Source organism: Arthrobacter sp. 05T423, assembly GCF_056396245.1.
This window is the reverse complement of sequence record NZ_JBFTLC010000017.1, coordinates 56,310-100,303: the sequence shown is the minus strand read 5'-3', so window position 1 is coordinate 100,303 and position 43,994 is coordinate 56,310. Positions and strand designations below refer to the sequence as shown.

The 43,994-nt window shown below is 63.8% G+C and carries 46 protein-coding genes and 4 pseudogenes (1 of these 50 only partly in view); 14 read left to right on the top strand and 36 right to left on the bottom strand.

What is annotated here, in order from left to right; all coding sequences use genetic code 11:
* From AC1DFE_RS14035 to AC1DFE_RS14020, 4 genes are all read left to right on the top strand, one after another.
* A partial coding sequence (locus AC1DFE_RS14035) for an integrase core domain-containing protein (RefSeq protein WP_476906477.1) occupies positions 1-222 on the top strand: 222 nt, incomplete at its 5' end.
* 16 nt (positions 223-238) lie between these two features.
* Positions 239-751 (top strand): hypothetical protein, encoded by a 513-nt coding sequence (locus AC1DFE_RS14030; protein WP_476906484.1) that lies wholly within the window; start codon positions 239-241, stop codon positions 749-751.
* On the top strand, positions 699-1,208 hold the full coding sequence (locus tag AC1DFE_RS14025) for a carboxymuconolactone decarboxylase family protein (RefSeq protein ID WP_476906476.1): 510 nt from the start codon (positions 699-701) through the stop codon (positions 1,206-1,208). The genes AC1DFE_RS14030 and AC1DFE_RS14025 overlap by 53 nt, the downstream gene beginning before the upstream one ends.
* Positions 1,120-1,707 (top strand): TetR/AcrR family transcriptional regulator, encoded by a 588-nt coding sequence (locus AC1DFE_RS14020; protein WP_476906483.1) that lies wholly within the window; start codon positions 1,120-1,122, stop codon positions 1,705-1,707. Before AC1DFE_RS14025 ends, AC1DFE_RS14020 begins: the two co-directional genes overlap by 89 nt.
* Before the next feature lie 145 nt (positions 1,708-1,852).
* Here AC1DFE_RS14020 and AC1DFE_RS14015 read toward each other — a convergent pair.
* From AC1DFE_RS14015 to AC1DFE_RS13895, 25 genes and pseudogenes are all read right to left on the bottom strand, one after another.
* Positions 1,853-2,253 (bottom strand): annotated as a pseudogene (locus AC1DFE_RS14015) (cupin domain-containing protein).
* A 10-nt stretch (positions 2,254-2,263) separates the two neighbouring features.
* Positions 2,264-2,596, bottom strand: coding sequence for a carboxymuconolactone decarboxylase family protein (locus AC1DFE_RS14010; RefSeq protein ID WP_476906475.1), 333 nt, complete (start codon positions 2,594-2,596; stop codon positions 2,264-2,266).
* Positions 2,597-2,639: 43 nt separating this feature from the next.
* Positions 2,640-3,692, bottom strand: a complete 1,053-nt coding sequence (locus tag AC1DFE_RS14005; RefSeq protein ID WP_476906474.1) for a cation:proton antiporter domain-containing protein — start codon at positions 3,690-3,692, stop codon at positions 2,640-2,642.
* On the bottom strand, positions 3,659-4,219 hold the full coding sequence (locus AC1DFE_RS14000) for a cation:proton antiporter domain-containing protein (protein ID WP_476906473.1): 561 nt from the start codon (positions 4,217-4,219) through the stop codon (positions 3,659-3,661). The genes AC1DFE_RS14005 and AC1DFE_RS14000 overlap by 34 nt, the downstream gene beginning before the upstream one ends.
* 191 nt (positions 4,220-4,410) lie before the next feature.
* A complete protein-coding gene (locus AC1DFE_RS13995) occupies positions 4,411-4,644 on the bottom strand; it encodes a nuclear transport factor 2 family protein (RefSeq protein WP_476906472.1) in 234 nt (77 codons plus the stop codon).
* Positions 4,641-5,670: pseudogene (locus tag AC1DFE_RS13990) on the bottom strand (aldo/keto reductase). Before AC1DFE_RS13990 ends, AC1DFE_RS13995 begins: the two are co-directional and overlap by 4 nt.
* A 35-nt stretch (positions 5,671-5,705) precedes the next feature.
* A complete protein-coding gene (locus AC1DFE_RS13985) occupies positions 5,706-6,587 on the bottom strand; it encodes an aldo/keto reductase (RefSeq protein WP_476906482.1) in 882 nt (293 codons plus the stop codon).
* Positions 6,588-6,606: 19 nt separating this feature from the next.
* Positions 6,607-7,623: pseudogene (locus AC1DFE_RS13980) on the bottom strand (zinc-binding dehydrogenase).
* A 190-nt stretch (positions 7,624-7,813) separates the two neighbouring features.
* The gene (locus AC1DFE_RS13975; protein WP_476906471.1) at positions 7,814-8,809 is read right to left on the bottom strand and encodes an aldo/keto reductase; all 996 of its coding nucleotides are present in this window, start codon (positions 8,807-8,809) and stop codon (positions 7,814-7,816) included.
* Positions 8,810-8,931: 122 nt separating this feature from the next.
* Positions 8,932-10,071 (bottom strand): MFS transporter, encoded by a 1,140-nt coding sequence (locus AC1DFE_RS13970; RefSeq protein ID WP_476906481.1) that lies wholly within the window; start codon positions 10,069-10,071, stop codon positions 8,932-8,934.
* A 595-nt stretch (positions 10,072-10,666) separates the two neighbouring features.
* A complete protein-coding gene (locus tag AC1DFE_RS13965) occupies positions 10,667-11,230 on the bottom strand; it encodes a dihydrofolate reductase family protein (protein ID WP_476906470.1) in 564 nt (187 codons plus the stop codon).
* Between the two features lie 197 nt (positions 11,231-11,427).
* On the bottom strand, positions 11,428-11,616 hold the full coding sequence (locus AC1DFE_RS13960; protein ID WP_476906469.1) for a hypothetical protein: 189 nt from the start codon (positions 11,614-11,616) through the stop codon (positions 11,428-11,430).
* A 309-nt stretch (positions 11,617-11,925) separates the two neighbouring features.
* Positions 11,926-13,410 carry an aldehyde dehydrogenase (NADP(+)) gene (locus tag AC1DFE_RS13955; RefSeq protein WP_476906468.1) on the bottom strand — a complete coding sequence of 495 codons (1,485 nt, stop codon included), beginning with the start codon at positions 13,408-13,410 and terminating at the stop codon, positions 11,926-11,928.
* Between the two features lie 40 nt (positions 13,411-13,450).
* Complete coding sequence (locus tag AC1DFE_RS13950; protein WP_476906467.1) at positions 13,451-14,914, bottom strand: FAD-dependent oxidoreductase; 1,464 nt, start codon at positions 14,912-14,914, stop codon at positions 13,451-13,453.
* Entirely contained in the window at positions 14,911-15,243 is a 333-nt protein-coding gene (locus AC1DFE_RS13945) for a (2Fe-2S)-binding protein (RefSeq protein ID WP_476906466.1), read from the bottom strand. The genes AC1DFE_RS13950 and AC1DFE_RS13945 overlap by 4 nt, the downstream gene beginning before the upstream one ends.
* On the bottom strand, positions 15,240-16,424 hold the full coding sequence (locus AC1DFE_RS13940; protein WP_476906465.1) for an NAD(P)/FAD-dependent oxidoreductase: 1,185 nt from the start codon (positions 16,422-16,424) through the stop codon (positions 15,240-15,242). The genes AC1DFE_RS13945 and AC1DFE_RS13940 overlap by 4 nt, the downstream gene beginning before the upstream one ends.
* Entirely contained in the window at positions 16,421-17,146 is a 726-nt protein-coding gene (locus AC1DFE_RS13935) for a GntR family transcriptional regulator (protein WP_476906464.1), read from the bottom strand. The genes AC1DFE_RS13940 and AC1DFE_RS13935 overlap by 4 nt, the downstream gene beginning before the upstream one ends.
* Complete coding sequence (locus AC1DFE_RS13930; protein ID WP_476906463.1) at positions 17,143-18,099, bottom strand: ornithine cyclodeaminase family protein; 957 nt, start codon at positions 18,097-18,099, stop codon at positions 17,143-17,145. Before AC1DFE_RS13930 ends, AC1DFE_RS13935 begins: the two co-directional genes overlap by 4 nt.
* The gene (locus tag AC1DFE_RS13925) at positions 18,096-19,097 is read right to left on the bottom strand and encodes a proline racemase family protein (RefSeq protein ID WP_476906462.1); all 1,002 of its coding nucleotides are present in this window, start codon (positions 19,095-19,097) and stop codon (positions 18,096-18,098) included. The genes AC1DFE_RS13930 and AC1DFE_RS13925 overlap by 4 nt, the downstream gene beginning before the upstream one ends.
* A 91-nt stretch (positions 19,098-19,188) precedes the next feature.
* Positions 19,189-20,094 carry a dihydrodipicolinate synthase family protein gene (locus AC1DFE_RS13920; RefSeq protein WP_476906461.1) on the bottom strand — a complete coding sequence of 302 codons (906 nt, stop codon included), beginning with the start codon at positions 20,092-20,094 and terminating at the stop codon, positions 19,189-19,191.
* Positions 20,095-20,245: 151 nt separating this feature from the next.
* Positions 20,246-21,118: a substrate-binding periplasmic protein gene (locus tag AC1DFE_RS13915; RefSeq protein WP_476906460.1), complete on the bottom strand. Its 873-nt coding sequence runs from the start codon at positions 21,116-21,118 to the stop codon at positions 20,246-20,248.
* A gap of 49 nt (positions 21,119-21,167) precedes the next feature.
* Positions 21,168-21,821, bottom strand: coding sequence for an amino acid ABC transporter permease (locus AC1DFE_RS13910; RefSeq protein WP_476906459.1), 654 nt, complete (start codon positions 21,819-21,821; stop codon positions 21,168-21,170).
* Positions 21,818-22,462, bottom strand: a complete 645-nt coding sequence (locus AC1DFE_RS13905) for an amino acid ABC transporter permease (RefSeq protein WP_476906458.1) — start codon at positions 22,460-22,462, stop codon at positions 21,818-21,820. Before AC1DFE_RS13905 ends, AC1DFE_RS13910 begins: the two co-directional genes overlap by 4 nt.
* Position 22,463: 1 nt before the next feature.
* Complete coding sequence (locus AC1DFE_RS13900; RefSeq protein ID WP_476906457.1) at positions 22,464-23,249, bottom strand: amino acid ABC transporter ATP-binding protein; 786 nt, start codon at positions 23,247-23,249, stop codon at positions 22,464-22,466.
* A 517-nt stretch (positions 23,250-23,766) separates the two neighbouring features.
* On the bottom strand, positions 23,767-24,051 hold the full coding sequence (locus AC1DFE_RS13895; RefSeq protein WP_476906480.1) for a Rieske (2Fe-2S) protein: 285 nt from the start codon (positions 24,049-24,051) through the stop codon (positions 23,767-23,769).
* 729 nt (positions 24,052-24,780) lie between these two features.
* Here AC1DFE_RS13895 and AC1DFE_RS13890 point away from each other — a divergent pair.
* From AC1DFE_RS13890 to AC1DFE_RS13875, 4 genes are read left to right on the top strand one after another with little or no spacing between them, the layout of a single operon-like run.
* A complete protein-coding gene (locus AC1DFE_RS13890) occupies positions 24,781-25,371 on the top strand; it encodes a molybdopterin-dependent oxidoreductase (protein ID WP_476906456.1) in 591 nt (196 codons plus the stop codon).
* A 10-nt stretch (positions 25,372-25,381) separates the two neighbouring features.
* Entirely contained in the window at positions 25,382-26,119 is a 738-nt protein-coding gene (locus tag AC1DFE_RS13885) for a ferredoxin reductase (RefSeq protein ID WP_476906455.1), read from the top strand.
* A complete protein-coding gene (locus AC1DFE_RS13880; RefSeq protein WP_476906454.1) occupies positions 26,116-26,448 on the top strand; it encodes a DUF6510 family protein in 333 nt (110 codons plus the stop codon). Before AC1DFE_RS13885 ends, AC1DFE_RS13880 begins: the two co-directional genes overlap by 4 nt.
* Before the next feature lie 16 nt (positions 26,449-26,464).
* Positions 26,465-27,310, top strand: a complete 846-nt coding sequence (locus tag AC1DFE_RS13875; RefSeq protein WP_476906479.1) for a LysR substrate-binding domain-containing protein — start codon at positions 26,465-26,467, stop codon at positions 27,308-27,310.
* Here the strand turns inward: AC1DFE_RS13875 and AC1DFE_RS13870 are convergent.
* Positions 27,307-28,557 carry a type II toxin-antitoxin system HipA family toxin gene (locus tag AC1DFE_RS13870; RefSeq protein ID WP_476906453.1) on the bottom strand — a complete coding sequence of 417 codons (1,251 nt, stop codon included), beginning with the start codon at positions 28,555-28,557 and terminating at the stop codon, positions 27,307-27,309. The genes AC1DFE_RS13875 and AC1DFE_RS13870 overlap by 4 nt on opposite strands.
* Positions 28,554-28,811 (bottom strand): helix-turn-helix transcriptional regulator, encoded by a 258-nt coding sequence (locus tag AC1DFE_RS13865; RefSeq protein ID WP_476906452.1) that lies wholly within the window; start codon positions 28,809-28,811, stop codon positions 28,554-28,556. The genes AC1DFE_RS13870 and AC1DFE_RS13865 overlap by 4 nt, the downstream gene beginning before the upstream one ends.
* 656 nt (positions 28,812-29,467) lie before the next feature.
* On the opposite strand from AC1DFE_RS13865, the pseudogene AC1DFE_RS13860 reads away from it, so the two are divergent.
* Positions 29,468-30,940 (top strand): annotated as a pseudogene (locus AC1DFE_RS13860) (amylo-alpha-1,6-glucosidase); the annotation flags it as partial.
* Positions 30,941-31,283: 343 nt separating this feature from the next.
* Positions 31,284-31,553, top strand: a complete 270-nt coding sequence (locus tag AC1DFE_RS13855; protein WP_476906451.1) for a hypothetical protein — start codon at positions 31,284-31,286, stop codon at positions 31,551-31,553.
* Positions 31,554-31,612: 59 nt separating this feature from the next.
* Here the strand turns inward: AC1DFE_RS13855 and AC1DFE_RS13850 are convergent, their stop codons facing one another.
* The 4 genes from AC1DFE_RS13850 to AC1DFE_RS13835 all read right to left on the bottom strand — a co-directional run bounded on the left by AC1DFE_RS13850 (position 31,613) and on the right by AC1DFE_RS13835 (position 33,781).
* The gene (locus AC1DFE_RS13850) at positions 31,613-32,512 is read right to left on the bottom strand and encodes a diacylglycerol/lipid kinase family protein (RefSeq protein WP_476906450.1); all 900 of its coding nucleotides are present in this window, start codon (positions 32,510-32,512) and stop codon (positions 31,613-31,615) included.
* A gap of 76 nt (positions 32,513-32,588) precedes the next feature.
* Positions 32,589-32,747 (bottom strand): hypothetical protein, encoded by a 159-nt coding sequence (locus tag AC1DFE_RS13845; RefSeq protein WP_476906449.1) that lies wholly within the window; start codon positions 32,745-32,747, stop codon positions 32,589-32,591.
* Between the two features lie 288 nt (positions 32,748-33,035).
* Positions 33,036-33,287 (bottom strand): hypothetical protein, encoded by a 252-nt coding sequence (locus AC1DFE_RS13840; RefSeq protein WP_476906448.1) that lies wholly within the window; start codon positions 33,285-33,287, stop codon positions 33,036-33,038.
* Positions 33,288-33,505: 218 nt separating this feature from the next.
* Entirely contained in the window at positions 33,506-33,781 is a 276-nt protein-coding gene (locus AC1DFE_RS13835; protein WP_476906447.1) for a hypothetical protein, read from the bottom strand.
* A gap of 176 nt (positions 33,782-33,957) precedes the next feature.
* On the opposite strand from AC1DFE_RS13835, the gene AC1DFE_RS13830 reads away from it, so the two are divergent.
* On the top strand, positions 33,958-34,668 hold the full coding sequence (locus tag AC1DFE_RS13830) for a TetR/AcrR family transcriptional regulator C-terminal domain-containing protein (protein ID WP_476906446.1): 711 nt from the start codon (positions 33,958-33,960) through the stop codon (positions 34,666-34,668).
* A 921-nt stretch (positions 34,669-35,589) separates the two neighbouring features.
* Here AC1DFE_RS13830 and AC1DFE_RS13825 read toward each other — a convergent pair.
* On the bottom strand, positions 35,590-36,339 hold the full coding sequence (locus AC1DFE_RS13825) for a dienelactone hydrolase family protein (protein WP_476906445.1): 750 nt from the start codon (positions 36,337-36,339) through the stop codon (positions 35,590-35,592).
* A gap of 516 nt (positions 36,340-36,855) precedes the next feature.
* Here AC1DFE_RS13825 and AC1DFE_RS13820 point away from each other — a divergent pair.
* Positions 36,856-37,776 (top strand): pseudouridine-5'-phosphate glycosidase, encoded by a 921-nt coding sequence (locus AC1DFE_RS13820; protein ID WP_476906444.1) that lies wholly within the window; start codon positions 36,856-36,858, stop codon positions 37,774-37,776.
* A 756-nt stretch (positions 37,777-38,532) separates the two neighbouring features.
* Here AC1DFE_RS13820 and AC1DFE_RS13815 read toward each other — a convergent pair.
* Both AC1DFE_RS13815 and AC1DFE_RS13810 read right to left on the bottom strand, forming a co-directional pair.
* Positions 38,533-39,978, bottom strand: a complete 1,446-nt coding sequence (locus AC1DFE_RS13815) for an SLC13 family permease (RefSeq protein WP_476906443.1) — start codon at positions 39,976-39,978, stop codon at positions 38,533-38,535.
* 12 nt (positions 39,979-39,990) lie between these two features.
* The gene (locus tag AC1DFE_RS13810; protein ID WP_476906442.1) at positions 39,991-41,109 is read right to left on the bottom strand and encodes a PrpF domain-containing protein; all 1,119 of its coding nucleotides are present in this window, start codon (positions 41,107-41,109) and stop codon (positions 39,991-39,993) included.
* A gap of 240 nt (positions 41,110-41,349) precedes the next feature.
* Between AC1DFE_RS13810 and AC1DFE_RS13805 the strand changes: the two genes are divergently transcribed.
* Both AC1DFE_RS13805 and AC1DFE_RS13800 read left to right on the top strand, forming a co-directional pair.
* On the top strand, positions 41,350-42,288 hold the full coding sequence (locus AC1DFE_RS13805) for a LysR substrate-binding domain-containing protein (protein WP_476906441.1): 939 nt from the start codon (positions 41,350-41,352) through the stop codon (positions 42,286-42,288).
* A gap of 296 nt (positions 42,289-42,584) precedes the next feature.
* Positions 42,585-42,716, top strand: a complete 132-nt coding sequence (locus AC1DFE_RS13800) for a hypothetical protein (protein WP_476906440.1) — start codon at positions 42,585-42,587, stop codon at positions 42,714-42,716.
* Between the two features lie 91 nt (positions 42,717-42,807).
* Here AC1DFE_RS13800 and AC1DFE_RS13795 read toward each other — a convergent pair whose 3' ends face one another.
* Together AC1DFE_RS13795 and AC1DFE_RS13790 are read right to left on the bottom strand one after the other, a co-directional pair.
* Positions 42,808-43,395, bottom strand: a complete 588-nt coding sequence (locus AC1DFE_RS13795) for a TMEM175 family protein (RefSeq protein ID WP_476906439.1) — start codon at positions 43,393-43,395, stop codon at positions 42,808-42,810.
* A gap of 539 nt (positions 43,396-43,934) precedes the next feature.
* A protein-coding gene (locus AC1DFE_RS13790; RefSeq protein ID WP_476906438.1) for an ATP-dependent DNA ligase crosses the window boundary here: on the bottom strand, positions 43,935-43,994 show its 3' end. 1,530 nt of this gene lie beyond the right edge of the window; only the last 60 of its 1,590 coding nucleotides appear in the window; its start codon lies beyond the right edge, outside the window; the stop codon is at positions 43,935-43,937.

Here is a 43,994-nt window from a genome sequence, read left to right as displayed (position 1 = left end):
ACGCACCCGCCCTACAGGCCGCAGACAAACGGCAAAGTTGAGCGATACAACCGCACCATGCTCGATGAATGGGCCTACGCGAAGCCCTATGCGTCAGAAAGCGAGCGTGTTGCCGCATTCGCCGACTGGCTCCATCACTACAATCATCACCGAGGCCACACCTCACTCAAAGGTCAGCCACCAATCAGCCGTGTCACTAACCTCTCAGGTCAATACATCTAGCATTCGCGGACAACTGGTGGACATCGACGAGGCCATTACGGATGCTTCCAAGCTTGAGGCCAAGGAGGAGGGGGAAGCAGCCTACGAAGCGGCCTGGGCGAACTTTCAAAGGAAGACTGACCAACTGAGCCGCGCCACCATGCGCGAACCACTGCTGCCTTTTGGCCACCTACATCGTCGTCCGCCGAGATGCCCGTGTACGCCGGGAAGCCCAAGTCCGGCAAGTGGCGTACACCTCCGAAAGCCATCAAGCCACATATACGCAGCTTTGAACGGCGAAGATGTAGAGATCGGGTACTTTGTGATTAACATGAGCCCAGGGCCGATCTATGACGTAGTGCAGTATAGCCGTGAGAATGGCTCGATCGGGCTCCTCGACTGCAAGGACGTGCTGCTGCCGGGCCAGGAGCATCAGTTTACCGAGGCCGATTACACAGAATTGCCCCGCCGCTCATTCGCTTCCGGGATCTGGGAACATGCGGTTCTCGAGGATGCTCGTCGTTCTCACAGACAGCGTGCTCTTCTCTGACGTTTGGGAATGCAACGAGCTCTCCCCCAGGGACCGCAGTGTCGTCACCGTCGCCAGCCTGATCACAAGCGGCAGCACCGAACAGATCCGCGGACACATAGCCCGGACCCGGGCCAACGGACTGACGGAGATTGAACTCAAAGAGGCGATCATCCATCTGGCCTTCTACGCCGGATGGCCCGCAGCGATCTCAGCCATGGCACTCGCCAAGGAAGTCCTCACCGCCAAACTAAAGCGTTCTGAGACGGCCTACGATGTCGTCCGTGACCGGGCACCTGCCGGGCTGAACCTTCTCTCGGGGCGTAGACTGTTCGCTCATGAAAGCAGGGGAGGTTCCGCACGACATTTCCCTTCCTGGCCCGCCCTCGGTGGCCACGGTCGGTACCGAGGATCGTATTCTCAATACCGCCTACGATCTGTTTTGCCGGCGGGGTCTCCGGGACGTCGGCGTCAATGAATTGATCGAGTCCTCCGGGGTTGCCAAGTCGACGTTCTACCGGCACTTCCCGTCCAAAGACGATCTGGTCCTGGCAGTTCTGGCGCGCCGAGACCAGATCTGGTTCGCGGAGGTCGTGGCTGAGGCTCAGAGCCGCAGTGCAACCCCAGAGGAAGAGCTGCTCATCATCTTTGACGTGTTCGCGGACTGGCTCGGGAACGGCGGATACGAATCCAACTTGTTTATCAAGGTCCTGATGGAAATGGGCCCGGACCACCCTTTGGGCAGGGCCTGCGTGGGCTACATGGCAAGGATCCGAGGACACGCGCAGGCGTTGGCGGAGGAGGCGGGGCTGGAACGTTGCGTCGATTTCGCCCGTGCATGGCACCTCTTGCTAAAGGGCTCGGTCATCTCCGCCATGGAAGGCGACGCCCAGGCCGCCGAACTAGCCCAGTCGATGGCCAAGTCGCCCATCGAGCGTCACCGCCATCGCACACCCGGGGCGGCGGCAGTGGGCTAGAGGGTGGTGTCGTTTGCGGAGGTCGGGGCCGGCACGGTTTCGCGGATGATCGATGCTGAAGTCCCAGGCCGGGCGCACTGTCTCATAACCCATCTGCCCCGAATCCCTAGGGTTATGAGACGTTCCCCGAAGAGATGGGCTGCGGTTAGCGACCGTTGTACTCGTCGTCGTTGATGTGCTCGCCCCAAGTGGTGGTTTTGGAGGGGTCCTCGCCGTTTTGGAGCATGGCGATGTGTTCCATGAAGCAGCCGGGGGCGGCCGCGTGCCAGTGCTCTTCGCCGGGCGGGGTGTAGAGCGTCTGGCCGGGGTGGACTTCGATGATCTTTCCGTCTCGGGTGCCGAAGCGCCCAACACCTTGGGTGACCTCAGGTACTGGCCGTGCTGGTGCGAGTGCCAGGCCGTGCGTGCTCCGGGTGCGAAGCGGACGGTCGCGACGACCATCGTCTGGTCGTCCCCGTGGGGAAGGGCGATCGGGTCAAGCCACACGTCACCGGCAAACTGGGCCGGCGGGTTCTTTGTGGTCGGAACGGTGGGTTCGATGTTCATCATTGCCTCCTTACTTCTTGTCAGCGAAGACTTGCTTGGCGACGCCCATTGCAGACATGCCCCTGGGCCAGCTGGCGTAGAGCGTGACATGGCTGATGGCTTCGATGAGCTCCTCCTGGGTCACACCATTGTCGAGGGCCCGGCCGAGATGGGAACCCAACTGCTCGGTGTTTCCGCCGGCGGTGAGTACAGCTACCGTGATGAGGCTGCGATCGCGGGCGCTCAGTTCGGGCCGGTTCCAGACGTCCTCGAAGAGCATGTCGTCGGTGAGCTCGGCAAGCTTCGGTGCGAAGTCCCCGAACATCTTTTGGCCGCCGCCGACCTGCTTTGGCTGGTCTGCCATGTTGATCCTTCTTTCGGTGTGAACCTTTGGTTGCCTGTTGGCGTTAGTCGTATGTTTCGACGCCGGTGAGGCGTTGTTCTTCGATGTCGAGCCTGGTTTGGATCCGCCGTGCGACGGTGTCATCGACGGTGCCGGCGAGACGCAGCCCGAGGAGCACTTCACGCTTTTTGTCGAGCAGGCCGTGGCGGAGCGTCTGTTCTTCCTGGTGTGATTGCGTGGTGGCGTCCGGATCGGAGCCCTCCCGTAGGGCCTGCAGCACGGACAGATGGGATCGGTATTCGTCTGCGACGCGGTCGTGGACTTCCGCGTTGATCCCGAGTTTGTTCGCGAGGTCGTCAACGGCTAGGACGGCGGCTAAGGAGATGGCCAGTTCGGCCAGGCGCAGTTCTTCCTCCTCGGGCTCATCCGGCAGCTTGGCCCAACGAACCACCGGGTGCAGTAGAGGTCCCTGCACAAGCATGGTCAGCACTATCACGCCGGCACTGATGAAGATGATGTCGTCGCGTCCGGGGAGCGGCTGGCCGTCATTCAGTATCGGTGGCACAGACAGTGCGATCGCCAGGGACACTGCTCCGCGGAAACCTGCGATGGAGCTGACGACGCGGGCACGGTAGGTCATTCTGCGCTTGCGCTGCGAAGGGCGCCGGTCCAGAAGCCGGATGAGGGTGATGCTAAGGGTCTGGAACACGAACCGGATCACGATGAGCGCGACCCACACGGCAACTGTTGACGCCAGAAGGCGACCCACGTTACGGGGCTCAATCTCGTGTACTGCGGCCTGGACCTGAAGGCCGATGAGAACGAACAGGGCTCCGTTGAGCAGGTAGGAGCCCAAGGGCCATGCAGACTCTGTCTGACGGCGGGGCTCTGCCGTGCTGATCCGGTTGGATATGAAGGAGATGATCAGGCCGGCTACAACAACGGCCAGGACTCCTGAGGCTCGAACTGCTTCGGCGAGCAGGAAAGCCGCGAACGGGGTGATCAGCAGTGCGATGTTGGTAATGAGCGGGTCGCGTACCCGGGCCAGGAGCAGATAAGCCGTCCCGGCGACTATCACACCGGCTAGCGCCCCTCCGGCGTAGGAGAGAGCGAACAACCCGGCAATATCGACCGGGTGTAGTTGCCGCCCAGTGTCAGGCCCACGGCGATGGCGTACAACACCAGGGCGGTGCCGTCATTTGTCAGGCTTTCGGCCTTGAGCAGCATGAAGTTCCGGCTCGGAAGCATCCGCCCGAGAGCAGCGACGGCCGTCGCGTCCGGTGGCGCGAGGGCCGCACCGAGGATAAGGGCCGTGTTCCATGGCAGGCCGAGAAGGTGCGCCAAACCGGCAACTGCGAGAGCGGAGACTACGACCAACAGGGTGCTCATGATGACGATGCCGCGCAGGTCCCGGCGGATGGAGCGGAGCGAGGTGGTTAGGCTTTCCCAGAACAGCATGACGGGCAGGAAGATCAACAGCACCGTCTCCGGTGGAAGCTCGATCTGCCGCAGCTGCGGAACGAAGCCAAGGAGAAGGCCGAAAACCAGCAGCAGCAAGGGGGCGGCAACACGGAGCCGCGGAGCCAACACGGCGCCCGCGAGCACGGCCACGCCCAGCAGTACAACGGTCTCCAGGCCCTCCATCAGGTCCTCCTCACTTTTCTTGTCCTCGGATGCAGCGCACCGACACCGTTGTGTGGTGGGTTGTTACCAGGTCGATGCGACCGTTCTTGTGATGACCCATTCCTCGCCTCGAGGCTCGAACCAGGAACGTAGCGTTAGCCGCCACGTGGCCCTCGACCCCCAAATTGTCGCGTCGGTAAGCGTCCGTGCGGTCAGCCGGGCGCGGCCCCCTCCGGACTCGGGGATGCCTCGACTGTCTCCATCCGGTGGTACTGCATCTGGCCGGTTTCGATGGCGTCCAGCCATTCAACCGTGGACTGCACGTAGCCCGTCATGTGGGTGAGCGTGAATTCGTCGGCGAGAACGCTGTCCAGCCCGGCGATATCAGCAGCCACCATCGCATCACACATGGATTCGTAGAGCGCACCCATCAACTTGTCGCTCATGATTGGTGCCGTCGCCGTGCCTTTGCGGTGAGTTCGTGTGCGCCGTAGCTGTTGTCGTCGGGGTTAACGGTGACACCTGGGGCTACGAGCTTGTCGATCCTGTCCAGCACATCAGTGGACAGCGTGATGGCCGCCGCGGGGAGGTAGGACTCCAGCTGCTCCATGGTGCGCGGGCCCACGATGGCTGAGGTGACGCCGGGGTGGTTGATCACGAACGCGATAGCCAGCTCAATGAGCGTCATACCTGATTGTTCGGCGAGCTGGGCGAGTTCTTCGACGATGTCGAGCTTTCGCAGATTGGCCGGGCTCGTCAGGTCGAAGCGGGCGCTCGGGCGGGCACTTGACGTGGGTGCCGAGGCTGAATCCTTGCGCCAGCGGCCGGAGAGCCAGCCACCGCTGAGCGGGCTGTACGTGAGGGTGCCCATTCCGTGCCGTTGCGCCGCGGGAAGGATGTCTTCCTCAATGCCGCGGACCAGGATCGAGTAGGGCGGCTGCTCGGTGACGAACCGCTCCAGGTTCCGCTCCCTCGACACCCACTGGGCTTCGACGATCTGCGATCCCGAGTAGGACGAGGAACCGATGTACCGGACCTTGCCCTGGCGGACCAGGTCGGTGAGCGCGCCGAGGGTTTCCTCGACGTCCGTGTCCGAGCTGGGCCGGTGGACCTGGTAGAGGTCGATTGTAGTCGGTGTTCAGCCGACGCAGCGAGTTCTCCACCTCCCGGATGATCCACCGGCGGGAGCCGCCACGCTGGTTGGGGTCATCCTGGTTCATGGGCATGAAGAACTTGGTGGCGAGGAAGACGTCATCACGTCTGCCTTCCAGCGCCTGCCCGACGATCTCCTCGGATACCCCGCCGGAATAGACGTCAGCGGTGTCGACGAAATTGATCCCTGCATCAAGGGCACGGTGGATGATGCGGATGCTGTCAGCGCGATCCTCGTTACCCCAGGGGCCGAACATCATCGCACCCAGGCACAGGGGACTGACTTTGACTCCGGTGCGGCCAAGCGAGCGGTATTCCATGCTGGTTCCTTCTCTCTGGTCTGGTTCTGCCGTGCTTAGGCTTCGGGGATGGACACATCGAACCACTGGTCGCGGGAGAGGTCCGGGTCCGGGCCGTTGCGCACGCCGGTGTCCAACGCGTCGATGGCCGCAAGCTCGTCCGAGGACAGGTCGAAGTTGAAAACGTCGAAGTTCTCGGCGATGCGTGCCGGGTTGGTCGATTTCGGGATGGCTGAGCGGCCCTGCCGCAGGTGCCAGCGCAGCATGATCTGCGCCGGCGTCTTGCCGTGCGCTTCAGCGATCGCGGCGATGGCGGGGTCCTGCATGACGTTCTTCCGGTCCTCGCCCCAGCCGGGGTACAAGGTGATGCCGCCGATCGGTGACCAGGCCTGGGTGGTGATGCCGTGTTCGGCGTCGGCCGCCCGGACATCCGGTTGGCTGAAGTACGGGTGCAGCTCCACCTGGTTCACGGCCGGGACGACGTCGGTGGCAGCGAGCAGCTGCTTGAGGTGGTGCGGCATGAAGTTGCTGACACCGATGGCCCGCACGCGCCCGTCGGCGAGCAGGGTTTCCAGCGCCTTGTACGCTGCGATGGCCTTCTCGAAGCGGCTCGGCACCGGCTGGTGCAGGATCAGCAGATCCAGGTAGTCCACCCCGAGCTTGCCGGTCGCCTTGTCCCAGGCATGCAGCGTCTGGTCGTAGCCGTAGTCGCTGACCCATACCTTGGTCTCGATGAACACGTCCGACCGGTCGAGCCCGGAGCTGCGGATGCCGTCGCCGACCTCCCGCTCATTTCCGTAGGCGGCGGCAGTGTCAATGTGCCGGTAACCGGCAGCAAGGGCGGCCTCGACCGCGGCCGTTGTTTCTTCCGGCGGGCTTTGGAAGACGCCGAGCCCGATGGCCGGCATGACGACCCCGTTGTTGAGCGTGATGTTCATAGACATGTTGATCCTTTGGTTACGGGCGGACGAGTACTTTAAGTGCTTCGCGGTCGGCCATGGCCTGGTAGCCGGCCGGGACGTCGTCCAGGCCGATGGTGCGGTCGAAGACCTTGCCGGGTTCGATGGTGCCGTCGAGCACGAGGGGCAGCAGCTCCTCGATGTAGGCCCTGGCCGGTGCGACGCCGCCGGTGAGCGTGACGTTGCGCATGAACTCAGCGAACCCGAGCGGAACGTCGGAGAACTGCGGTGCTCCGACGCGGCTGATGATGCCGCCGTCGCGGACGACACCGATCGCCATCTCGATCGCCGGCTTGAGGCCCACGGCTTGAGCACGGCATGGGTTCCGTCGCCGTTGGTGAGTTCCCTGACCTTGGCGATGCCTTCCTCACCGCGTTCGCCCACGACGTCGGTGGCGCCGAATTCGCGGCCGAGGTCCGTGCGGGCCGGGTGGCGGCCCATGAGGATGATGCGCGACGCGCCCATGAGCTTGGCGGAGAGAACCGCTGAGAGTCCCATAGCGCCGTCACCGATCACGGTAACGGTCTGCCCGGGCTCGATGTCGGCCTTCTTGGCCGCGTGGTATCCAGTCGACATGACATCGGACAGGCTCAGCAGTGACGGAATCAGCTTCTCATCGAAGCCGGCGGGCACCACGACAAGGGTGCCCGATGCCTGCGGAACCCGGGCGAATTCGCCCTGGCCGCCCCAGTGGGCGCCGTGGCGGCAGGAGGTCTGCAGTCCTTCCTTGCAGAAATCGCAGGTGCCGTCGGAGGCCACGAAGGGTGCGATGACAAAGTCACCCACGGTCAGGCCGGTCACCTCGGAGCCGAGTTTTTCGACGATGCCTACGAATTCGTGGCCCATCCGGGCGCCTTCGGAGGGTTTCGGGCTTGGAGGCGTAGGGCCACAGGTGGCTGCCGCAGATGCAGCCGGCCAGGATGCGCACGATCGCGTCAGTGGGCTCCTGGATCGTGGGGTTGGGAACGGTTTCGACGCGCACGTCTCCGGCGCCGTACATCAGTGTTGCTCGCATGGTTGGGGTTCCTTAGTGGTTGTTGCCGGCTTCCAGTCAACACCGGTCACGGACCGCTTGGGAGTGCATGTCAGTACCCCCATGAAGTGCAGGTGTGTTGGTTCAGCGGGCGGTCGCGGCGAGAGTCGGGGCTGGCCAATTGTCGGCGCCGCTGGGGTGCCGGCAATTGGCCAGCAGGTTGACCGTGCGGTTAGCGGTCGCGGTCGATGGCGGCGTCCAGCCCTGCCGAAAGCGGTGCGCCGACGAGGTCGAGAGCGGTGAGGGCTTCGTCGATCCGCTGCAGGTCGTTCGCAGTGAGTTCGAGGTCGGCCGCGGGCAGGTTGTCGTCCAGGTGGGTCAGGCGGGTGCCGCCGGGGATCGGAACGACCCACGGTTTCTGGGCCAGGAGCCAGGCCAGTGCCAGTTGCGCCGGGGAGGCGCCCTTTTCGGCGCCGAAATTCTTGAGGAAGTCGACGAGGGCGAAGTTCGCCTCAAGTGCCTCAGGCGTGAAGCGCGGGAAGTCCGCCCGGAGATCATTAGGGTTATCGAACTTCATGTCCCGGGTGATGCCGCCGGTGAGGAATCCCTGTCCGAGCGGACCCCAGGCGACCAGCCCGATCCCCAGCTCTTCGCAGACCCCGAACTTCTTGGTTTCCGGTTCCCGCATCCACAGTGAGTAGTGGTCCTGGATGACGGCGATGGGTTGGACGGCGTGGGCACGACGGATGCTTGTCTCGCTCGCCTCGGACAGGCCAAAGTGGCGTACTTTGCCCTCGGCGATGAGTTCCTTGACGGCGCCTGCGACGTCCTCCATCGGGACGTCCGGATCAACCCGGTGCTGGTACAGCACGTCGATGTGATCGGTGCGCAGCCGGCGCAGCGACGCCTCAACCACGTCCCGAATGTGCCCGGGGCGGCTGTTGAGTCCGACCGTTTCCCCGTCGGCGTTGATGTCGAACCCGAACTTGGTGGCCACTTGAACGCCGTGGCGGATGGGCTGCGGCGCTTCGCCGACGAGTTCTTCGTTGACGTAGGGGCCGTAGCCCTCGGCGGTGTCGAAGAGGGTGACGCCGCGTTCGGCGGCGGACCGGATGACGGCAAGGGCTTCGGTCCGGTCGGTGGCGGGGCCAAGGCCGAAGCTGAGCCCCATGCAGCCGAGGCCGATGGCCGATGTCTCAAGGCCGTCGCCGAGCTTACGTGTTTTCATCGTATTTTTCCTTAGTGTTGTTGAACGCTTGGGTTGAGGGGAATGAAGGGCTTGTCCTTCAGGAGGCAGAAAACGCGGACAAGCTTTTTCCGTGGAGCCCGGGGGATCGGGTCTCAGACGGTTCAGCGGGCGGGCACAGCCTCCGGTGCGGGCACGGTCGACCTTGTTTTCCCGGCTCGCCGGGCCGCGAGATCTGCGGGCAGGACGAGGGCCGCTGTGGTGACCAGGGCGAGGAGAAGGAGGACGCTGCCCGTGGTGAGCGCGGCGGTGACCTGCGCGGCCAGGTGCCCCGCAGCAGGGCCTCCGATGGGGACGGTGGCTGCGGCCGCGACCGCGATGCCGAGCCCCAGGCAGGTACCAATCTGGTGGAAGGTGTTCACCAGGCCCGAAGCCGCGCCAGCGTCGGCCGCAGGGGCACCAAAGATGCCGAACGACGTCAGCGGCGCGAAGGCAAACCCTTGGCCGGCGCCAATGAGGACCATCGGCAGGGCGACTCCGGTCAAGTAGCTGGAGTCGACACCGGCGCGGCTGAGCCAGAACATCCCGGCGAGGGTGATCAGGATACCGGCCAGCAGAGCAACCGAGCCCGGCATCCGCCTGACCAGCGGTGGAATGCTCATCGCGACGGCGAAGTTCACGGCGGTCATGGGCAGGAACCCGATCCCGGCCTGCAGCGGATTGAAGCCAAGGACTTCCTGCATGAACTGGGTGGTGAAGAAGAAGAACCCGATCATCGCACCGAGGTAGAGGAAGCGTGCCACATAGGCGCCAGTGCGGCGGCGGCTCGCGAACAGCCGCAACGGCATGATCGGCTGAGCCGCCTTGCGTTCGATCAGCACGAACAAGACCAGGAGTACGACGCCGGCGCCCACAGCCGTAACGGTGACCGGCGAGATCCAGCCCGCTTCAGCGGTATTGATGATCCCAAATACCAGTGCACCGACGCCGAGGGTCGCAGTCAGCGCCCCGGCAACGTCGAAGCGGCCGCTGGCACGTCCGGTTTCCGGGAGGAATCGGGGAGCAAGCGCGATCATCGCCGCGCCGATGGGTACGTTGACGACGAACCCGGCGCGCCAGGAAATCCAGTGCGCCAGTGCGCCGCCGATGACCAGGCCGAGGCTGGCACCGATCCCGGCGGTCGCACCGTAGAGGGACACCGCCCGGGTGCGCTCACGGCCTTCCGGGAAGCTCGCCATCAGCAGTGACAGGGACGCGGGGGCCACGATCGCAGCCCCGATACCTTGGACCGCGCGGCCGGCGATCGCCCACCAGCCCGCCCGTGTAGGTCAATAACGACCGTTTTTGACCATGGCGCGGCAAGGCCCCATCTTTCGCCCGTAAGTGTGGATCTGACCGCTTCGTGGCGGCATTCTGTGATCGCTCTATGTCGCACCAGCGTCCGTAAGCCGATCCTTGGCCGGGCAGTAGGAATTGTCAGCTGTGCCCAACCACTGTCACCCGTCCGTGCATGACCTAGCAGAGCTCGGGAAATCACGTCGCCGCTAGAGAAGTCACATCAAACGACCGGGCAACGATCCTTCATCTTCATCCCCGGGTATATTGTCGACGGGAACGTACATCGGAGACATCGTGGGGTTTTGGACAAGCTATTGATAGTCGGAGTCGCTGCCCTCATCGCCGGCCACAAGCCGACTGGATCTAGATCAGCCTGATCCTAAGGAAAAAACGCTGGTCTGCTGCACGGATAGGTGACGGCCTTCCGGTAGGGGATCCCTATCCGGACGGATCGTCTGCGGTGAACTACAGGATCCGGCAGGAACGTCACGATCGCCTTGGAACACAGCGCCACGAGATCCTTGGGTGGCCCGAAGCTCGCGCTGATTCGACGTCGGGCACTCAGCTCCTGGTCTCGTACCTGGTAAGGACCACACCGTCGGGAAACGTCCGGGTCTCCACCAGGCTCAGGTTCACCCAGTTGTCCAGGGCTGTGAAGAACGGCGTGCCGCCGCCCACCAGGACCGGATGGGTGACGATCGCGTACTCGTCGATCAGCCCGGCCCGCATGGCCGCCGCGGCGAGTGTGGCACCCCCGATGTCCATGGGGCCGCCGTCGTCGGCCTTGAGCCGGGTGATCTCGGTGACCGCGTCGCCGGTGACCAGGCGGGTATTCCAGTCGACCGTGCTGATCGTCGAGGAGAACACCACCTTCGGCATGTCCCGCCAGCGGCGGGCGAACTCGATCTGCGCCGGTGTGGCGCCAGGCTGCTGGTCGGCGGTCGGCCAGTGCGAGCTCATCGTCTCCCACAGTTTGCGCCCGTACAGCGCCAGGCCCGTCGCCCCCACCCGGTCGGACCACCATTGGAACAGCTCGTCGCTCGGTACGCTCCAGCCGAGGTCGTCGCCGGGCGCGGCGATGTAGCCGTCCAGGCTCAGGTTCATGCCGAAGGTCAGTTTTCGCATGGCGCCAGTCTCCCGTGAGTCGGTATTCGTTGTACAGACCAGCACGGCGCGGAAAAGTCATCGGTCAGGCCACACCGAGGGCCAGTTGACCACCACGCCAAGCAGATGCTCCGTACGGAAAGGATCCTCCACCGGGCGCCCCAGGATCTATCTAGATGTTGCCTCGCCCGTCTCGAAGCGGGTGGTTCCGAGCTCCGTCAGTCGCCCAAAAGTTTGCGCTCGTGAGCGAACGCGATCAATTGCAGTCTGGTGGATTCCTTCTCCGGGTCAGCGGACGCGCAAGCCGACAGCCTCTTCTCGAAGCGCCCGGCCAGTAGTGCGGCAACGGCAACGAGTGCCAGGAGGGCTGCGGCGAAGATCCAGCCGTCGTGGCGCAGGTTTCGCACTTACTCGGTTCTGTCTGGTACCGCCGCGACCGGCCGGCAGCCCAGAGCACTTGGGACTACCGGCCGGAGGTGGCGACAGCTAGACGATGCCGCCCCGAACTTAGGAATCTTCCGTCGCTCCAGCGTAGGCGCCGAATCCGGGAACGTGTACTCCGCCGGCGAGGATCCACCAGTAGGAATCGTCTGAGTCCAAACGTTCGCTGATGATCCGCCTCCCGGGATCGCCCTGCGCAACGTGCCAGTCCGTCTGGTCTGTTGGCTGGCGCCCAGGCCGAGCGAGAGCCTGGAGCCACTGAGCTACAACCACGCCTAATCCTCCCGCCGGCCGTCTAGCAGCCGCGGCACTCCGAGGGGATTATCTTCGCGGAGTGCGTCCGGCAGGAGGTGCTGAGGGAATCCCTGATACGCGACAGGTCGCAGGAAGCGCTCGATCGCCGCGGTGCCCACGGAGGTGCTTCCAGCTGCGGTTGTCGCCGGGTACGGTCCGCCGTGCTGTTGCGCGTGAGTTACTGAGACACCGGTTGGCCACTGGTTCCAGACCACCCGTCCCGCTTTGCGGGCCAGGACCTCGACCAGTGCGGCCACTTGGCAACTATCAGTTCCGTGGACAGTGGCGGTGAGTTGGCCCTCGAAGGTCTCGGCGAGCTGGGGGAGCTGGGATTCGTCGTCGTAGGTGACCACTACGGCGGTAGGTCCGAAGCATTCTCTTTGGAGGGCGTGCGGCCCCGAGAGCATGTCCGCTGCCGTTGTGAGGAGGAGTGTTGGTCCCGGGGGATTGGCCAGCGGGCCGGCTCCCTGTGCCAGTACCGTGAGGCGGGGGTTTGACTGGAGGCTTTGCAGGACGTCCGTGTAGCCGGATTGGATGCGCTCGTTGAGCAGGGGAGCGGCCGGCGGCAGGGCGGCGCCGCACAGGGCCTCGACCATCCCGGATCCGGCGGGGACGAAGAGCGTCCCGGGTTTGGTGCAGAATTGCCCCGCTCCCATCGTGAAGGAGTCCACGAACCCCTGGGCGATCTCCGCACCGCGCTTGCCGGCTGCAGCGGCGGTGACGAAGGCAGGGTTGTTGCTGCCCAGTTCCCCGAAGAAGGGGATGGGTTCCGGCCGGGAATTCGCGATGTCGAAGAGTGCACGGCCGCCAGGGATGGATCCGGTGAAGGCGCCGGCTTTGACGCGCGGGTCGCGCAGGGCTGCGGCTCCCGCTGCAGTCCCGGCGATGAGCGCGAATGTGCCGTCCGGAGCACCGGCCTCGCGAAGCGCGGCGGTCACCACCTCTGCGGTGAGCCGGGACAGCGCGGGGTGGCCGGAGTGGGCTTTGAGCAGTACGGGGCTTCCTGCGGCAAGTGCTGAGGCTGTGTCGCCGCCGGCAACGGAGAAGGCGAAGGGAAAGTTGCTGGCGGCGAAGACCACCACGGGTCCTATAGGCACCCGCAGACGCCGCAGGTCCGGCCTGGGCGCGCCCATTGGCCACTCGGGGTCGGCGTGGTCGATGCGGGCGTCAAGGTAGCCGCCGTCGCGCAGTTCTTCCCCGAAGAGGCGAAGTTGGAAGGTGGTGCGCTTGAGCTCCCCGCGCAGGCGCGTCCCCGGCAGGTGGGTCTCCCGTTGGGCCTCGGGAATGAGTTGGTCGGCTGCAGCATCCAAGGCGTCGGCGACGGCGTCGAGCAGCCTGGCGCGCTCGGCGGGACGGAGTGCGGCGAGCGGTGCCGCTGCCGTTTGGGCGGCTGCGAGCAGGTTTTCCAGCTCGGCGTCGTTGGTGGGCTGGAGTCCGACGGCGGAGGCCGGGGCGGTCGTGGTCATGCGCAGTCTCCTTTCGGGAGGCAGGGTTAGGTGGGGAGTGTCAGTCGTCCGCAGTTTGGAGCGCGGCGAGTTCGCCGATGCCCACGGGTGCGGCCAGTGGTCTTTTTGCGGCGGCGGACAGGCTCTCGATGGTGGGAGCAGCACCCGGGCCGGAGCCCAGGCAGGCGGCGGCGAAACCGCAGACGCGGCCCTGGCACCAGCCCATTCCGGCGCGGGTGAAGGATTTGAGTGTGCGGGCGTCGCGGGCTCCCAAATTCTCCCGTGCCTCGGTGATTTCGCCGGCCGTGACCTCTTCGCAACGGCACACGGTGGTCTGGGGAGCGAGCCAGTCCTGCCAGGCTGCGGGTACGGGGTGGGCGCGGTGCATGGCCTCGGCGAAGCGCCGATGCCGGGCCATGGCGCGCGAGCCCGGCAGTGCACTGGCGGGAGCCGGTTCGGCTGCAGCGGAAGCGCCGGCAGCGAGGCCCTCAAGCACCGCCAGGGTCGCGCCTCCGACGCCGGTCACCTCACCTGCCAGGAAGAGGCCGGGGACGCTGGATTCCTGGCGCTCGGTGACGACGCCGACAAGGGAGCCATCCGCATCCAGGCGGGTTTCAACCCCGAGGGACAGGGGCAACTCCATCTGGGGTGTGAAGCCCCAGCCGAAGCCGATCATGTCCACGTCCTGGTAAACGCGCTCTGTACCGGGCCGGGCCCGGCCGTCGGCGTCCACCTTGGCCGTGCGCACGCCGGAGGCGCCGTCAGTTCCCAGCACCTCCGTGACTATGGTCCGGATGCAGTATGGAATCCGGTGCCGGGCGAAGACGGCCGCGTACCCCACACCCTCGACAGCCTTCTCCGGCACACCCGCGGCTGCCTTAAGGTGGGGCAGCCAAGCCGTGGGTGAGGACGATTCCAGCACAGCGAGGACCTGGCCGCCGGCTTTGGCAATGCCCGCCGCGACCGGCAAAAGGAAAGGACCGGTGCCGGCGATGACGAAACGCTTCCCCGGAAGGGCTCCGCGGCCCTTGACGAACGCCTGAATCCCGCCTGCGGCCATCACGCCGGGCAGGTCCCAGCCGGGAACCGGCAGTTGGCGGTCGTAGCCTCCGGGGCACAAAACCAGGCGACGGGCGACGACGGTGCTGCCGCCTTCGGCTTTCCCGGACGTCGGGCCCGCCGTCATGGTGGGCGTCGTGCGGACCACGAATCCGGCGTCGGCCTTTTCCGCCATCCAGACCTGTTGGCCGGGTAAGTATGTGATCCGGCCCGTGTGGCGGGCGGCGTCGAAGCGGGCACGGAGGTCACGGTAGGTCCGCCAGCCATGGTGGCCTTTACCATCGGGGTCGGGCTCAACGGTTTCGGGGCGGTGCCGCCAGAACTGGCCGCCCGGTTGGGGGCCGGCATCCACAACAACGACGGCGACTCTGGCTTCCGCTGCCGCGACGGCGGCTGCCAGTCCCGCCGGTCCCGCCCCCACGACGGCAACGTCCGCTTCAACAATGCCCGGAGCCGCGGCACTCATTCCCGTCCTCCTTCGGATCCGGACAGTGGATGCACAGCAGGCTTGCAGGAACCCGTGATTTCCATGCCGTCTCGCACTTCCACCAGGCAGGCGCGCTGGTTCGGTACGCCGTCGACCGCGACAAGGCAATCGAAGCAAACGCCGATGCCGCAGAACAGCCCGCGGGGACGAGCGTGCTTGCGCGTATCGCGCCAGGCGGTGATGCCGTTGGTGACCAGCGCCGAGCCAACGCTTTGGCCCGCAGATGTCCTGATCGGACGGCCGTCAAAGCTGACGGCCACCTCGCCCGGCGTGCCAAGCAGGTTGTCTTCTGATTTGTAGGCACTCATGCTGTGGCCTCCTCTCGGTATGTTGTGCTGTTGGGGGCTTGTTCGCCGAACCGGGCCGGGGCAAAGGGGGCCAGGTCAAGATCGGGCGACTGGCCGGCCAGGGCCTGTGCCAGGAGCTTGCCCGTTCCTGCGGAAAGGCCAATGCCGGCACCCTCGTGGCCGGCCGCATGCCACAGGCCGGGGGCGCGGTCGTCATGGCCCATCACCGGAAGGTGATCCGGGCAGTAGGGCCGGAAGCCGTGGTAGTGGCGGATGGCCTTACCGTGCTTGAGGAAGGGAAAAAGCGCCACGGCGTTGCCCGCCAGGAGCCGGAGTGCGTCGGCGCTTACGGTGCGGTCGAAGCCGACGCGTTCGCGGGTGGAGCCGATGAGGATGGTGCCGCTGGGGGTTCCTTCGACCACCGGGGAGGCTTGGAGTCCGGCGCCGGAACTGCCCACGTTGTCGATGTATTCGGCCGCATAGACCTTGTGGTGGACCATGGGCGGCAACGGCTCGGTCACCACGACGAAGCCGCGGCGGGGGAGGACCGGCACGCTGACCCCGGCCAGGGCGGCGAGTTCGCCGGCCCACGTCCCGGTGCAGTTGACCACGGCCCCGGCGGAGAAGTCGCCGCGCGGTGTCCGGACGCCTGTGACGAGGTCTCCGCTCCTGAGGAAGCCGCTAACGGGCGTTTCCGCAAGGAAACGCGCTCCGGCTTGTGTCGCCAGCCGGACCAGGTGGGCGGCAACCAGCATGGGCTGGACTTGGCAGTCCTCCGGGTAGAACGCTCCGCCCAGGGCGTCCGGCGTGATGTGCGGTTCGGCTTTCCGCAGATTATCCGCGTCCAGCCTGTCCACAAGAACGCCGAAGCCGGCCTGGGAGGCCATCACCCGGTTGAGCGAGGCCAGGCTGCTTTCGCGGGAGGCCACGATGATGCCGCCCTTGGACTCGAATTCCCAGAGCCGCTTGTGCTCAGCGAGGTCGCCATGCCACACGTCCAGGGAGTAGCGGGTCAGTTCAAGTTCGGGACCGAGTTCCTTATCCGAGACGAGGATGTTTCCTTCGCAGGCGGACGACGTGCCGTTGGCGGGAAGCCCCTTGTCCAGGACAGTCACGGTAAGGCCCTGTTGCGTTGCAAAGTAGGCGGTGGCCGCCCCGATTACCCCTGCGCCGATGACGAGCACATCGCTCGCTGCGTTCATGTCTGCTGCTCCTGTGGTGTCTCGGTCTCGCCCGTTGCCCAAAGGCCACGGGCGTGGCTGATGTGTTGGCGCATCAATTGGGTCGCGGCGGCTCCGTCTCCGGCCTCGATGAGGTCCAGCAGGACGTGGTGTTCCTGGGCGGAATCGGCCAGGCGGTTGCTGTCGCTCAGGATCTTGAGGCCGTACAAGCGGGTTCGGGACCGCAGGCTGGTGGCCAATTCGACGAGCTGGCCGTTGCCGGTATACCGCAGAAGCTCCGCGTGGAAGATGCGGTCCGCGGCAAGATAGGCGGTGAGGTCGCCCTTCCGCGCCGCGTCAACGATGTCGTCGGCCATGGACCGCAGGACTTTGACGCCGGATGGGGGAACGGTGCCGGCTACGTCGCCAACAACTGGCGGCTCAAGGAGCAGGCGGATCTCCGTCAGCTCGTCCAGCTCCCGGTCGCTCATGGTGGTGATGCGGAAGCCTTTGTTTTTGACGGTTTCCACCAGGCCTTCGCGTGTCAGGTCCATCATTGCCTCGCGCACCGGCGTGGCTGAGACGCCAAAAGCGGCGGCAAGTGCCGGCGCGGAATAGAGGGTGCCTTCCTCCAACGTGCCGGCGATGATCGCTGTGCGCAGTGACTCCGTCACGGACTCGCGCAGGCTGTGCTGGCGGCCGAGTGGGGCGATCGGGAGCTGGTTGTTGGTTGGCACGGTGAGCACTCCTTGTACGGAATTCATGGTCGAGTGCCTCCTTCATACACCAGGCTGGCGATCACAAGGTCTTCCCATGCCATCCCCACCCCTGCGTACAGGCAGGGCTTTCCTGCGGCGCGCCCGAATTCGCCTTTCACGAGATCGCGGAGGTTGGCAGGCCGGATCGCTTCCCATTCCTCTGCAGGCCGTGCGGGTATCAGGTCCCCGGCTTCGCGGAGCGCCGAGGCCCGTCCTTCGACCACTACGTCGCTGCGCCGCACGAGTTCGGCGTCGACTTCGCGGGCGTCCAAGCCGTGCTGGCCCACCGCTGCAACTACGGCACCGGGGGCAACCAGGCCGCCGTCGAACAGCGGCGTACGGGAGGAGGTTGCGCAAATCACCACGTCAGCGTCAGCCACCTCGGCAGGGGTGGCGGGGAAGACGTCCACGCCTTCGGCAGCCAGCTGCCCGATCAGCGCCTTTACCCGGTCCGGGCGCCGGCCGACGACGGCGAGGCTCGCTTCGGGGAGCACGGCGTGCGCGGCGCGAAGGTGGTTGAGCGACTGCACACCGGTGCCGAACACGAGCACCCGCGTCGTGCCGGGGTGAGGGGGAGCCGCGCCGCGGGGCGCCGAGGCAAGGATGTGCTTGACGGCCAGCAGTGTGGTGGCCGGGGTGCGGATGGCTGTGAGTTCGTTGCCGTCCATCGTGGCCAGGGGGGTCGAAGTGTCCGAATCGAAGAGAACATAGACGCCCTGGATCTTTTCCAGCCCCCGTGCCGGGTTGCCGGGGGCCACGGTGAGCGCCTTGATGCCGCTGTACTGCCGGTTTGTTGCAGCCATGAGCAGGAATTCCCCGTTTGGTGCGGGGCTGAATAGCCTGGGGCTGTCGTCCTCGGGGTCGACCATGTTCAGGAGCGCCTGCTCCAGGGCCTCGATCGCCGTTGTCCAGGGAACAGCGGCCCGCACCGCCGTCGAATCAAAATAGGGAATGTTCACAGCAGGAACCCCGCAGGAAAGGGATCGGTGGGATCGAGGAAATACTGGGCGGTACCGGTCAGCCAGGCCCGTCCTGTGACTGTGGGGATCACGGCTGGACGGCCGGCGACTTCCGTCTCCTCGACGAGGCGGCCGATGAAACGCGAGCCGATGTAGGACTCGTTGACGAAGTCCTTGCCCAGTTCCAGCTCGCCGCGGCCGTGCAACTGGGCCATCCGGGCGCTCGTGCCCGTGCCGCAGGGGGAGCGGTCGAACCAGCCCGGGTGGATGGCCATCGCATGGCGGGAATGCTCCGCTGTGGAACCCGGGGCCTTGAGGTACACGTGGTGGCAGCCGCGGATGTCGTCGCGCTCCGGGTGGACCGGTGCATCCGAGGCATTGATCGCGTCCATGATGGCCAAGCCAGCCTTAAGCAGGTCATCCTTGCGCCCGCGGTCGAACGGCAGGTCCAGGCGGTCCAGGTCCACGATGGCGTAGAAGTTTCCGCCGAACGCCAGGTCGTAGGACACGGGGCCGAACCCTGGCACTTCGACCTTGGCGTCAAGCCGATCCACGAACGACGGAACGTTGCGGATGGTCACGGACTCGGCGTGCCCGTCCTGGACTGCCACCTCGGCGATCACCAGGCCGGCAGGCGTATCGAGCCGCACAGTGGTGACCGGTTCAACGACCTCCACCATGCCGGTCTCCACCAGGACCGTAGCGACTCCGATGGTGCCGTGGCCGCACATCGGCAGCAGACCTGAAACCTCGATGAACAGCACGCCGAAGTCCGCGTCCGGCCGGGTGGGTGGCTGGAGGATGGCCCCGCTCATCGAGGCGTGGCCGCGCGGTTCGGTCATCAGGAGGGTCCGGATCCAGTCGCTGTTCTCCATGAACCACAGGCGGCGCTCAGCCATCGTGGCACCGGGGATCGTGCCGATTCCACCTGTGATGACGCGCGTGGGCATGCCTTCGGTGTGCGAGTCCACGGCGTGGAAAATGCGGCTGGTTCTCATTTGTATACTCCCTCTTTGTTCCATCTGTTGTTCCGTGACTGCCCCGTTGAAGCCACAAGGGGCAGTCACGGGACTGCCGTGACCTGGTTGGTTATTTGTAGCCCTTGGCGAGGGCTACTTCGGTGTCGCGGATGACGGCGTCGCGCACCGCCGGGGTGAGCGGACTGCGCGGCGGCCGGCAGGCGCCGCCGCGGAGGCCGATCACGTCCATGGACAGCTTGATGGACTGGACGAACTCCGTCTTGCTGTCCCAGCGGAGCAGCGAGTGCAGGTCGCGGTAGATTTTGCGGGCCCGCTCGAGGTCTGCGACGTCGCCGGATGTGGAGAGCCGGTAGAGCTCGAGGGTGGATTCCGGGATAGCGTTCGGGTAGCCCGCCACCCAACCCACGGCACCTGCCAGGCCCATTTCGACGACGGTGTCGTCTGTACCGATCAGGAGGTCCACTTCGGGAGCGAGTTCCTTGATCTCGTAGGCCCGGCGGACATCGCCGGTGAATTCCTTGACGCCGACGATCAGACCTTCGCCGTGCAGCCGGGCGATCAGTTGCGGGGTCAGGTCCACCTTGGTGTCGATCGGGTTGTTGTACGCCACGATGGGCAGGCCCACTGAGGCTGCGAGGCGATAGTGCTCCACGACCTCGTCGTCGGTGGCCCGGTAGGAGTTCGGGGGGAGCAGCATCAGGGCGCCGGCGCCGGCTTCGGCGGCCTGTTCCGCCCACTTACGGGTTTGCAGGCCGCCATAGGCGCCCACACCCGCCATGACGGTGAAGCCTTCGGGGGCAGCTTCGACGGCGGTGGTGATGACCCGGGCGCGCTCCTCTTCGCTCAGGGTCTGGTATTCACCCAGGGAACCGTTAGGTGCTACACCGTCGCAGCCTGCGTTCGCCAGGAAGCGGACGTGCTCCGCGTAAGCGTCGTAGTCCACGCTTAGGCCGTCATTGAACGGCAGCGCGGTTGCGACGAGCACTCCGTGCCAGGGTTTGCGGCTCTCGGTCATGATGGATGATCCTTTCGGTTGGCACGCTGGGCGCGTGTGTTGCGGCCGTGACGTACCTCACGGCCAAGCTTAACATGTGACATTGCACAGATAGGTGGAAGTCGGTGACGGTTTGTCGGAGATGAGGTTCCGCGGGGGAGCGGAACCGGGGCTAGCTGGCTGGAACTACGTATTGCTGGGCTGCGACCTTGCCAAGGCCCTCGGACAGGCCGGCGTCCGTCAGGAGCTTCGCGATTGTTCCGTCGTCGCGCTGGGCGATAATTCCGGCGTCGAGCGCTTCCTTGAGGCTGGTGTTGCCTTTGGTCATCGGGAAGGCAGCCTCGGGGGCATTCTTGATGGCACCGACGCGCGGGTCCGGCTTTTCGTTGGATAGAGCCACGGTCACACCCTGGGCATGCTTGAACTGGAGCACCTGCACGCCGTAGGCGTCGACGTCCGCGTCGAGGCGCCCGGCGTCGAAGTCGGCCTTCAGCTCAACGCTGCTCGGGTACGTCACCAGGCGGTCGCCCAGGATCTTCTTGAGGTCCTCGACCCAGAGGTAGCCATCGATGGTGCCCACCTTGTTCATCTTCTCCAGGTCGGCCACCGTCGTGGCGCCGGACTTGGAGACGATGCCCATACCGTCAAGGTACGTGGAAGCGGAGAAATCGACGGCCTTGAGCCGCTTCTCGGTGGCGTCGATTGTCCCTAGGGCGAGGTCGATGTTTCCGCCGGAGATGGACTGCACGGCATCGGCGTAGGTGGCCTGCTGGTATGCGGGTTCGAGGCATTCGTCCTTGGCGATCTTGTTGACGATCTGGATGTCGATGCCTGTTGGCTTGCCGGAACCGTAGCTGCTGAACGGGGGGATGTCGATGACCCCGATGGTGAGCTTGCCGGGGGCGACGGTCTGGATGTTGGCGTGCTTGGGGGTGCACCCTGAAGTGCCTGCCTCCGTGGCCCCTCCGCAGGCAGAGAGAGTGAGGCCGAGCGCGAGTGCGCTCACCGTCAGAAGTCCTGGGGTCTTGATGCGATTGTTGATCATGATGGCTCCTGTGTGATCGGTTGGGGGAGTGATGGAACGTTGGGTCGGGTTAGGCGTGGCGGGCCAGGCGTTTTTCGAAGAAGACGGTGATCCACGTTGCCGGCATCGAAATGACTGCGTAGCAGAGGCCGGCGAGGGCGAAGATCTGCAGATAATTGAAGTCCTGGCTGCCGATGTTGTACGCGGATTTCATCAGCTCGGGGACTGCGATGGCGTAGGCCAGGGAGGTGCCTTGGAACATCTGGATGGCCACGCCCATCAGCCCCGGGATTGCCGAGCGCATGCCCTGCGGAAGGATCACCCTGAAAAACGTGTGCCGCTGGGCGAGCCCGAGGGCGTTGGATGCTTCGAGCTGTCCGCGGCCTACGGACTGGATGCCGGCCCGCATGATCTCGGACGAGTAAGCGGCCGAGTTCCAGACCAGGGCCAGGCACGCCGCAGTGATGCTTTCGAAGGCGATGCCGAACTTCGGCAGGCCGTAGTAGAAGAGGTACAGGATCACCAGGGCTGGTGCCCCGCGGCCGATTTCGACGACGGCAAGCGCCAGAGTGCGGACGGCCAGGTTTTTCGCGCTCACCATGAGGCTGAGGATCAGCCCCAGCGGGTAGCCGACGACGATTGACACCCCTGCGATCAGGAGACTGACGCTGAGGCCGGACATCATCTGCGGCAGATATGCCGCCCATTCGGTAAGCCAGGTCATGCGTAAACAGCCTTCCTCATGCGGAAATCGAGTCTGCGGGACAGGTACGCTACCGGCAGGCTAAGCACGATATAAAGGATGCCCACCAGGATGTAGGGCAGGATCCCCTCGACTGTCGGGTGCTGCCGGGCGAAGGACTGGGACTGGAAGACCATCTCGGCAACGATGATGGTGGAGGCGATCGAGGAGTCCTTGAGCAGGCCCGTCAGGTAGGTCGCGATGGACGGCGACACGATCCGGAAGGCCTGGGGGGCCATCACGCCGTAGAACGTGGTTCCCCCGGTCAGGCCCAGTGCGTGGGCAGCTTCGCCCTGTCCCCGCGGAACGGCCTGGAGTCCTCCGCGATAGATCTCGGCCAGGTAGGCCGTGGAGACGACACCCAGGCCGACGATCGCCGCGCCAACGGGGTTGAATTTGAACGTGCCGATTTGGATGCCGAACTTGAGCAGGAACAGCCAAACGATGATCGGCACACCCCGGACGAGGTCCACGAAGAGCCGCGACGCCAACCGGACAAGAATGTTCGACGACGACAGGCCTACAGCGAGTGGAACGGCGCCTAGAATGCCGATGGTGAACGCCGAGAGCGTCAGCACGATAGTCATGGGCAAGCCTTGGAGTACTGCTGAAAAGGCGTCCACGTTAGCGCTCCAGCACAGCACGAAGGAAGCGGCGGGTCCGGTCCTCCTGCGGGTCGCTCATGATGGCGCGCGGATCGCCCTGTTCGATGATCTTGCAATCCGCCATCACCACGAGTGTGTCGGAAACATCGCGGGCGAACTGCATCTCATGGGTAACGACAATCATCGTCATGCCATCGGCCGCCAGTTCGCGCATGACGGCCAGGACCTCCAGCCCCACCTCGGGGTCTAGGGCCGACGTCGGCTCATCGAACAGCATGATGCTCGGATCAAGCGCCAGCGCCCGCGCGATGGCGATGCGTTGTTGCTGGCCGCCCGAGCACCTCCCCGGGTGCTGGTCAGCCTTCTCCTTGAGGCCAACGCGCTCCAGCAATTCCATCGAGCGTGCGTCAGCTTCTTCCTTGGTGCGCCCCAGTACTTTCTGCTGCGGGAAGCTGATGTTCTGCATCGCAGACATGTGGGGGAAAAGATTGAAGGACTGGAACACCATGCCCACCGTGCGCCGGAGTGCGGCAAGGTCGCGGCCGTTGACGTCCCTGCCGGGTTCGATCGTGTGCCCGGCTACCTGGATGGTGCCGGAATCGGGCCGCTCAAGCAGGTTGATGCACCGCAGGAACGTGCTCTTTCCGGCGCCGGAGGGGCCAATCAGGGCGGTGACCGTCCCCGGCTCGACGTGCAAGGACACGTCTTCGAGGACGGTGTGGTCGCCGTAGCGCTTCGAAATGTTATCTAGCTTGATGCCCAGACGTGGTGCAAGTTTGCCGTCTGCGATGTCTGAAAGGGTCATAGCGATCTTCCATGTGGGGACCAAATGGCCATCGGTATGTGGGCTATGTCACGTGATATGTGCAATGGTACATGTTACATCGCGATAAGAAAAGCCTCGGGACGCATATGTTTCTCGCCGTCGTGACGTTGGGTTACTAACATGACGGAATGGTGAGACGCCGAGGTACCGGTCGGCCGATAAGAACCCATTTGTGGCCTGTGGCGGCGGGGAGCAGCACCAATAAGTCGGATACACCTGCCAAGGAGTACAGGTTCCTCTTATGCCCTATACGAGCTCTCTCCAGATCTCATTTAAGGCCCGTCCTCAGCCGGTCGGCGTGAGTAACTGGCGCGTTCCGGCCAAGTTGCAGGGTGGCCGAGGTTTCACCGCCATGGCCGCATAGCCGTAGTCCTGATCAAGATTTGGGGAGAGGCATTCGGGAGCTGTCGGCCTATGCCATCCAGGACGAATTGAGGCATCCGATCAGCCCGTATTAGTACGTCGTAAGGTACTGCTACGTACTGCGGGATGCCCGTTAGGCGATGACCGTGATCCAATCCCCGTCGATCGCGGCGGTCAGGGGCATGAGAGGACGGCGCGCCGGCCCGGTGATGACGCTGCCGTCCGTGCCGTTGAAAGTGGAGCCGTGACAGGGGCATTCGAAGTTCGTGCCGGCCGGGGCCACGGGGCAACCGGCGTGCGTGCAGGTTGCGTCATAGGCCAGGACCTTGCGGTCTTCGGGTCTGAAAATAACGACGGTCCTTCCATTTGCTTTCCCGGTGGCGGTCTCGCCTACGTTAACCTCGCTGAGCTTGCCGATCCGGAAGGGACGGCCAGGTGGCGCTGAAGCGCCGGGAGCCGCCGGGACGGTGGTGCTGCCCGAGGGTGAAACGGAGCCGCCGGGACGGTGGTGCTGCCCGAGGGTGAAACGGAGCAGGCGGACAGGGCCAGCGCGCCGCCCGCCGTGGCAGCGGTACCTAGCAGCAGGGAGCGTCTGGGCAGGGGTTTTTCGGAATTCATGGAGCTATCGTGTCAACTCCGCCTGAACGTATGCTGCGCTTCCTGAAAACACCGCACACACCCGATGTGCGCCGGAACGCTGGCGGAGGGGGGCGAAACTTCACCCCCGCCAGTGGTTGTTGGTGACCCGCGGGTCGGCCGCGCGGTCGTCGATCGGGCGTACTGGTTTGCCGCCTTCTGGGCCAGGTCGGCGCGGCTGGGCCACGACATGGGTTGCAACGACGTGTTGTCGTTAATCGGAGAACAGCCAGCGGGCAGGAAATGCGCTGGGGAGCGGAGGGATGAGTTCTGTGTCGTGTTCGAGCGGCTCAATGGCGCCACATCTGACGCCCGGAAAAGCTCGACGGCGGTTTCGTCGGTGACGCCGAGTGCCAAGTGGACAAGCTGCGCCTGCCCTTTACGCCATTCGATAACCGCGGCAGCGGTTCTCTTCGGATCCGTTGATGCCTAGACCACGCCCAGACGTTGCCCTATGGTTGGGGCATCAACGGCCGTTGGGCCGGGTGGGGGTCCACTGCGGAGGTGCATCATGGGTATCATTTCTTCCGGTTTCCGTGGACGGCGGTCCGAGAATCCTGCACTGCCTCCTGGGCAGCATGAAACGCAGGACTTTCCCGTCCTGACGGCGGGGCCTGCTCCGCTTATACCCGTCGACGAGTGGGAGTTTTTCATCACCACTGAGAATGGCCTGCGGCTCTCCTGGTCTTGGAATGAATTCTTGGCCTTGCCGCAGGAGGAAATCACTATGGACATTCACTGTGTGACCAGCTGGTCAAAACTGGGAACAGTGTGGCGTGGAGTTTCCTTGGACACGCTCTTTGAAAACGTGAAAACCACCAGCAACTTCGTCACGGCGCATTCCTTCGGCGGCTACACAACCAATGTTCCGCTTTGGGACCTCCTCGGCGGCAAGGCGTGGGTGGCCTGGGAATTCGATGGCGAACCTCTTGAACGGGCCCACGGCGGTCCGGCTCGGCTTTTGGTGCCGCATTTGTATCTCTGGAAAAGCGCCAAGTGGATTCATGGTTTGCAACTGACAGGGGAAGACGTTCCCGGTTTCTGGGAATCGAATGGCTATCATCTTCACGGCAATCCGTGGCGCGAGGAGCGGTACTCGTGAGGCGCTTGCCGTGAGCTCCGTATGGCATGTCGCTGAAGTGGTGGGCGGGGTCCCGGAACACGCCACAGCCAGGACCATTCGGCTGCGCGTGGATGGCTTAATGGGACATCTGGCGGGCCAGCACATTGACGTCCGCCTCACCGCTGACGACGGGTACACGGCCATCCGCTCTTACTCGGTGGCATCCGCAAGTGCGGATGAGCATCTGGAAATCACCGTCGACGAGCTGCCCGACGGCGAAGTGTCGCCTTACCTTGTCCGGGACCTGTCCGTCGGGGACAGGTTGGAAATCCGGGGGCCGGTGGGCGGGTGGTTTGTCTGGCGGCCGAGTAATGTGAATCGGATACAGCTGATCGGGGGAGGATCCGGTGTGGTGCCGCTGATGTCGATGATCCGCGCGCATCAGGCTTCGAACAACGCGTCCCCTTTCAGGTTGCTCTATTCCCTCAAGTCCCCCGAGACTTTGCTTTACCGCGGCGAGCTGCGTCGATTGGACCAGGAATCAGCCAAGCTGATGGTCGACTACGTCTACACGCGGTCGACGCCGGAGGGCTGGCCGGTCACGCCGGCGCGCCTGACGTCGGACACGCTTTTGGGCAAGATCTTCCCAGCTGAGGAGAATCCGGATGTGTTTGTTTGCGGCCAAACAGTATTCGTGGAGACCGTTGCGGACTGGCTCGTGATGGCCGGCTATTCGCCGGAGTCGATAAAGACCGAACGGTTTGGCGGGACGGGAGGTATCCGGTGAACGACGCCGACGGCAACGCTGTCCCGGACTCGGAAGACCAGGACATTGCAGCATCACCCCATGACCCGATTCCGTATGTGGACGGGAACGCCACAGCCGGCGCCCTGTCCGAAGTGTTCCGCATCGACATCATCGCGGCGCTCGGACGCTGTAGGCATTGCGGCTCAGTTAGAGCTTTTGGCGAGGCCATGGTCTTCCCCGACGCACCCGGCATTGTGGTCCGCTGCCGCGACTGCCAAGGAGTGCTGCTGCGGTTGGTGGAAACACCAACTCAATATTGGTTAGATCTGAGCGGCCTCAGCTACCTGGTGATCGACCGCGAGGAGTAGGCCCAGGGGCGCCGGCATCGATCCGCCCCAGGCGGACTTCTCATCCGCAGCTTCGGAAGCCGATTGCCCAGACGTTGACGTTGACTTCGTCGAAGGGGGCCAGACGGAACTCCAACAAGCCCTGCTCGACGGGCGGATAGAGCTTTCCATCATGTATGACCACGACCTGACGCCCGGGCTGGAGCGAACCGTGATTAACGAGCCAAAGCCCCACGCCCTCGTGCATCAAGCACACCCGATAGCTGGCAGGACGGAAGTATCGCTCAGGGAAATCGCCGAGGAGCCATTCATCATGATCACGACCGCTCCCGCCCGACCGCTCATAATGCAAACTTTCGCGGCTGCCGGCGTCAGTCCCCGAGTACGGTTCTGCTCGAGCAACTTCGACCACATCCGGGCACTGGTTCATCAGGGTATGGGATACCCCATGGTCTCTCAAAGCGTCGGCGCTACTCCGGTGCATTGGAACAAACGGCGTGGTTGCGGTTCCGCTCAGCGACAACGTACCCCCGCACTACGTCGTCATCGCGAGCATAGGCCAGGCACGCCTCACCCACCGGGCCCGCGCCTCCCGGGACTTTCGCCTTCAGCGCCCGGATGTCACGGACGCCTCCGGAAATCAAAAAAGCTAGGGGAGAGCCTTCTCGGCGCCCGCAGTTCACTACGCCTCGACGTTCAGAGGTCCCCGGACTTTCCCGGGGGATCAGGTGAACGTCTGTGGGCCGTCGTGGCCGTTCTGCTCCCGAACGGCCTCCCCATCATCGGCGTGCCGTCGGGCAGGCATTTGGAAACTGCGACCCTTCAGACGCCACACTTGCTCCGCCGAGGGCAAGGCCTTCGGCCGCTGGTCCCTGGGGTTTAGTGCAGCGACCGGCGTGCGGTACCGCCGTTGAGCAGATCCTTGACGCGCGCAGGCACGAGGTCGCGGAGGAAGCCCAGTTGTTCCGGAGGGCAGGATCCGGCGGCGGCGGCCGCAACGGCCTCCAGGGCTGACACTGCGGTTTGCCGGGCGTCGTCCTCGTCCATGCCCCAGGCTGCGCCTTCCCGTACGAGATGTTCAAGGGTGATGTAGCCGAGCCGGACCTGCCCGGAGATGGTATGGCCGGCGTTGTTACTGGGTGCATAAAGCAGCAGGGTGGGCGCCAGGTCATAGAGCGGAGCAAGGAGCACCTCGCCGCCGTCGCGCAGGATGAGGGAGTAGTTTTTGGAGTGGGCGTCTCCATTGCCGATGACCAGGTTGAAGGTAGCCGCCCGGAGCAGGTCCCTGCGGAACGCGGCGTCGTCGCGCGTGTGTGGGGCGGCTGCGGTGACGAGCCGGGTCAGCCGGGACGGGCGGGCCGAGGTGCCTTCGTACTTCGCTTCGCTTGCCAGTGCGAGTGCCTGGGTGAAGTCTTCCTGGTGGAGCCGGCTGCCGTCCGGGCCCCTGTCGAAGCGGTCCACGACGATCGCCTGGCGGGTGCCGAACATCTGCAGGTGTGCCTTTGCTGCGGGTATGCCGGCGGCTGCTGCCGTCCGCAGCGCCCAGTCCTCGGAGGCGAGGAGGTCCGGGATCGTTGATTCCAGGGGTTCCGGTTTGATGATGTGGGTGGATACGGCTCCGCGGCCGGGCCATGCCCAGCCGTTGCCGTGGCGGGTCAGCAGCACCTTGGACTGGACTCCGCCCAGGGACGCGGTGATGAGGAAGTCATCGGGGAGGTCCCAGGTTGGCAGCGACTCCACGGCGGTCGTGACCTGATCCTCGGTCATGGGTGTCGCGGCGCCTGGCACGTCCGGGGATTCGCCGGGCGGAAGGATTTGAACCGCACCGGCGCAGTCAGCGCCGAGAACCCGCAACAGGCCGAATGCGTCCGGGGTGGACAGGCCGTTTTCCTTGGCGATGTGGGACCGCACCTGGCCTTCGGGCAGGAGTCCGTCGAAGAAGTCGTACACTTCCGGACCGTCAATCCGGTTCCTGGTCACCGGCAAGGAGAGGGAAAGCAGGATGGAGCCGGCGCCGTACTCCGCCAGGACTGAGCGGTCGTACTGAAAGGACAGGCGAAGTCCGCTGCCTTTCAGCTCACCGATCCGCTGCCCGTGGAGGAAGACGTCGAGGCTTTTCCGGGCACTCACGGGCGGACCTGCAGTTTCGAGAACCGCGGCACGAGGGCGACGTCACGGCCCAGGATCCTGATGGCCTGCATGGCAACGACCAGGGACACCGCTTCTCCCTGCTCCAGTCTGACAATGGTTCCGCGGGTCACCTTGAGCCGGGCAGCCAGGTCCTTCTGGGTCAGGCCGGCTTCTTTGCGCGCGTCGCTGATGGCCCGCCCTAGAGAGGGTGCGTCTACGGCCCTGTAGAACGGGATCAGCTCGTCATGTTGCATATATCAATCATACGGTCAAGAAATGGAAATGATTGATATATCGTACTTTCGAGTTCGGAGTCGGAATGTACGATATTCCCGACATTTGTTTTCCTGGATCCCGGCGTGAGGCATTACCGGGCGCGACCGGCTTCAGCCTCTGGCTGCCATGAGCTTGCGTCGCTCGTAATGGGTTCTGAGCGCCGGCGCGGCGGTTGGTGGCTGTAGTTGTGGCGTACCCTTCCGCGGATCCCCGCCGCGGATGGCCGCCTTAGCCGGTCTGACAGTACAGCTTGGCTTTACAGACGGTGTGCAGCGGTCAGCCTTCATCCGGACGGCCTGCAAGACGTCGTCGCCACGCAGTTCCCGTGCATCCATCTGCCGGAACATACAGTCGTAGCCGTCCGCGTGCAACGGCGGCTCCGCCAGGGCCGGGGCGGACCGGAGAGCTCCATTGGAAAGGAGCGCACCGAACGCGTCCGCCGTCTGGATCGTGTGCAGGAGGATCCGGTCCTCCGAGATGTCATGTCGCATGCGCCCCGGCGGGACGGCCTCGGCGGGGCGGGCGCTTCGAATCGGAATGGGCAGGCACCGGACAATCATCGCCGAGAGCACCGACATAGGAGCGCCAGGGGAGCTCGCTGGAAGTGAAAGCGGCAACAGCGGAGTCAGTTCGTCGGCCCCGGCAGGAGTGGGTGGGCAAGATACCAGTGCTGCAAATGGGCAATCGCTCGATCGAGCGGAATCTTCGGCGAAGCTACGATGACCTTGGCGCTTTGCGGATTGAGGATCCGCAACATCCCGAGCGGGTCGTGGTGGCTGCCGGGGCGCCTTGGTTTATGACCCTGTTCGGACGAGACTCGCTGTGGGCATCGACAAATGGCACTCCCGGTCGATCCATCATTGGCCCTTGGTACATTGCAGACCTTGGCAGAGCGTCAGGGCACGGTGGTAGACCAGATGACCGAGGAGGAACCCGGCAAGATCCTGCATTAGGTAAGGCTGGACGTCTCCAGCGGATTGGCCTTGGGCGGTAAATCGGTTCACTACGGCAGCCTGGATGCCGCACCGTTGTTCCTCATTGTGCTGGGTGAAGTGAGCCGCTGGGGGATTGCCAAGGAGACCATCGCCGCGCTCCAGCCTCATGCGGACCGTGCGAGGGACTGGATCCAGGACTATGGGGATAAGGACGGAGACGGCTTTGTCGAGTATAAACGTCTCAACGGTCGAGGCTTGATCAATCAGGGCTGGAAGGACTCCTGGGACGGGATCAACTTCGCCGATGGAACCCTTGCGGAGCCCCCCCATTGCACTTTGCGAAGTACAAGTTACGTCTATGGTGCCCTCCTGGCCTCAGCATGGATGGCCCATGATGCTGGTGATCAAGCTAAGGGGCGAGTTGCGGGAGCGCGCCGCGCGTCTGAAGCGGCAGTTCAACGAAACAGTTCTGGCTGCCGGACAAGGGCTATTTTGCTGTAGCACTGGACAAAGACAAACGGCCCGTCGATGCGTGCGCGTCCAACATGGGCCACTGCCTGACGACCGGAATTGTTGATGGTGACAAGGCGCTGGTGGTGGAGCGGTTGACGTCCCCGGAGATGTTCAGCGATTGGGGCATCCGCACACTGGCTTCCGATATGGACGCCTACAATCCTGCCAGCAATCACAACGGTTCTGTCTGGCCCCACGATAACGCCATCATCCAAGTTGGTCTCATGCGCTATGGCTTTGTCGCGGAAGCGCAGCGAGTCTCTACCGCCCTATTGGAGGCCGCAGAGTTTTCGGCGGGACGGTTGCCCGAACTATTCTGCGGGTTCAGCCGAGAGCAGTTCGCCACGCCCGTGCCCTACCCGACGGCGTGCTCACCGCAGGCCTGGGCAGCAACAACACCCATCATGCTGGTGACAACTCTGATGCGCTACGACCCGGACGTTTCCCAAGGGGGAGTATGGATGGATCCCGTGCTCCCTGAGTCCTATGGCTACTTGCACATCACCAACGCGCCGATGGGCGCCGGTCCGATCACCGTCGACATTTCCGGGTCCAACGTATCGATCCAGGGATTACCCGAAGGGATGGCTTTCCACCGGGGCTACCTGCCATGGGTAGGCGACCTAATGAAACAGGACAGGCCTCGAACTGAGAAGTAGTGCCAGCGGACGCTGCGCTGCTAGCTGCTGGCATGGAAGCTGATCTGAGCTACTTGTCCCGCCGGGCTTTTTTCGGCTGTGCTCCGCATGGGAAGGTTCTAGTCATGCCTTCTTCCATTGTGTCGCCCAGGAGATGTTCAAAGGAGGTGTAACACCACGACGATCGTAAATTCCCCGCCTGCCACTTGGCGCGAACGCCGGTGCTCGGACGACGCCGTATACATAGCATCGGCTTACGCACCGGAGTGTGATTACAGTGGGCGGCATGAAGGCGTAGCCCACAGGGTTGGCCAAGACTGTGGCAGATCTCGTGGTGCTGGATCAAAAGCGGCCAGAAGGAGGAGTGTGGACAGTCTCCACACCCTGGGCTTCGGATTCGGTTGTACCGGCGCCGGACCGGACCGGACTGTGGATGTTTTCGGGGAAGCGGCGGATGCAGCAGGGCAGCAACAATGATGTCGCCCGCATCGTTGCCACCATCATCGGTGGGTTCCTGCTGGCAGGGCTTCAACTCTTCCACTCGATTCTTGACTCGCTGCTGATCTTTGCGGCAATTTACTCCGGCGTGGACATCACCTACGGTATCCGAGACGGTACATTGCCCGGGGATTGATCGTTGTTGGCTTGCACCGGATGTCCTTTCACGGTCTGCCAGGTGGAGGCGGTGTGTGGTTACCCTAGCGTCGCTAGGGCGGCCGGTGCACATTCAATTGTGACCGCGGTATTTGCTTCGACGGATTGCACTTCTCCGTCGATTTGGTACGGGATGGGTTTGAGGGTTGTGAATCGGTAGCTATTCACGCTGGGCTGGTCCCCCAGGCCCTGAGTGGTGGCCCGCAGCGCGGTCAGCAGCACGCGGAGCTTTGACCTGTGGGGAAAGATCACCACTTCGAATTTCCCGTCGGATGCTGCGTCGTCGGCTTCGCTGAGGGTGGCGTACTTTGCCATTTCGGCGATGTTGGCCAGGACGAGACTGTCGAACTTGCGTCGCTTGCCGTCTGCTTGCCGGATCTCGAATGGTTTGAATTTCGAGAAGGTGCGCATCACGGAGAACATCTCCTTCAGGGCGCCTTTGCTGCCTTTTTCCAGGTCGATGGCCATGACCGGCGTCAGGCCGAACCCGATGTAGGAGTGGGCGTATTCCATGGGGGCGCCGGTGTTCGCGCCTGTTGTCATCTTCAGGAGGTCGATGTGCCGCACCTTGCCGCCGGCGATGGCTGCCTCGAGCGGCTGGGTGCGCGTGGTGCGGCGGTGGTCGTTGGCGTTACCTGCTGCCTTCACGGCACACACCGCGTTCGGGTTGCCAGCCTGCATCACGCCGTTCACAACCTCGTTGTAGCCGCCGTCCCCGCTGACAGAAACAACGAGCACGTTTCGGCCGCCGCCGGCGGCTTCACGGGCAAGTTCGACGGCATGGCCGGCGCGGGCAGTGGGTTGGAGTGTGATGTCGGCAGCGTACGGAAGAAGGCCCGCAAGGCTGGCTTTGAGCTCCTCAGCGAGTTTGGGCGCATCACCGGTGCTGTTGGGGTTGAAGATTACGACGATTGATTCGAAGGTCCGGGCAGTGCTCATTACGCGCTCCGTGGGTTTCTGTGATTTTTGCTAATTTGATCCGTGTATCGTTCCGGGGCCGAGGGGGCATCGGTGGTTAGCTGTTTCCGGTATGGACGATGCTTCCGTGGTCCTCTTGGTGGGCCGGGGCGTCGGCGAGGCCTTCCGGTGTGAGGTCAAAAGCATCGATGCAGATAGGAGTCATTTTCCTCAAGACGGCGGTGTTTAGTGGTTCGGTGTGAAGGGTGTTCGTCATGTTTGATCCTTTGTTGATCCCGTCGCAAGGGCGCCGGGGCCGGCTTTTGATGCCGAACAGGCAGGAAGGGTGGCGATGTATTCTGCGGTGGTGTCAAAGACCCTTGACAGGCGGCAATTCGAGCAGTGGAGGGCGACGGCCAGAATGCCTGTCCGCCCGTCAGTGACAGCCGGGGATTCCACCAACAAATGAACGTCGGTATCGCACCCGGGGCACCAGGGCTGCTTTCCCCGTGGCTGATGGGCGCCACGGGGAATGTAAGTGTTCGAGGATGTCACAGCCGGAGGCTCAGACCACGGCCTGGTAGCTGGAAAGGATAAAGTCCGCAGCGGCCGGGCCCTTCATCTTCAGGCACTGGCCGGGACTGACGCGCTGTTTCATTGCGGCCCAGAAAACGTGCTCCGATTGCGGAGCGTTACCCGACAGGTAACACCAGCTGGTGTACAGGCCGTAAAAGGAATCCCCGCCAAGAGCCGAATCGGACTCCCGGTCACAATAGGTGGCTTCGCTGAGGAATTGGTCGAACTGTGAATGTGCCATGATGGCTCTTTTCACTACGGTGCGGGTGTCCGCCGTGCGGCTACAGCGGCTGAAACTCAAATGCCTTGCACTGGACATCGAGCGTACTGCCGGACCATGACCTTTGAGATGCTTCGGCACGTTGATCTACAGGTGAAGCAGATGACTCTGGCGCAGCACCGGTCAGGATGCTGCGCCAGGATCTACCATTTCCCGGCCGCGTGCCGGGGAGGCGCGTTTTAGCCGTGGTTGTTGTGGGCGCGGTTGCCGGCCTTGGCCAGGCCGCGGGCGATCATCAGACCGACCGTGAGCCAGGTGATGTACTGCATCGCGTCATTGGCATTGAAAACGTCAACACCGTTTTCACTTGCATTGTCCCCCACCACTGCAGCGGTAATGATCGTGGCGATCACTGCCGCGACATAGACAGCGAACTCAAGGGTCCGGGTCGAGATCTTAACGTCATTGGCGTTGCGGACAGTGCTGGAGTTCTCGTTGTGGGTTTGAGCAGTCATGTGGGTCTCCTGAGGGTGATGTGAGCAGCCTGGACGGCGATGCAAACTCTGATCCCTCTACTGAAACCATGTCGACAACTTCTCTACGTTGTAGACTTTACCCGTAGACTATCTAATAAGCAAGCTTACGCATCCCTCGCATGGGGGATGACGCCGAACAACAGGACGGTTCCTCTATGGCCTCCCCCAAAGGCACCACCAACGGTGCAGGTCCTCGGAAGGCGCGCCTGAGCAGGGAAGTTGTCCTCTCTGCCGCGTTGAAACTGGTGGACGCCGAGGGTTTGGAAGCCCTCACTATGCGCCGATTGGGCCAGGAACTGGGGCGGGACCCCATGAGCCTTTACCGCTACGCAGCCAACCGTGCCGCCCTGCTGGACGGGGTCACCGAAATGGTGCTCAACGAGCTGGCCATCTTTGTCCATGATCGCGACTGGCAAGCCCAGCTTCGCCGGATCGGGCACAATCTAAGGCTCCTGGCTCTGCGGCACCCCAACGTCGTGCCGTTGCTGGTCACCAGGCCCCTGTCCACTCCTTTGGGCTTGCGTCCGCTGGGCACCCTGCGCCCCCTGGAGCAGATATTGGCCCTGCTGATAGCGGCAGGCTTTTCTCCACCCGACGCCCTGCACGTCTATCGCGCTTACTACGGATTCCTCTACGGCCACATCCTCAACGAGCTCCAGGAATACATCGTGGACCCGGACGAGAACGAAGCCATCCTCCGCCTCGGCCTGCACCGCCTGCCGGCAAAGGAATTTCCAAACCTGCGTGCACTGGGCCCGGTCCTCGCCGAGTACGACGGTGACGTTGAGCTTGATCAAGGACTGAGCATCCTGCTCTCGGGCCTTGCCGCACAACTCTCGGGACCGCACCCAAAGCCACCGCGCTGAGAAAGCCTGTGTCGCCACAACGGACTCCATTTGCTCGGGCTGGTCCCTGCTGATCCGCTGGATTTCCCCAGATCGTGAGTGTCGCTGGACGTGTGGGCGATTAGCTATTAGTGTCCCTTAACACTGAAACCGACATGGGCGCACATAGCGTCTGGGAAGGAGGAGCGCGTCACTGCTGACCAAGACCAGGTACCACTGTCCCAACCGTTGAAAGCCCCTTCCGAGGGGCTTTCCCTTGTTGTGCGGGCAACCGCCCGGGCTCGCCGTAGGCGGAAGTTCCGAGGGGCGGAAGGACCTGGCCATGCGACGGGCCCAGACAGGACAGGGTTCGCTGCTGAGGCCCCGTGTACCCAGCAGCGGTAAGCCGTTGATGCCTACCAGTAAAAGCAAGTTGGCCTGCCCGCGTCCACCAAAAACGACCGTTTCTGACCACCCGCGACCAGCCTCCCATGTGTCTCGCGCGGTTTAGTCAGGAGGTTGCTCCTCGTGGCGTTCCTGTAGCCTCTGTACCGTCGCCGTTGTAGTACCCGGGTGTGCGTTTAGCCTGGAATGCCCTGTTGTCGATGGCGGCCGCATGGACTGTCTGCCCCCAGGCCTCGTCGGCTTCAGCGGCCGGCTCAATGAAGGAGGCATGGACAGGGCGGCCCCATCCGATCACTGCTGCGATGTGTTCGGCCAGTTGGAGGCGGATGTCGTTACCATGACCGCGACGACGCTTTCGGTGAACAGGGTCAGCTCATCCATGCCGGCTGCGCTGCCGGCCCGGGGGGGGGAGGAGAGCGACGGATGATCGCTGCATGTATCTCCCGCGTCAACTGTGCCGGTTCGGGGTGGTTGGACGGCCGGCTGCCTTGGTCTGTGGTCTGATCGGCCAGCGATTCGAACTGGGCAATCCGGCCGGGGGCGGTGACCGGGGGGAGTTCAGCCCTTCAGCGCCGCGTCGAGTAAGGCCTGCAGCTCCCGGAAGTGCCGCTCGGTGGCCTCGGGGTCGAAGACGGAGGTGTCGGCCATGGTGTAGCCATGGGGCGCCCCCGCATAGATTTCGTTGGACGCCTCTAGGCCTGCGGCCTGTAGGGCTTCGCCGAGCCGGGCGACGGCATCCGGTGCCATGCTGCGGTCCTGGTCCGCATGGCCGAATACGAACCGGGCCCGCGCGTTGCCAAGCTTGAGGTGCGGGCTGTCCGGGTCGTCGGTGGCCAGTCCGCCGCCGTGGAAGCCGCCGCACGCAGCCACCACGTCGGGGTGTGAGGTTGCGGTCCGGACGGCCAGGCGGGCGCCCATGCAGTAACCGGTGGTTCCCATGGGGCCGGGGGCCACGCCGTCGAGCCCGGCCAGCGCGGACACCCACGCATTGATATCCGGCAGCACCTTGTCCGGCGTCAGGCGGCCAACCCGGGGGAAGGCAGCCTTGCCTGCGGCCTCCCTGCCTTCCTGGGTGGACAGGTCCACCGCCGGGGCGAGCTCCGCCATGGAACCTTCACGGTAGAAGACGTTCGGCGCCAGCACCACGTAGCCCCAGTCAGCGATGCGCTGGGCCATCTCCTGGATTCGGGGGCGCAGTCCGAAGGCGTCCATGTAGAAGATGACGCCGGGAACAGGGCCGGTTGCGGTGGACGGCCGGGCCACGAAGGCCTCCGCGGTGCCTGCTGCTGCAGGGATTTCGATGGGCATGGGCCCACACTATCGGAACTCAGGAGTAATGCCCGGGTCACGGTCCATGAAGTCGAGATGCGGGGCGTGCTCCTACGGCATCGACGTCCTGAACACGTTCAACGGCCGTCACGTCCAGGGGGATCCGGATGCCCTCGATCGTGGATCCGTTGGATCCTTCCAGTCCTCCGGGGAAGCTCCAACTGACCTTGCTGGCGACGCTGGCTGAGCACGAGAGAGCTCATCAATGCCCGGGTCGGGGCCGGGGTGATCGCCGCGCAGAAAAGCGGGGTGAAGTTCGGTCCGGCGCCGTAGGAAGATGCCGTCGCCAGGTAACGGGTGGCCCGGGCCCGGGCAGACGATGGCGGAGGGGAAAACTGCCGGGCCGGTCACGCTACGCCGAGAAAACAACCCCGCCGACCGCCAATATCCCAGGGACGCCAGTCTGCACCGGCCCGGCCGCGATGTCTTGTTGTTATTTCTCGCGTGCGGGAACCTTGTTGAGTCAGGTCAGTCACGTTCGACCGGGAGACCACCGTGTCATCCACCCCCAGCGTCGCGTTCCATGTCTCAGAGGAGGTGGCCGCAGCCATTGCTGGAGGGCGCCCTGTCGTTGCTTTGGAATCGACCATCTTCACTCACGGCCTTCCGCGTCCGCGCAATCTCGAAGTTGCTTTGGAGGCTGAGGAACGCCTCCGCAGTCAAGGGGTCGTTCCTGCAACGATCGGTGTCTTCGCCGGCGCTCCGACGGTGGGGCTCAGCCTCAAGCAGATCACCTCGCTCGCCAATGACGGGGCAGTGAAGAAAGTCAGCCTCCGCGATCTTCCCGTAGCCGCTGCTCTTCAGCTCCACGGCGGGACCACCGTAGCAGCGACGGCGTTCCTGGCACACCGCGCCGGCATCAAAGTCTTCGCAACCGGCGGCGTGGGTGGAGTTCACCACGGTGCGGCAACATCCTTCGATGAATCTGCCGATATGACTACCCTGGCTACTACCCCGATCATCGTCGTCAGCGCCGGCGTGAAGTCCATCCTGGACGTCGCCGCCACCCTCGAACGGTTCGAAACGCTCAACATCCCGGTCGTCGGTTACAAGACCAAGAAGTACCCTGGCTTCTACGTTTCCGACTCGGGGTTGGAGATCGAGTACGCGGTCAACACTCCGGATGAAGTTGCAGCAATCTGCAGCGCACGTGATGACCTGCACATCAAATCGGCCATCCTGTTGGCAAACCCGATCGCAGAGGACAAGCAGTTCCCTCCGGCCGAGCTCGACGACATTCTCTCCCGGGCGTGGGCGCAGGCAGAGAAGAACGGGATCACCGGCAAGGACACCACACCGTTCCTTTTGGACTTCATTCAGCGCGAGACGAACGGCCGAAGCGTGAACGTAAACGTCGATGTATACCGAAGTAACGTGTCCCTCGGCGGCGAAGTCGCCATCGCACTGACCCGCTAGCCCGGAGGAATGACAATGTTAGGTGTGGTCAGGCGGACTATGCGGGCCACTCATGGTTGTCCTTTAACGACCCTACTGTGCCCGACGGGGAGTTATCGCCGCCGTACATGTAGCCCATGAAGCTCACCGCCTTTCTTCCCTGGCTCGAGGGTTTTCCAACGATGCCTGTTCATGGCTACCTGCAGCGTCGACTACATGACGCTACGGATTTTCGCCGCGTTGTCCCGAAGTGAGGTACCTGCCGTTAGGCCGATCTCTCATATCTGTTCATGCCATCCCTGCTGGAGGGTACCTGCCGGAAAGGTGAGAGGTCGAAGCACCCTTTGCCGATAAGAACCCATACGCCGATTCGCCTGAAGGCTACGAGACATAGTTACGAGCTGTGGAGCCGCTCCACGGCGTTGTTGGCTTGAGAAAACGGCCTTGTGGCTGGCTTGGGTAGCGGAGGATGATGGCGGTGCCGCGGTCGACGCCGCCGTGTCTTAGTGCTCAGAGCCTGTCTATGAGCATGGTGTGGAGTGCTTCCACGGGAACCGTGGATTATTGATGCAAAGCCAAAGGCAGGGCGGCTGTGAAAGCCGCCCTGCCTTTGGTGCGCACGGGCGTGCCTGCGCCCGTCTATCGGGTTTCCTGTTGCGTTGGAGGCAGGTTTATCCCGTGCGCGTGCCGGACGTAGATCCGGCGGTCCTGGGTCCCCTTATCGTCTGATGTCGCTACCTGAGGCAGATGCCTGCGTGGGTTCGCAGGGAGCGGCGGTCACATAATGCCGGTGGGTACGAGCAGGGCCCAGGCCAGTGCGGGGGCTGCGAGGACGACTGCTCCGGCGTACATCATCAGCTGCTTGTAGACGCGTTGGCGGTCGTTTTCGCGGGCGTTGGCGACGACGAGTGCGCCGTCTGTGGAGAAGGGGGAGACGTCCACGACGGTGGCAGCGATGGCGAGTGCTGCGACGGTTCCGGAGGCGCTGAGTGAACTGGTGGCCAGCAGCGGGCCGGCCAGGGGGATGAACGCGGTCAGCAAGGCGGTGGAGGATGCGAAGGCTGATCCGACGCCGATGACGTAGCAGAGGACGAGGGCGATCAGGAGTGGTGCACCGAGTGCAAGGGCTTGCTTGGCGAGGGTGTCGATGACGCCGACGTGCTGGAGGAGGGAGACGTAGGTGATCATGCCTGCCACCAGCAGGACGGTGGACCAGGAAACGCCGCCGATGAACGTTTTGTGTTCCTTGATGTTGACGAAGGCGAGGAGGAGGCCGGCGGAGAGGGCGACGAATCCGATGGGCATCTGGAAGCCCAGGGTGCACAGGAGAATCACAGCGATCAACGCCAGCGTGAAGATCTGCTGGCCGTGCGGGCGTCCGACTCGGGGTGCGTCGAGGCCGGCGTACTCGTTGGCGTGCTTGTCGCGCAGCTTGCCCAGGAGGGCGAAGAGCGCGATGGTCAGGGCTGAGAGGATGAGATTGAGGGCGAAGCTGGCCGTGAACAGCGCGCCCTGGGAGATGGGGAATCCGTTTTTCAGTGCGACGTCGTGCACCAGCACGCCGGCGACGGACAGCGGGGAGAATCCGCCGGCGTGGGCGCCGTTGATGACGAAGGCGCCCATGAGGACCGGGTGGATGCGGGACTCGTAGGCAAGTCCGAGGGCTGCCGGTGCCAGGAGTGCGACGGCGGCGGGGGAGAAGGTGCCCAGTGAGGTCAGCGCGGCAGCCAGGAGGAAGAACACCCAGGGGAGGAGCATGGTTTTGCCCCTGACCAGGCGCACGCAGGTTTGGACGATGATGTCGATGGTCCCGTTTCTTTGGGCCATGCTGAAGAAGTAGGTGACGCCGATGATCGTCAAGACGATGCTGGCCGGGAAGTCCTCGAGGATTTGCTTGTCGCTCATTCCGAGCATGAAGTAGCCGACGCCGAAGGATGCCACCAGCCCCATGATGCCGATGTTCAGCGGCCATTTTGTGGCGACGACGAACATCACGACCAGGATGACGAGCGGGATGATCTGGGTGGCGGTCATGGTCGGCTCCGATCCCGGGGCGGCCGCGGGGTTCAAGAGGACACCCCCGAACAGGAGGGCGACCAGACCCAGGATAGTGGCGGCGGCTACCGTCATCAGCAGGATACGGCGCCGGCGGGTGGGACGGCGGGAGCGGGCGGTGCTTGTGTCGCTGTCTAGGGGTGCAGTTTGTTCTGCGGTCTTAGTCATGATGCTGTCTCCTCATTGAGTGGCGCGGGCTAGGGAGGCGTCGACGGCGCTGCCGAGGGCCTCGGGGAGGTGGATGAGGGTGGTCGCGAGAGTGCGGGCTGTTCGGTCGACGCCGACGAGCAGCGATCCATCCCGTTCCTCGCTCCAGGTTTCGATCACCCCGGCCGGTGTGCGCAGCCGCAGGGTGGGGTGAATCGTGTCGCCGGTGATGGCGTTAAGCACGGTGCCCGGGGTGCGGGCGGCGAGGGTCAGTGCGATGCTGCCGGTAATCGCCAATGCCGGGTGGGGCTTACCCATCGAGAGCATCATGACGCTGACGTCGCTGTCCAGATCGGCCTGGGCCGGCGGGGCCACGATGGCGACCTTGGGGACGGCGCGGGCCGCCTCGGCGGTGGTGGCTGCGAGCCCCATCCGCACTGCGGCCTGGCGACGGATGTGTTCCAGGGCTTCCAGTTGCAGCTCCACCCCGGAGAGCCAGCTGTCGTAGCGTTCCGGGTCAAGGCCAAGGTCCTCGGCGTGGAGAATGACTACCGGTGCTCCGGCGTCGACCATGGAGACGGTCCAGCGCGTTCCGCCGGCGGTGACCGTGTCTGAGGCGGATCCGGTGGGAAGCAGCTGGCCCGTGGTTTTGCCGGCAGGGTCCTGGAAGCCGAGCCCCACGCGGTATCCGGGGAACGGGACACCGGGCATCTGGGCCTGCGGGACGATCGGCAGCGCACCGGACGGCGTGGATACCCGCTGGATGATGATCTGGCCGGTGTTGGTGTTGCGGGTAACGATCCGGGTGACGTCACCGGTCGGGACCACCCAGCCCTTCTCGATGGCGTACAGACCGACCACAGCCGAGCAGTTGCCACAATTGCTGCCCCAATCCACCAAGGCTTCTTCAATCCCCACCTGGGCGAAGGTGAACTCAACGTCGACATCGCCGGCGGCGGGACGGCTAAGGATCATCGCTTTGCTGGTCGTTGAAGTCGCCCCGCCAACACCATCGATCTGCCTGTGGTCGGGACTGCCGAACAGCCGGGGAAGCAGCACGTCCGGGCTGGTTTCAGTCTCACCGAACTGCCCGCTTTCAAAGACCCAGCATTTGCTGGTGCCTCCGCGCATCCATTCCGCTTCGATCTTCATGGTTAGTTCCTTGCTTCTCTGCTGCCCAGGTGTTTTCAAGGGCCTGATTCGAGATTGAGGCAGATCACAAATGAAGACAATGTCGGATTTGTGATGGAGGATGTAGAAACACTTCAATCAGGTTCCCTGAAGGAATGCGCCAATGAAAAACCAGGCTCGATGGGCCGAAAAGACCCTTGACTTCCCGGGAGCGAAGCACCCCGTGCATAGAATGAACATGTTGCACAGAAGGGTGAACGATTGCTTAACGATGAGAGCCGGGATTTATTCGATATTCGCCGGCTGGCGTTGCTGGTCGAGGTCGTCGAGCAGGGATCGATCACTGCCGCGGCCGAACTGATGATGTACACGCCGTCAGCAGTCTCCCAGCAGCTGCGCAAGCTCGAGCAGGAAGTTGGCCAGCCACTCCTCAACCGCCGCTCCCGCGGGGTGGTGCCCACCGAGGCGGGACAGGTGCTCGCCGGCCACGCCCGGAAGATCGTCGGGCAAATGCGGGCAGCACAGTCGGACCTGGATCAAATCGCAGGCCTCAAACGCGGCTCCCTGACCATCGGAACATTTCCGACTCTCGCTGGGTCATTCCTGCCGGTTGTTATCCGGGCCTTCAAAAAGAGGTACCCGGCCATTGGCCTCTCCGTGCGAAGCGCACGTTTCGATGACCTCGTGACAGACCTGCACTCTGGAGTTACCGGCCTGTGCCTGCTGTGGGACTACCCCTGGAACCGCTTCCAGGACGATTCAATCCGCATAACCGAAGTCTTCCAGGAAAGCACCGTCCTCCTGGTATCCCGCGGGCACCCACTTGCCGGCCGCGACGAGATCCGGATGGAAGAGCTCCGCAAGGAATCGTGGATAGTGCGGGCCGAGGCCCACCCCGTGGTGGAAGTGCTGCAGCGCTCCGCTCACGAGGCCGGCTTCGAACCAACCATTGGCTTCCTGGCCAACGACTACCAGGAAGCCCAGGCCATGGTGAGCGTCGGGATGGGCGTGGCCATGGTGCCGAAAACCGCCGTCGCCCTCCAACACCCCGACGTCAGGGTCATCAGCCTCGGCCCCGGCGCACCGTTACGGCGCGTATTACTGGCCCAACGACAAGACAAGGTTTACGCCCCGGCTGAAGTCGCATTCCACTCCACCCTGCTGGAGATCGCCCGCGAACGAGCCGGAGACTACCTCTAGCAACGAAGCGGGTCGTTTTCTGCGGAGTTGTGGTTGGAAAAACGCCCTTGTGGCTGGGTTGGGTAGCGGCGGATGACGGGGGTGCCGCGGTCGACGCCGTGTGTCTTAGTGCTTAGAGCCTGTCTATGAGCGTGGTGTGGAGGGCTTCCACGGGAACCGTGGATTGGCGCCGCAACCCCAGCAGCATCGGTTTGATGAGCCCGTTTAGTAGATTACTGAATCAGTTACCCGTCCTTCCCGCGGCACCTGGCACCACCAGCCGGTGGTGTTGTTGGACCAGATGCGAGGAGTAGATGATGGACACCATGCACGAGCGTGCCGCGGAAATCGATATCTTCAAACGCGACGCGAAGGTCTGCATCCGGATACCGGGAGCGCTGGGCAGGAACTCCAGTAGGACAGTGACCACCTATGGGGTGGCGACGTGAGAACACCGGTGAGCTTCGGCGGTTTTGATGGTATAGGCAGCCGGCTGCTCAAACATCTTCAGGTATCGGACTACATGCCGCCGCGGGCGGATCAGTCCCGGTGAGCCCTGGTGACGAAGTGCTCAACCCGGCGGTCAGGAATTAGCCAGATCATGGCCACGATGGTGTAGACCGCAACTCCAAGCAGTGGCTGGACTGCGCTCAGTCCGAGGCCCGCGAGGTAAATCAGTGGCGACGTTTTGCCCTTCCAGTCCCGGCCGATTGCCTGGGCGAGAGGGCCATCCCGGCCCTGTTGGCGGATCAGTGCCTGTTCCAGGATGAAGTAGGCGATCGCGGCGCATAGCAAGTTGATCCCATACGTGAGCACCGGGATCTGCACGAAGCCGGACTCGTCCATCCAGCGGGTGGTGAACGGGATTAGTGAAAGCCAGAACAACAAGTGCAAATTGGCCCAGAGGATCGCGCCGTTGACCCTGCTTGCCAGGTGGATCATGTGGTGGTGATTGTTCCAGTAAATTCCAACGTAGACGAAGCTGAGCAGGTAGCTGAGGAACGTGGGCAGGACCGACCCCAAACCACGCCAGGTCGGTTCGTCTGGCACACGGAGTTCCAGCACCATGATTGTGATGATGATGGCGAGCACACCATCACTGAACGCCTCCAGGCGGTTCTTGTTCACCGGCCTCCCTCCATCCAAGCAACATCCTAATTAAGGATCCTCAGCCCGGTCCAAGGAGAGCTTGGCAGGTGATGATCGTCGGCTCATCAAGACCTTCGCCGCTGCCAGGAACTGAAGCTCGTGCACGCACCTGCACGGAAACGTTTTTGGGGGAGCAATGAAGCCAGGAGCTCCCTATCCGCACAAGGACAGCTACAGCTCCTGAGCCGGAGCACAAGAAGGCCGCCGCTGATCCAGCGGCGGCCTTCTCTGTCCGACGTCGGGGCCGGGAGACCTGCCTGGCCTGCGTCGAGCCCCTGACGACAAAGCGGGGGAGCTGACGTCGAAGGTGCCCGCATGGAAGACGCCTCCCCAACGGCCAAACCAGACGTGGGTAGGTAACCACAATGAGGACGGCCAGCGACCGCAAGCCCTGGATTTCCGGGCGATAAGAGGGTTTTTCGGGACACCCGCCACGTCGGCGGGCGCTGGTGCCGCCCCTCCCGCTCCCTAAGTGTTGACACGGATAACCCTCCGGAGCCCATAACCAACCATCAATTTTACGGGAGTGGGGCGTCCCTTCCCGAATCTGGCCCCACCGGCGCGGGCGATACCTTTCT

Excerpts from the sequence above, each read along its gene's own strand:
- AC1DFE_RS13955 (WP_476906468.1), bottom strand. The coding sequence starts at position 13,410 with ATGACCACGACCGCCCCGGCCTCCGCCGTCGGACTCCAGCCCACCAAC.
- AC1DFE_RS13840 (WP_476906448.1), bottom strand. The coding sequence starts at position 33,287 with ATGGCACATTCACAGTTCGACCAATTCCTCAGCGAAGCCACCTATTGT.
- AC1DFE_RS13945 (WP_476906466.1), bottom strand. The coding sequence starts at position 15,243 with ATGAGTGCCTACAAATCAGAAGACAACCTGCTTGGCACGCCGGGCGAG.
- AC1DFE_RS13890 (WP_476906456.1), top strand. The coding sequence starts at position 24,781 with ATGGGTATCATTTCTTCCGGTTTCCGTGGACGGCGGTCCGAGAATCCT.
- AC1DFE_RS13900 (WP_476906457.1), bottom strand. The coding sequence starts at position 23,249 with ATGACCCTTTCAGACATCGCAGACGGCAAACTTGCACCACGTCTGGGC.
- AC1DFE_RS13825 (WP_476906445.1), bottom strand. The coding sequence starts at position 36,339 with ATGCCCATCGAAATCCCTGCAGCAGCAGGCACCGCGGAGGCCTTCGTG.
- AC1DFE_RS13800 (WP_476906440.1), top strand. The coding sequence starts at position 42,585 with ATGGACACCATGCACGAGCGTGCCGCGGAAATCGATATCTTCAAACGC.
- AC1DFE_RS13910 (WP_476906459.1), bottom strand. The coding sequence starts at position 21,821 with ATGACCTGGCTTACCGAATGGGCGGCATATCTGCCGCAGATGATGTCC.
- AC1DFE_RS14010 (WP_476906475.1), bottom strand. The coding sequence starts at position 2,596 with ATGGCAGACCAGCCAAAGCAGGTCGGCGGCGGCCAAAAGATGTTCGGG.
- AC1DFE_RS14025 (WP_476906476.1), top strand. The coding sequence starts at position 699 with ATGCGGTTCTCGAGGATGCTCGTCGTTCTCACAGACAGCGTGCTCTTC.
- AC1DFE_RS13835 (WP_476906447.1), bottom strand. The coding sequence starts at position 33,781 with ATGACTGCTCAAACCCACAACGAGAACTCCAGCACTGTCCGCAACGCC.
- AC1DFE_RS13915 (WP_476906460.1), bottom strand. The coding sequence starts at position 21,118 with ATGATCAACAATCGCATCAAGACCCCAGGACTTCTGACGGTGAGCGCA.
- AC1DFE_RS13935 (WP_476906464.1), bottom strand. The coding sequence starts at position 17,146 with ATGAATTCCGTACAAGGAGTGCTCACCGTGCCAACCAACAACCAGCTC.
- AC1DFE_RS13925 (WP_476906462.1), bottom strand. The coding sequence starts at position 19,097 with ATGAGAACCAGCCGCATTTTCCACGCCGTGGACTCGCACACCGAAGGC.
- AC1DFE_RS13845 (WP_476906449.1), bottom strand. The coding sequence starts at position 32,747 with ATGACGAACACCCTTCACACCGAACCACTAAACACCGCCGTCTTGAGG.
- AC1DFE_RS13950 (WP_476906467.1), bottom strand. The coding sequence starts at position 14,914 with ATGAGTGCCGCGGCTCCGGGCATTGTTGAAGCGGACGTTGCCGTCGTG.
- AC1DFE_RS14000 (WP_476906473.1), bottom strand. The coding sequence starts at position 4,219 with ATGGAGGGCCTGGAGACCGTTGTACTGCTGGGCGTGGCCGTGCTCGCG.
- AC1DFE_RS13965 (WP_476906470.1), bottom strand. The coding sequence starts at position 11,230 with ATGCGAAAACTGACCTTCGGCATGAACCTGAGCCTGGACGGCTACATC.
- AC1DFE_RS13830 (WP_476906446.1), top strand. The coding sequence starts at position 33,958 with ATGGCCTCCCCCAAAGGCACCACCAACGGTGCAGGTCCTCGGAAGGCG.
- AC1DFE_RS13815 (WP_476906443.1), bottom strand. The coding sequence starts at position 39,978 with ATGACTAAGACCGCAGAACAAACTGCACCCCTAGACAGCGACACAAGC.
- AC1DFE_RS13995 (WP_476906472.1), bottom strand. The coding sequence starts at position 4,644 with ATGAGCGACAAGTTGATGGGTGCGCTCTACGAATCCATGTGTGATGCG.
- AC1DFE_RS13865 (WP_476906452.1), bottom strand. The coding sequence starts at position 28,811 with ATGCAACATGACGAGCTGATCCCGTTCTACAGGGCCGTAGACGCACCC.
- AC1DFE_RS13920 (WP_476906461.1), bottom strand. The coding sequence starts at position 20,094 with ATGACCGAGAGCCGCAAACCCTGGCACGGAGTGCTCGTCGCAACCGCG.
- AC1DFE_RS13810 (WP_476906442.1), bottom strand. The coding sequence starts at position 41,109 with ATGAAGATCGAAGCGGAATGGATGCGCGGAGGCACCAGCAAATGCTGG.
- AC1DFE_RS13850 (WP_476906450.1), bottom strand. The coding sequence starts at position 32,512 with ATGAGCACTGCCCGGACCTTCGAATCAATCGTCGTAATCTTCAACCCC.
- AC1DFE_RS13940 (WP_476906465.1), bottom strand. The coding sequence starts at position 16,424 with ATGAACGCAGCGAGCGATGTGCTCGTCATCGGCGCAGGGGTAATCGGG.
- AC1DFE_RS13975 (WP_476906471.1), bottom strand. The coding sequence starts at position 8,809 with ATGAAAACACGTAAGCTCGGCGACGGCCTTGAGACATCGGCCATCGGC.
- AC1DFE_RS13985 (WP_476906482.1), bottom strand. The coding sequence starts at position 6,587 with ATGAACATCACGCTCAACAACGGGGTCGTCATGCCGGCCATCGGGCTC.